The organism is Bacillus sp. F9_6S_D1_P_5 (genome assembly GCF_054823925.1).
Genome location: NZ_JBTREW010000004.1, coordinates 115,344 through 173,014, shown reverse-complemented (window position 1 = coordinate 173,014; position 57,671 = coordinate 115,344). Strand labels below are relative to the sequence as shown.

Genomic DNA, 57,671 nt, shown 5'->3' with positions numbered 1-57,671 from the left:
AATTGCATCGAAGTTAGCGGGATTCTCGCTTGGAGAAGCAGATTTATTACGCCGTGCAGTGAGTAAAAAAAATCGTGATATTTTAGATCAGGAACGTAAGCATTTTGTGCAAGGTTGTTTACAAAATGGTTATGACGAGACATCTGCGGAGAAAATTTACGATTTAATTGTAAGATTTGCAAATTACGGTTTCAACCGAAGTCACGCGGTAGCCTACAGTATGATTGGATATCAACTTGCCTACTTAAAAGCGAATTATACGCTGGAATTTATGACGGCACTATTGTCGAGTGCAATTGGAAATGAAGATAAGATTGTGCAGTATATACGAGAAACGAAGCGAAAAGGTTTTCATGTTTTGCCGCCATCTCTTCAGAGAAGTGGTTACAATTTCCAAATAGAAGGTGATGCGATACGTTACAGTCTACTTTCCATTCGAAACATCGGAATGGCTACAGTGACAGCGTTACTCGAAGAACGAGAGAAAAAAATGTTTGAAGATTTATTTGAATTTTGTCTTCGCATGCCATCAAAGTTTGTAACAGAGCGAAATTTAGAGGCGTTCGTCTGGTCTGGATGTTTTGACGATTTTGGTGTTTCGAGAACGAATTTGTGGAAAAGCCTTAAAGGAGCGGTAGAGTACGCAAATCTTGCACGTGATTTAGGAGATGCTGTTCCAAAATCAAAATACGTACAAGGAGAAGAGCTCTCTTTTATTGAACAGTTAAATAAAGAAAAGGAAGCACTAGGTTTTTATTTATCAAGCTATCCGACAGCGCAGTATGTGAAGTTAGCGAAAGAATTAGAAATTCCATCTCTCGCTCAGGCGATGCGACATAAGAAAAAGGTACAAAGAGCTATCGTGTATATAACAAGCGTAAGAGTGATTCGTACGAAAAAGTTGCAAAAGATGGCGTTTATTACATTTTGTGATCAAAATGATGAAATGGAAGCAGTTCTTTTCCCTGAAACGTATATACATTTCTCAGATAGGTTACAAGAAGGAGCAATTGTTTTAGTTGACGGCATGATTGAGCTTAGAAATCATAAATTACAATGGATTGTAAATGGACTATATCCGTTAGAAGAAATGGATGTGTATGAAGAAAAGAAAGACGCATCTGTTTACGTGAAATTGCCGTCTCAATATGAGAAAAAGCTGTTAAATCAAGTTACTAAAATATTGTTTGACTATTCGGGTTTTGCGAAAGTACTAATTTATTATGAAAAGGAACATAAAATGGTACAATTATCTCGAAGTTTATCGATTCATCCAAGTGAAGAATGTTTAGGAGCACTTCGTGAAATTGTCGGGGAAGAAAATGTAGTTGTGAAAATATAATGGACAATTTCCCTACACTTCGATTATTATAGTAGTAGTGTTCGTGGTCAGACCACTTGGAGAAATTGATATCAGCTAGAATAATTTGAGGAGAGTGGATAGTTTGTCAACACTTCGTGAAGAAGCACTTCACATGCATAAAGTGCATCAAGGAAAATTAGAAACTGTATCAAAAGTAAAAGTAGAAAATGCAAAAGATTTAAGTCTTGCATATTCTCCAGGGGTTGCAGAACCTTGTAAAGAAATTTATGACGATAAAAGTAAGGTATATGAATATACGATGAAGGGAAATATGGTAGCAGTTGTGACTGATGGAACAGCTGTACTTGGTCTTGGTAACATTGGACCTGAAGCATCTCTTCCAGTAATGGAAGGTAAAGCTGTACTATTCAAGAGCTTTGCTGGTGTAGATGCATTCCCAATTGCCTTAAATACAAACGATGTAGATAAAATCGTTGAAACTGTAAAATTAATGGAGCCAACTTTTGGCGGCGTTAACTTAGAAGATATCGCAGCACCAAACTGCTTCATTATTGAAGAACGTTTGAAAAAAGAAACAAATATTCCTATCTTCCATGATGATCAACACGGAACAGCTATCGTAACAGTAGCAGGTCTTGTGAACGCGCTAAAACTAGTTGGAAAGAAAATGTCTGACATTAAAGTTGTCGCAAATGGCGCAGGTGCAGCAGGTATTGCAATTATTAAACTTTTATATCGCTATGGTGTACGCGACATTATTATGTGTGACCGTAAAGGCGCGATCTATGAGGGGCGTCCTACAGGTATGAATCCGGTGAAGGATGAAGTTGCAAAATATACAAATAAGAATCGTATCGAAGGTTCTTTAGCTGATGTTGTACAAGGTGCGGACGTATTCATTGGTGTATCTGCAGAAGGTGCATTAACAGAAGAGATGGTTCGTACAATGAATGACGATGCAATTATTTTTGCAATGGCGAATCCAGTTCCAGAAATTATGCCAGAATTGGCAAAAGCAGCGGGCGCAGCTGTTGTTGGAACAGGTCGTTCTGACTTCGCAAACCAAGTAAATAATGTACTAGCGTTCCCTGGTATTTTCCGCGGTGCACTTGACGTACATGCGACACAAATTAATGAAGAAATGAAGATGGCAGCTGTACAGGCTATTGCTGAGCTTGTAGCAGAAGATGAGTTAAATGCAGACTATATCATTCCAGCACCGTTTGACGCGCGTGTAGCGCCTCAAGTGGCATCTTACGTTGCGAAAGCTGCAATGGAGACAGGAGTAGCTCGCCGTCAAGTAGATCCAAATGAAGTTGCTGAGAAAACAAAACAATTAGCGCTGATTGGTAAAGAATAAGCGAGGAATTTCCATTGACATCATCAAATACAAAAGTATATCTCGAAATTGTAAAAAAAATCCGTTCCATTATGGAAGAGGATGGATTGGTAGCGGGGGATCGTTTGCCGTCTGAGCGTGAGTTAAGTTCACGTTTAAATGTGGGGCGTTCCTCTGTAAGAGAAGCGTTGCGTGCTTTAGAACTGGTAGGATTAATTGAAACGAGACGTGGTGAAGGGACGTTTATTCGAAACTTTTACGATAACGGTCTTGTACAATTGATTGCTCCGTTTTTGCTGCAAGATGAGAAAACAATTCTTGATTTATTACAAACAAAACGATTGCTTGAGAAAGATATGATTCGAGTTGTATGTAATTTACCGAAAGAAACGTTTTCTAAAGTGCTAAGTAAATTACATCCAGTGCTTGAAGGAAATGAAAATTCGATTCCGACGCTTCATCAAACGTTCTTTAAAACACTTATTGAACAAGTCGATAATTATTTACTATATCGCATTTGGATGATCGTAAATGATTACGTATCAACTCTTTCTTGTAAAGTTTCAGGAGATTCTATCGATATGTATAGAAAGCTTTACGCTACTTTGGAAGAAAAACAAGAAAATGATGCACTAAAAATTTACGATGAATTAGTAGAGAATATACAGTTTCACTCGTAATGTATAAAATTTGTCGAAATGACCATGACACGTTATGACAAACATTCTATCGCGTAGCGGTTAAAGTTAAACGTAAAGAGTGAGGTTATTAGACAGATTGAGAAGATAAGGCTAACATCAAACTTTGGTGTTAGCCCAATTTTCTTCTTACGCTAACCTTAGCTCTCAACGAAGGGGGTCAAATTGTGCTAAGAGATTTATTCGTGAAAAAGAAAAAGTACGCTGCAATACCTTCAGAACAAGTACGAAAAGATGTACCAGATGGCGTTATGACAAAATGTCCGAAATGTAAAAAAATCATGTATACGAAAGAGCTTCTAAAAAATTTAAAAGTATGTGTGAATTGTGGATATCATCATCCTATGAATGCATGGGAACGTCTTGATAGTATATTGGACGAAGGGTCATTCCGTGAGTATGACAAAGAAATGGTTTCATTAAATCCACTCGAGTTTCCAGGATATGAAGAGAAACTAGAGAGCGATCGTAAGAAGACTGAATTGAACGAAGCGGTTGTAACTGGTGAAGGAACAATTGATGACATGCTTGTTGTTGTTGCAGTAATGGATTCTCGTTTTCGAATGGGGAGCATGGGCTCTGTTGTAGGAGAAAAAATTGCCCGTGCGGTTGAAAAGGCATACGACTTACAAGTTCCATTTATTATCTTTACTGCTTCGGGTGGTGCCCGTATGCAAGAAGGGATATTAAGTTTAATGCAAATGGCAAAAACAAGCGTAGCTTTGAAAAAGCATAGTAATGCAGGAGGATTATTTATTTCTGTTATGACTCATCCGACGACGGGCGGGGTTTCAGCGAGTTTCGCTTCACTTGGTGATTATAATCTTGCAGAACCAGGAGCACTGATCGGATTTGCTGGTAGACGTGTAATTGAACAAACCGTGCGTGAGAAACTACCGGAAGATTTCCAAACGGCAGAATTCTTACTAGAACATGGTCAATTAGATGCTGTGGTTCATCGTGATGATATGAGAGAATCGCTTCGCAAGATTTTAGAAGTTCATCAAGGAGGGGAAATGGCTGTATGGCAGAGCTAGAATTTGAGAAACCAGTTGTTGAGCTAAGAAATAAGATTCGTGAACTGAAAGACTATACGAAAAACAGCCAGATGGATTTCAGTGAGGAGATTCGTATTTTGGAAGACAAGCTAGAAAATTTAGAGGAAGATATATACGGCAATATGAAAGTATGGGACCGTGTTCAAATTGCTCGTCATGCAGAACGACCGACAACGCTCGATTATATTGAGCACTTATTTACTGATTTTTTTGAATGTCATGGAGATCGTCTATTTGGCGATGATGCAGCGATTGTCGGCGGCATTGCGAAGTATAAAGGGATGCCTGTAACTGTAATTGGGCATCAACGCGGAAAAGATACGAAAGAAAATATTCGCCGTAATTTTGGGATGCCTCATCCAGAAGGATATCGAAAAGCACTACGTTTAATGAAGCAGGCGGAAAAGTTCAATCGTCCAATTATTTGTTTTATTGATACGAAAGGAGCTTATCCTGGTAAAGCTGCTGAAGAACGTGGTCAAAGTGAAGCTATCGCTCGCAATTTATTTGAAATGGCAGGATTAACAGTACCTGTTATTTGTATCGTTATCGGCGAAGGTGGTAGTGGTGGTGCACTAGGTCTTGGGGTAGGGGATTACATTCATATGCTAGAAAATTCCACTTATTCTGTTATTACACCAGAGGGTGCAGCGGCAATTCTTTGGAAAGATGCAGGAAAAGCAAAGGAAGCTGCAGAGGCGATGAGAATTACAGCAGCAGATTTGAAAGAATTAGGTGTAATTGACGAAATTATTCCAGAGACAAAAGGTGGAGCACACCGTAATGTTTTGAAACAGTCAGAAAATATAGACTTAATGATTAGAAAAACTTTTGAACAATTAAACGGAATTTCGAAAGATGAATTAATCGAAAAACGTTATGAAAAATATATGAAAATTGGGCAAGTTTCGTTTTCAAACGCTTCCATTGGGATAAAATAAGAAAAGCGTGCGTTCCTCTTCGCGAATGCACGTTTTTATTATGAAAAGACACATCTTCTCCATTGTGTTTTTATATTTTTTCGTGTTATTTTATTATAAGGCAAATAATCTTTATGAGGTGAGTACAAATGAAACGTATTGGTGTATTAACAAGTGGTGGAGATTCACCTGGTATGAATGCTGCCATTCGTGCAGTTGTTCGTAAAGCGATTTTCCATGATATTGAAGTATATGGTATTTACCATGGATACGCTGGTTTAATTTCTGGTCATATTGAAAAATTAGAACTTGGTTCTGTTGGCGATATTATCCACCGTGGTGGTACAAAATTATATACAGCAAGATGTCCTGAGTTTAAAGATCCAGAAGTACGACTAAAAGGTATCGAGCAATTAAAGAAACACGGTATCGAAGGACTTGTTGTTATTGGTGGAGATGGTTCTTACCAAGGTGCTAAAAAATTAACTGAACAAGGATTCCCATGTGTTGGTGTACCAGGTACAATCGACAATGATATTCCTGGAACAGATTTCACAATTGGTTTCGATACAGCTTTAAATACTGTTATTGATGCAATTGATAAAATTCGTGACACAGCTACATCTCATGAACGTACATATGTTATCGAAGTAATGGGACGTCATGCTGGAGATATCGCATTATGGGCTGGTTTAGCTGATGGTGCTGAAACAATTTTAATTCCAGAAGAAGAGTATGACATGGAAGATGTTATTGCTCGTCTGAAGCGCGGTAGTGAACGTGGTAAAAAACACAGTATTATCATTGTGGCTGAAGGTGTTGGAAGTGCAATTGACATCGGTAAGCATATTGAAGAAGCAACAAACTTTGATACTCGTGTAACTGTGTTAGGTCACGTACAACGTGGTGGATCACCAAGTGCACAAGATCGTGTATTAGCAAGCCGTCTTGGCGCAAGAGCAGTTGAATTATTAATTGCTGGTAAAGGTGGACGTTGTGTAGGTATTCAAGATAATAAACTTGTTGATCATGACATTATCGAAGCGTTAGCTCAAAAGCATACAATCGATAAAGATATGTATCAATTATCTAAAGAATTATCCATCTAATCGGCTTAATGTCGGATATTTGGGAACGGTTTCATAATTTTCGGAGGTGCAATATGCGTAAAACTAAAATTGTATGTACTATAGGTCCTGCTAGTGAAAGTATTGAAAAATTAGAGCAATTAATCGAAGCGGGTATGAACGTTGCTCGTTTAAACTTCTCTCATGGTAGCCATGAAGAGCACGGCGCTCGCATTAAAAACATTCGTGAAGCTTCAAAGAAAACTGGTAAAACAGTTGGTATTTTACTTGATACAAAAGGTCCAGAAATCCGTACTCACGACTTCGTAGACGGACAAGCTGAGCTTGTAACAGGTGCAGAAGTAGTTCTTTCTACTGAGCAAGTATTAGGTACTGCAGAGAAGTTCTCTGTATCTTATGCTGGTCTTTATGATGATGTAGACCCAGGTTCTCGCATTCTAATCGATGACGGTCTTATCGAGCTAGAAGTAATCGAAAAAGCTGACGGAAACATCCGTACAAAAGTTCTTAACAGCGGAACTGTAAAAAATAAAAAAGGTGTTAACGTACCAAACGTAAGCATTAAGCTTCCTGGTATCACTGAAAAAGACGTAAAAGATATCATCTTCGGTATCGAGCAAAAAGTTGATTTCATCGCAGCTTCATTCGTACGTAAAGCATCTGACGTATTAGAAATTCGCGAATTATTAGAAGAGCATAACGCTCAATATATCCAAATCGTACCAAAAATTGAAAACCAAGAGGGTATCGATAACATCGATTCAATCTTAGAAGTTTCTGACGGTTTAATGGTAGCTCGTGGTGATATGGGTGTAGAAATTCCACCAGAAGAAGTACCATTAGTACAAAAACGTCTAATCAAAAAATGTAACGTGTTAGGTAAACCAGTTATTACTGCGACACAAATGTTAGATTCTATGCAACGTAACCCACGTCCAACTCGTGCGGAAGCAAGTGACGTAGCTAACGCAATCTTCGATGGTACAGATGCAATCATGCTTTCGGGTGAAACAGCTGCTGGTCAATACCCAGTAGAAGCAGTAACAATGATGGCTAACATTGCAGTACGTGTTGAAAAATCATTACAATACGAAGATATGTTCAAAAAACGTATTAAAGAGTTCACTCCAACAATTACAGATGCAATTAGCCAATCTGTTGCGCATACAGCACTTGCTCTTGATGTAGCTGCAATCGTAGCTCCAACAGAAAGTGGATATACTGCGAAAATGATCTCTAAATATCGTCCAAAATCTCCAATCGTAGCTGTAACATCTGACGAGCAAGTAGGACGTCGTCTTGCACTTGTTTGGGGTGTACAAGCATTTATGGCTGGAAAACGTGCAGCGTCTACTGACGAAATGTTAGATACTGCAATTCAAACAGGTATGGATGCAGGTCTAATCGGACTTGGAGATACTGTAGTAATCACTGCTGGTGTACCAGTTGCTGAAACTGGTACAACAAACTTAATGAAAATCCACGTTGTTGGTGAAGAAGTTGCTAAAGGACAAGGAATCGGTCGTAAAGCTGCAAAAGGTAAAGTAGTTGTAGCGAAAACAGCTGCTGAAGCTGTAGCGAACGTAAACGAAGGTGATATCCTTGTTACAACAAGCACTGATAAAGATATGATTCCTGCAATCGAAAAAGCTGCTGCTCTAGTTGTAGAAGAAGGCGGTTTAACAAGCCACGCGGCTGTTGTAGGTGTATCAATCGGTATTCCTGTTATCGTTGGTGTAAACGGCGTAACAGCAACTTTAAAAAATGGCCAAGAAGTAACAGTTGATGCAGCACGTGGAATTGTTTATAATGGACATGCGGAAGTGCTATAAGTAATACGGAGAGAAGGATCGGAGTCCTTCTCTTTTTTTTACACAAAAATGAGATATAACTAGCTTGAGACGTCTGAAATTGCTTTTAAAAGCTGTTCATGAGGAAGTTTCATAAGAAAGTGTATTCGATTTTAATGTGGTGTATATGGGCGTTATGAGGGCGTTTAAAGTGATCGTATATGAGAGGAGTGTAGAACTATGAAGTGGTTACTATTGTTGTTTATTTTAATACCGGCGATTGAGATTACGGTCTTAATTGGATCGAGTCATGTAATAGGTTTATGGTCTACGTTCGCTATGATTATACTTACGGGTGTTGTAGGTGTGTATTTAGCGAAAAGGCAAGGTTTTAAAGTGCTTGGAGAGATTCAATCTAAGTTGAATAGAGGGGAAATGCCAGGAGGAGCAGTGCTGGATGGTATTTTTATCTTTGTAGGAGGTATTCTTTTAGTACTTCCTGGATATGTAACGGATATAATGGGTTTTATCTTTGTTATCCCTGTGACGAGGGCTTTGTTGAAGCCATTTGTTATGAAGTGGATGGAATGGAAGTTTAGGAAGAACTCTACTATTATTGTGCAGAAATAGTGCTTAGATTATAGCGATCTAAGCACTATTTTTTTGTCTGCAAAAAGGATGAAGGGATGGTTAAAGGGCTGTTGGTTAAAATTGGGTGAGTGTGAAGGGGGGGGATTGGACTGTCAATAAAAGTCTGGTTGGTGAAGATTAATAATGAGTGGGGGATAAAATCCTTAAAGGTTAAAGTTTTATCCCGCTTTAATGGGCAGTAAGACCCCCACCTCAAAATTCAGCGAAAGCAAAGAAGTTAGGAGGGGGATCAACTGCCCATAAAAGTCCGATTGGTTCAACTAATAATCAGTGGGGGATGAAGAAAACCCCCACTGATTAAAGTTTCACTTTATTTGCTGTATATTTTTCGATTGGATCTGTGATTTGAGGAGTTAGTAGCTCTTAATGAGTGTAATTTAAGAAAAAAGATCTGAACTTAAGTTTGTTTTTGTATATAAAAAGAATCAGTTGGTTCGGAAAAGTTAAAAGAGAGCAGTGAAATGCTTAGTTTAAGTCTAATTCTATAATGATTTGTATATTTATTCATTTACATAAAAAGTAATAAATGTAAGTAATAATTATAAAAGCAATAGAATAAATATGTAAAAATACCTCGGAATATGCGTTTTTTATACAAAAAAACAAGAGAATGATCCTTTTTGGGTGCAATTCTCTTGTTGGATGTAATGAGTATGAAAAATAAGTACAAGGAATAATCAGTGGGAATTTCCCACTGATTACATGTAAGTTTTTGTTGTATATGAATTAGAAACTATAATTTTGAAGGTGAGCCTTTAATATATTTCCACAAATCATGGAATACACGAGCTTTGTGCAATGTATTAAGTAGTACTAAGGTGACTGGACCGATGATTAATCCTAAAAAGCCAAAGAGTTTAAAGCCGACAAATAGAGCGATTAGTGTTGCTAATGGATCGAGGCCAATATTAGAAGAAAGTACTTTAGGCTCCATAATTTGTCTTTGGACAATCACGACGATGTATAAAATGAGAAGACCAATGGCGAAAGCAGTGTCGCCAGTGAAAAATACGTATATAACCCAAGGAACGAAAACAGCTCCTGTTCCTAAATACGGGAGTAAATCTACAACCCCTGTAATAATCGCGATAGTAATGGCGTATGGTACGCGTAATATTAAAAGTCCGATTAGTACAATAACAGTTGTCATAGATACGAGTGTAAGTTGCGCTTTAACGAAACCGAATAAAGCTTTTCTTAAATCGACAAAAATCGTTTTTCCGTAGCCATGAACACGGTTGGGTAAAAATTTCCTTACTTTTTGAGCAAGACGATGCCAATCGTAACTAATGAAGAAAGTGGCTAATAAAACGAATACAAGCACAGTTAAAGTTGTTGGTAATGCACTAATGAAATTTGTTAATCCGCTTATAATAGCAGTTAAAAGTTCTTTCATTTGCGTCGTAGCTTCTGTTCCTAGGTTTTGAATGTTTTGTGTAATCGTATAGCGCTGTGGTTCCCCAAGATGATTAAATTTAGAAATTAAATCATCATAGAGAGGCATAATATGATTAAGTGCAAATTGCTGAGCGAATGCAACGATATCCGGAAACTTTACTGTAACAAGTTGTAGTAAGTATGTTGTGGCAGATATTGCCTCTGTTACAAGATATGTAACGAGTCCGACGATAGCTCCGAATACGAGAATTAAGCTAACGAGTACTGCTAGTGCGCGAGGAAATTGTAGTTTTTGATTCAGGAAATTGACGACAGGATTAATCAAATAAGCAAATGCGAAAGCGATAATAAAAGGGTAGATAAGTCCTGACATATATAGTAATGCATAGAACCCGGCTACCGTCGCTACAATGACAAATATGAGTCGCAATATCATATATAGTAAGTTTCGATTCAAAGATGTATACCTCCCATTCCAATTTGGATTATCCTAATTCGTTCAACTTATAACGAGTGTGCCCCACTGATTAAAGTTTCACTTTATGTTATAGTGGAATGATGGATTTTTCCTGCTTTTTCAGTACGTGAGTGACTGGGAAAGCTTGGTGTTGATGCTTCTACTATATGGTAAAAACTTCATTTTCTCTTCTTTTTATTTTACCTGTTTCTTATTAGAAAAGAAAGGAGAGACGAACGCTTTTAAAAATGTATACATGCTTAAATTTTGATGGTGAAAGTCTCAGTTTGTCATTTTGAAATACATAAAAAAGTGAAGTGGTTTATGTTGAATAGGCATCGATATAGCATGTATAACGATAGGTTTAAAGGTATTTGTGTTTGGAAATGAGTTCATTATTTTCAGAAAGGAAGTGTAAACATGATTAGTCAGTCAACGTTATTTTTATTCATACTACTTATTATAGGACTTATTGCGAAAAACCAATCGTTAACTGTAGCTATTGGTGTGTTATTTTTATTGAAATTTACGTTTCTAGGAGATAAAGTCTTTCCGTATTTACAAACGAAAGGAATTAACCTCGGTGTTACGGTTATTACAATAGCGGTACTCGTACCGATCGCGACGGGGGAAATAGGTTTTAAACAACTTGGAGAAGCAGCGAAATCGTATTATGCATGGATTGCTTTAGCTTCAGGGGTAGCGGTTGCTTTGTTAGCGAAAGGCGGCGTACAATTATTGACGACGGATCCTCATATTACAACTGCGCTCGTTTTCGGGACAATTATAGCGGTTGCTTTATTTAATGGAGTTGCTGTAGGCCCGTTAATTGGGGCTGGAATTGCCTATGCAGTGATGAGTATTATACAGATGTTTAAATAAGGAATTTTATAGTAATATAAAAATTTTGAATTCTTTCTGTTCACAAAAGTCAGATAATTGTTTATAATAGGATTAGAAACTTTGAAAAGTTACATAACAGCCGAGACTTTACACCAGATAAAATAAAAACAACATAAAACAATTTTATAATGATATTGTTTTATGTTGTTTTTATCATAAAACTCTTCGGAATTCATTTTCCTCACTAACTTGTTGTTTTGAGCGTGAGGATTCGGGGAGACATTCACGCTCATGCTTTCCATGTAGACAACGGACATAAGAGGGGAACATCGCAACAAATTTGCATGAACGTGCATTTTGCTTGCCTAAAGAGTGAACGGGCGTTCATAATTCAAAAGGGAAGCAAATAGATATAAGGAGCAAGGTTGGGAGAATTTTCAGGAAAAGGAGAGAATGTCATGACTGTTATTCGAGGTTTAGAAGGGGTAGTAGCAACAACATCATCTGTGAGCTCTATTATTGATGATACATTAACTTATGTTGGGTATAATATTGATGATTTAGCGGAGAATGCTACATTTGAAGAAGTAGTGTACTTATTATGGCATCGCAAGCTTCCTAACGAACAAGAACTAGCGGGATTTAAAGAGATTGTATCGGAATACTATAAAGTGCCAGGTGAGATTTTAACATATTTGAAACAAGTAGATTTAAAAATCGCGCATCCGATGTCTGTTTTACGAACTGCAATTTCCATGCTATCATTATACGATGAGAGCGCTGAAATTATGGATGAAAAGTCCAATTATTTGAAAGCGGTTAAATTACAGGCTCAAGTGGGAACTTTAGTTGCTGCTTATGCAAGAATTCGTAAAGGTTTAGATGTTGTTGAACCTAGAAATGATTTATCATTAGCTGCAAACTTCTTGTACATGTTAAATGATCGCGAACCGAATGAAGTTGAAATTGAAGCTTTTGATAAGGCGCTTGTACTTCACGCAGATCATGAGTTAAACGCTTCTACATTTACTGCGCGCGTTTGTGTAGCTACACTTTCAGATGTATATTCTGGTATTACAGCAGCAATCGGTGCGTTAAAAGGTCCTCTTCACGGCGGGGCAAATGAAAATGTAATGAAGATGTTAACTGAAATTGGCGAAGAAGAAAATGTAGAATCATATATTCATAATGCTCTTCAAAATAAAGTGAAAATCATGGGCTTTGGCCACCGTGTATATGAGCAGGGTGATCCACGTGCAAAACATTTACGTGAAATGTCCAAGAGATTATGCGTGCTTTTAGGAGAAGACAAATGGTATAATATGTCTATCAAAATTGAAGACATTGTAACAAAAGAAAAAGGTCTTCCACCAAATGTTGATTTCTATTCAGCTTCTGTATACCATTGTTTAGGAATTGACCATGACTTATTTACACCTATCTTTGCAATTAGCCGTATGTCAGGCTGGTTAGCTCATATTCTAGAACAATATGAAAACAACCGTTTAATCCGTCCGCGTGCTGATTATAATGGACCAACACATCAAGTGTACGTTCCAATTGCACAACGATAAGCGAAAAACACTATTTTGATAGTGAAAATACGCTTTCAAAAGTCTGATTTTTTCGGAAAGATGTAATGATTAGAATATTTTAATTTGACTAACGGTTTGAACTGAGGGGTTATTCCCTCAGTTTCATACATATGAAATTTCAAACATGGGGGTTATCACATTGACGACAGGTGAAAAAATTACTGTAACTAATGGTGTTATGAATGTACCAAACAATCCGATTATTCCATTTATTGAAGGAGATGGAATTGGTCCTGATATTTGGGCAGCTGCATCTCGAGTACTAGAAGCGGCAGTTGAAAAAGCTTATGATGGTGAGAAGAAAATCGTTTGGAAAGAAGTGCTTGCAGGGGAAAAAGCATTCAACCAAACAGGCGAGTGGTTACCAGAAGAAACTTTAAATTTAATTCGTGAGTATTTAATCGCGATTAAAGGTCCACTTACAACTCCAGTTGGCGGTGGTATTCGTTCTTTAAACGTAGCACTTCGTCAAGAATTAGATTTATACGTATGTCTACGTCCAGTTCGTTATTTTGAAGGTGTTCCTTCACCTGTAAAACGTCCGGAAGATACTGATATGGTTATTTTCCGTGAAAATACAGAAGACATTTATGCTGGAATTGAATATGCACAAGGATCTCCAGAAGCAGAAAAAGTTCTTACTTTCTTAAAAGAAGCAATGGGTGTTAATAAAATCCGCTTCCCAGAAACATCTGGTATTGGTATTAAACCAATCTCAGAAGAAGGGACAAAGCGTCTTGTTCGTGCTGCAATTCAATATGCTATTAATGAAAAACGCTCTTCTGTTACATTAGTTCATAAAGGAAACATCATGAAATTTACAGAAGGTGCTTTCAAAAACTGGGGTTACGAAGTAGCGGAACAAGAATTCGGCGACAAAGTATTTACTTGGGCTGAATATGATCGTATCGTTGAGAAAGATGGTAAAGATGCAGCGAATAAAGCGATGGCAGACGCTGAAGTGGCTGGGAAAATCATCGTAAAAGATTCTATTGCAGACATCTTCTTACAACAAATTTTAACTCGTCCACGTGAGTTCGATGTTGTTGCGACAATGAACTTAAACGGAGACTACATCTCTGATGCACTTGCTGCACAAGTAGGTGGAATTGGTATTGCTCCTGGTGCAAACATTAACTATGTGACTGGACATGCTATCTTTGAAGCTACGCACGGTACAGCTCCAAAATATGCAGGTTTAGATAAAGTAAACCCATCTTCAGTTCTTCTTTCTGGTGTATTATTATTAGAACACTTAGGATGGAACGAAGCAGCGAAATTAGTAACTGCTTCTGTTGAGAAAACAATTGCTTCAAAAGTAGTAACTTATGATTTCGCACGCTTAATGGAAGGTGCGACAGAAGTGAAATGTTCTGAGTTCGCTAATGAACTTATTAAAAACATGGATGTAGCGATAATCAAAAACGCATAATTAAAGCGGGGGGTAAATTATGACAATCAAACGCAAGAAAGTTTCAGTCATCGGTGCAGGATTTACAGGAGCAACAACAGCATTCTTATTAGCACAAAAAGAACTTGCAGATGTTGTATTAGTGGACATTCCACAACTGGAAAATCCAACAAAAGGGAAAGCGTTAGATATGTTAGAAGCGAGCCCAGTACAAGGTTTTGATGCTAACATTATTGGAACATCTGATTACGCAGATACTGCTGATTCTGACGTTGTTGTGATTACAGCAGGTATTGCACGTAAGCCTGGTATGAGCCGTGATGACTTAGTAGCAACAAACTCTAAAATTATGAAAAGTATTACGCGCGACATTGCAAAACATTCACCAAATGCGATTATTGTTGTATTAACAAATCCAGTTGATGCAATGACATATTCTGTATTTAAAGAAGCAGGGTTCCCGAAAGAGCGTGTTATCGGTCAATCGGGCGTATTAGATACAGCTCGTTTCCGTACATTCATCGCACAAGAATTAAATCTTTCTGTGAAAGACATTACAGGATTTGTTCTTGGTGGCCACGGTGACGATATGGTACCTCTTGTACGTTATTCTTATGCAGGTGGCATTCCGTTAGAAACGTTAATTCCGAAAGAGCGTTTAGAAGCAATCGTAGAACGTACCCGTAAAGGTGGCGGAGAGATTGTAGGCTTATTAGGAAACGGTAGTGCATATTACGCACCAGCTGCTTCTTTAGTTGAAATGACAGAAGCAATTTTAAAAGATCAACGCCGTGTATTACCGGCTATTGCGTACCTTGAAGGGGAATATGGTTATAGCGACCTTTACTTAGGGGTACCAGTAATTCTAGGTGGTAACGGAATTGAAAAAATTATTGAATTAGAACTTCTTGCAGATGAAAAAGAAGCGTTAGATCGCTCTGTAGAATCTGTACGTAATGTTATGAAGGTTCTTATTTAATAATTAAATATAAGCGGAAAAAGATTCGGGGCCCCGAATCTTTTTCTACTATATATGCAAATGTTTTTTTGAAATAATATGAAAACGCTATCATTTGGTGTATCCTATAATGAAACTATAGATTTATACTATACATTGCCCTCATCATAGTAAATTTCGGATCAGGTATCGCTTTTAGTAGGATAATAAGGTGAAAAAATCGGAGGGGGTTGTAACATGTTAAAGAAAAAAGTTCAAATTGGTCGTAAAATGGATGAAATTACAGTAGGAGAGAAATTATCTATCACTGAAAAAATTGAGGATAAAGATTTGTTATTGTACTTAGGGTTAACGAATGATGCCAATCCATTATATATTCAGCATGATTACGCATCCCAAACTCCGTATGAAAAGCCGATTGTACCAAGCATTATGCTAACTGGAATGATTACAACGGCAGTTACGAAATATTTACCAGGTCCAGGTAGTCATATTACGAGAAAGGACCTTACGTTCGTGAAGCATGTTCACCATTATGAAACGTTACAAATCCACTTTGAAGTTGTGGCTGTTTCTGAGGAGGAACATACAATTGATATGCTTGTATCTGCTCATGATGAAAAAGGAGAAACGGTTGTAAAAGGTTCATTAACAGTAACGCCGCCTTTTAAATCAGTTTCTATTATGGAAAAAGCATTAGATAATTTTTAAAAAGTAAAAATATGAATAGCGCTAGCATACCTTTCTATAAGGGGGGCTAGCGCTATTTTTAGTTGAAGAATCCTTCTGTAAATCCTTCGGCGAAATCGGAACAACCTGTTTTAATCGTGTCCCAGCTTGGGGCGTTGAATGTAAGAATGCAAATTACTATTAAAGACAGAATAGGTAACACTAGTCGCATAATAGAGTCTCCTTATCTTTTATATTAGGATTTTTAGATTAACAATATTTACTATATATTAATTTGATAATTAAAGTCAATTGAAGGAGTGGTTTTTTAAGGTGAGATGGAAGAGAGAAGACGTTATCTTTGAAACGATGAGAGAGGCTGAAGTGTGGGCAGACGGGATCGCGAATGAAATGTATGGAAGAGTATTTGGTGGATATGAAACGCGGGACTATAAAATAGCGTATGCTCTTTCGTTCTTTCTAGCAAAAAATCACGAATTCAATATTCATACGGAAGTAGAATGGAATGAAAATATAGATGTATATAAAGTATGGATAACAACACGTTAATTGGAGTAAATGAGTAATAACAATAGAACAATCTGAATCCATGTATAGACAATTATATTGAGAGGGACCTTGTTTTCTAGTATGATGAGAATAACGGGGAAAATACTAGGATGAAGAAGGTTTCAAGTCTATAACTTGGAGGAAAAGAATGAACAATCGTATTTTAGTAGTTGATGATGAGGAGTTTATCTTAACTTTAATTGAATTTAATCTACAACAAGCTGGGTTTGAAGTAATAACAGCGATGGATGGAGAAATGGCGCTTCAAAAAGCGACAACAGAACGCCCAGATTTAATTATATTAGATTTAATGCTTCCAAAAATGGATGGTATGGAAGTGTGTAAAGAATTACGATTGCAGCGCGTTATGACGCCGATTTTAATGTTAACAGCAAAAGATGATGAATTTGATAAGGTGCTAGGTCTTGAACTAGGGGCAGATGATTATATGACGAAACCATTTAGCCCGAGGGAAGTTGTTGCACGTGTGAAGGCGATTTTGCGCCGTACGAAATTGCAGCAAGAAGAACAAGTTACAGAAACGTCAGATGAAGAAAGCATCACGATTGCGGAACTTAAAATTTTACCAGAGTTTTATGAAGCTTATTTCCAAGAAAGAAAGCTTGAATTAACACCAAAAGAATTTGAACTACTTGTTTATCTTGCAAAAAATAAGAGCCGTGTGTTGACACGTGATCAATTATTAAGTGCTGTATGGAATTATGATTTTGCTGGTGATACACGAATTGTTGACGTCCATATTAGCCATTTGCGCGATAAAATTGAAAAAAATACGAAAAAACCGACGTACATTAAAACGATACGTGGTTTAGGATATAAATTAGAGGAGCCAAAAGGGGATGAATAAATTTCGTTCCAGGCTTCTTTTTACATTTGTTTCTCTTATTGTTTTTATATTAGTCGGACTAGGTTTATTACTGGAAACCGTGTTTGAAAACTACTATATAGATCATGCAAAAGAGAGAATGGTAAAAGAGACAGAGTATGTTGCTGTATTAGCAGAAGAACAAGGTTTTGATGATGTTTTAAAAAATCCGTACGTATTTGAAAAGTTAGAAGAAAAAATATCAGCTTCTATTATATTTTTGGATGAAAAAAAGAACGTTCAATATAGCGGAGGAGAACAGTCTGCGTTTAGCCAAGGGATAATGAAAGAACTTTATTCTGAAACAACGAAACAAAGAAATAAAGTCATTACGAAAGAAACAGATCAAAATAATGAATTTTATCATGCGGTGTTCGTTCAAGATGTAGCAGGGAAACAAGGGTACATTTTGGTAAAAAGTACAATTGAGCCTTTGAAAGCTGTTCATCAAAAAACGTGGGGATTATTAATTATCGGATTTGTTATTGCGTGTCTCGTAGTCGTATTTTTAGGTATGAAAATTACAGGGCAATATATTAGGCCAATTGAATCCGTTACGAAAGTTGCTATCGAATTAGCGAAGGGCAATTATAAAGCACGCGCTTATGAAAGTCATTCGGATGAAACGGGAATGTTAAGTAAAGCGATTAATATTTTAGCTCGTAATTTACAAGAGATGACACTTGAGCAAGAAATGCAACAAGATCGTCTGCATACGTTAATTGAAAATATGGGAAGTGGAATGATTTTAATTGATAGCCGCGGTTATATAAACCTTGTGAATCGTTCGTATAAGGAAACTTTCCACGTAACAGATGAAGAATATTTAGATCGTTTATATTATGAATCGTTTCATCATCCAGAAATTATAGAACTTGTGGAAGAAATTTTTATGACAGAAGTGAAAGTGCGTAAACAAATGTTATTGCCGCTTGGAATTGAGCGAAAGCATTTTGAAGTATATGGAGCACCGATTATCGGGACGAACCATGAATGGAAAGGGATTGTCCTTGTATTCCATGACATTACTGAGTTAAAAAAATTAGAACAAATGAGAAAAGACTTTTTAGCGAATGTTTCTCATGAACTAAAGACACCGATTACGTCTATTAAAGGTTTTTCAGAAACGCTCTTGGACGGTGCTATGGATAATAAGAAATTCTGCGAACATTTCTTACACATTATTTTAAAAGAAAGTGAACGTATGCAAGGCTTAATTGAAGATTTATTAGATTTATCAAAGATTGAGCAACAAGGATTTAAATTGAGTATGGGGACCGTTGATATGAAGGGACTTCTTGAAGACATTCATATGGTGCTTGATAACAAAGCGGGAGAAAAAGAAATCTCTTTACAAGTAAATACGCTAAAACGAGTCTCTGTCATTGGAGATCCAAGTCGTTTGAAGCAAATCTTTATTAATTTAATTAATAATGCAATCGTATATACACCGGCTGGAGGCGTTGTTTCTGTAGAATTAGCAGAAGATAAATATAATGCTTATATAAAAGTTTCGGATACTGGAATTGGTATTAGTAAAGATGAAATTCCGCGTATTTTTGAACGCTTTTACCGAGTAGATAAGGCGAGAAGTCGAAATACTGGTGGTACAGGCCTCGGATTATCGATTGTAAAGCATTTAGTCGAGGCACATCACGGTACGATTACAGTGGATAGTGAAGTTGGGGAAGGGACAACATTTACAGTTGTTTTACCAAAATCAGCAACTGAAAAATAGGATGAAGGATGTTTACAATATATTAACAATGGCTTAATTAAATATTAATAAAGCTCTGTTAATATAATACATGAAAACCCCTTCATCCAAGGAGTAATTTTGGACGAGAATAGTTATGCTGTTCTCGTCACTTCCCTTTTATATTAGTAAACGTTTTTATATATGATAGAAAATAGCCGTTATTTTTCTTCTCTCTATTAGTCATGTTAATATAGAGAGAGGAAAGGAACGGTTTTTTTCTGTGAAAAAAATCATTTCAAATTTGCATGGGGAGGTTTCTGATTTGGAAAAAAAGGTCGTATTAGTAGATGGTAATAATATCGCGTATCGTGCTTTCTTTGCACTACCGCTTTTAAATAACGACAAAGGTATACATACGAACGCAATTTACGGTTTTACAATGATGTTAATGAGAATATTAGAGGAAGAAAAACCGACGCATATGTTAGTAGCATTTGATGCGGGGAAAACGACATTCCGTCATAAAACATATAGTGAGTATAAAGGAGGACGTCAAAAGACTCCACCTGAATTATCAGAGCAATTCCCGTTTATTCGTGAGATGCTTGATGCATTCAATGTACCGCGTTATGAGCTTGAAAATTATGAAGCGGATGACATTATGGGAACGTTAGCGAAAGAAGCGAGTGAACAAGGAGCAAATGTAAAAGTTATTTCAGGAGATAAAGATTTACTTCAACTTGTTTCTGATAACACGCTCGTATGTATTCCTCGAAAAGGGATTACGGAAGTAGATGAATATACGAAAGAAGCTTTATTTGAGAAATACAGTTTATCACCAAAGCAAATTATCGATATGAAAGGTTTAATGGGAGACCAATCAGATAATATTCCAGGTGTACCAGGAGTTGGTGAAAAAACTGCAATTAAATTGTTAACACAGTTTGGAACGGTCGAAGAAGTGTATGAAAATATAGATCAAGTAAGCGGGAAGAAATTAAAAGAAAAACTGGAAGCAAATAAAGACCAAGCTCTTATGAGTAAAGATCTTGCAACTATTATTACAGATGCGCCGATTGCTGTGCATGTGGATGATATGGAGTATAAAGGATATGAAGCAAGTGATGTCATTCCGATGTTTGAGAGTTTAGGGTTTACATCGCTTTTAAATAAATTAGGTGTTACGCCAGAAGAAACGGCTCCGGCTGAATTAGATGAGATTACATTTGATATTGTGGAAGAAGTTACAGAAGAAATGCTTCAGCAAGATAGTGCGCTTATTGTTGAAGTACAAGAAGATAACTATCATAAAGCAGATATTCAAGGTTTCGGTATTCAAAATGAAAATGGCTGTTATTTTATTCAAACAGACATCGCTCTTAAGTCAGACGCTTTTAAAGAGTGGCTTGCAGATGGGGAAATGAGAAAGTATACATTTGATGCGAAGCGTGCGATCGTTGCACTGAAATGGAACGATATAGATATGCAAGGGATTGACTTTGATCTATTAATCGCTGCTTATTTACTTGATCCGGCTGATACGGATAAAGATTTCCGTACTGTAGCGAAAATGAAAGAAACGCATGCTGTGAAATCTGATGAAGAAGTTTACGGAAAAGGTGCGAAGCGTGCTGTTCCAGAGCTAGACGTAGTAGCGGAGCATGTAGCTCGTAAAGTGCATGTATTATACGATGTAAAGCAAACATTCGTTGAAGAGTTAGAAAAGAATGAGCAATATGAACTGTTTACCGAGTTAGAATTACCACTTGCACGTGTATTAGCTGATATGGAAGTAAAAGGTGTAAAAGTTGATACAGAGCGTCTTCGGAATATGGGAGAAGAACTTGCAGGTAGATTAAAGGAAATGGAACAAGAAATTTATAAGCTTGCGGGAACAGAATTTAATATTAATTCACCGAAGCAGCTTGGTGTTATTCTGTTTGAGAACTTAAACTTACCAGTTATTAAAAAGACGAAAACAGGTTATTCTACGTCAGCTGATGTACTAGATAAGCTGATGGATCACCATGAAATTATTCCAAACATTTTACATTACCGTCAATTAGGGAAACTAAACTCAACGTATATTGAAGGTTTATTAAAAGTTGTACATGAAGACACATCTAAAATCCATACTCGTTTCAATCAAGTATTAACGCAAACGGGCCGATTAAGTTCAACGGATCCGAACTTGCAAAATATCCCGATTCGATTAGAAGAAGGAAGAAAGATTCGTCAGGCATTCGTTCCATCAGAAGAAGGATGGATTATGTACGCGGCAGATTATTCGCAAATTGAACTTCGTGTATTAGCTCATATTGCAAATGATAAAGGGCTAGTTGACGCGTTCCAACATGACATGGATATTCATACGAAAACAGCTATGGATGTATTTGGCGTTGAAAAAGATGAAGTAACTTCAAATATGAGACGACAAGCGAAAGCTGTTAACTTCGGAATTGTGTATGGTATTAGTGATTATGGTCTTTCACAAAACTTAGGAATTACAAGAAAAGCAGCAGCGGAATTTATTGAAAAGTATTTAGAAAGTTTCCCTGGTGTACAAGAATACATGGATGACATCGTAAAAGATGCGAAGCAAAAAGGATATGTGGCTACATTATTAAATCGTCGCCGTTACATTCCGGAAATTACGAGTCGTAATTTCAATTTACGCAGCTTTGCTGAGCGTACAGCTATGAATACGCCAATCCAAGGTACTGCAGCAGATATTATTAAAAAAGCGATGATTATTATGGCAGATCGTTTAGAAGAAGAAGGATTACAAGCTCGTCTTCTATTGCAAGTACACGATGAATTAATATTTGAGGCACCAAAAGAAGAAATTGAAAAATTAGAGAAGCTTGTACCAGAAGTAATGGAGCATGCAATTGAACTCGCAGTTCCGCTAAAAGTTGATTATTCTTACGGTCCAACTTGGTACGACGCAAAATAAGGAAGTGATGAAATGCCTGAATTACCAGAGGTTGAAAACGTCAGACGGACACTTGAAAATCTTGTAACAGGAAAAACAATTGAAGATGTTATTGTTACATATCCAAAAATAGTAAAACGACCGGATGATGCAGAAATCTTTAAAGAAATGCTTAGAGGCGAGAAGATTGAAAATATAAAGCGAAGAGGAAAGTTTTTGCTTTTATATGTAACGAATTATGTTATTGTTTCACATTTGCGTATGGAAGGTAAGTTTTTACTGCATCAAGAGGATGAGCCAATTGATAAGCATACGCACGTCCGTTTCTTATTTACAGATGGAACGGAATTACATTATAAAGATGTGAGAAAGTTTGGGACGATGCATCTCTTTAAAAAAGGTGAAGAGTTGAACCAAATGCCTCTTGCTGACTTGGGTCCGGAGCCATTTGATGATGAATTGACACCACAGTATTTACAGGAGAGATTGCAAAAAACAAATCGCAAAATAAAAGTCGTATTATTAGACCAACGTCTTTTAGTGGGGCTTGGAAATATATATGTAGATGAAGTTTTATTCCGTTCTCAAATTCATCCAGAACGAGAAGCGTCGTCTTTAACAGCGGAAGAAATTGAGCGGATTTATGAGGCAACTGTTACAACGTTAGGCGAAGCAGTGAAGCGTGGCGGAAGTACAATTCGAACGTATATTAACTCGCAAGGGCAAATTGGTTCGTTCCAGGAACTTCTAAATGTATACGGAAAAAAAGGAGAACCGTGTGTGACTTGCGGTACGATATTAGAAAAAATAGTTGTTGGCGGAAGAGGAACACATTACTGCCCGATTTGTCAGCCAAGAATATAGAAAAGAGATAACATCGGATAGGCATTTGTCATATACATACAGCAGAGCTATGTATAAGGGAGGAGCTTACCGATGTACCTTTATTTATCTCTTATTTTATTAGCTTTTACATTAAGCTTAGATAGCTGTAGTGTAGGGCTAACATATGGTTTAAGAAGTGTAAGAATTCCACTAAGATCAATTATAATTATCGGAATGTGTTCAGCGGCTGTTATGCTTGTTTCAATGGGAATTGGACATATGATCGCAAAAATATTTTCACCTGTTATCGCAACGCGTATCGGTGGGCTTGTTCTTATTGGAATAGGAATTTGGGTATTATACCAATTTTTTCGAAGTGAGAAAAAAGAAGAACCGAAGCAAGAGGAGAAGGTCTGGAAATTAGAGATTGCCTCGCTTGGGTTAGTAATTCAAATTTTACGGAAACCGACTGTAGCAGATTTCGATAAATCAGGCACCATTTCTGCAGGAGAAGCATTGCTTCTTGGTATCGCTCTTTCTGTAGATTCATTCGGTGCTGGAATTGGTGCGTCTTTATTAGGGTATGCACCTGCTATGATGGCGATATTAGTTGCAGTGATGAGTTCTTTGTTTTTATTTATTGGAATGAAACTTGGAACGGTTTTATCAAATATGAAATGGTTGCAAAAATTTACATTCCTGCCTGGGGTATTACTCATTATTATTGGAATTTGGAAAATGTAAGTACGGGCGTGGAACATTAGTTTCGCGCCTTTTATTATGAGGAGGATTATATGATGACAGTAGTAATTGGATTAACAGGAGGCATTGCAAGTGGAAAAAGTACAGTGTCTCAAATGTTTCGTGAACTGAGTATACCAGTTATTGATGCGGATATTATTGCAAGAGAAGTTGTAGAGCGAGGAAAACCAGCATATAACAAAATAGTAGAAGTGTTTGGAGCGGAAGTATTACAGGGAGATGGAGAGCTGGATCGTCCAAAATTAGGAAGTGTTGTTTTCTATAATGAAGAAAAACGATTGCAGTTAAATAAAATTGTTCATCCTGCAGTGCGTGAGGAAATGAATAGGCAAAAGGAAATGTACATAAAAGAAGGTGCGCAAGCGGTTGTGTTAGATATTCCTCTCTTATTTGAAAGTAAATTAATAAGTCTTGTTGACCGCGTTTTAGTTGTAGCAGTTAAACCACAGACGCAATTAGAACGTTTAATGAAACGAAATAATTTTTCGGAAGAAGAAGCAACAGCTCGTATTCAATCTCAAATGCCGTTAGAGGAAAAAGTGAAACATGCAGATGAAGTGATAAATAATGATGACACAATTATGGAAACGAAAACACAATTGCAGGTGATTTTAAAGAATTGGAACATTATTGACTAAAAAATTGTGAAATTAATGAAAATGCTTAGTGACATATCCCCTTTTTGTGTTATACTATTATTGGGATTGGAGATAAATAGTATAACGCATTCAAGGGGGATAACATATTATGACTCGTGTGGCAATTAATGGATTTGGACGTATTGGGAGAATGGTATTTCGTCAGGCAATAAAAGAAAGCGCATTCGAAATTGTAGCAATCAATGCAAGCTATCCATCTGAAACGTTAGCACATTTAATTAAATATGATACAGTTCACGGCAAGTTTGACGGAACAGTAGAAGCATTTGAAGATCATTTATTAGTTGATGGGAAAATGATTCGCCTTTTAAACAACCGCGATCCAAAGGAATTGCCTTGGACAGATTTAGGTGTTGAAGTTGTAATTGAAGCAACTGGTAAATTTAATTCAAAAGAAAAAGCAATTCTTCACGTTGAAGCTGGAGCGAAAAAAGTTATTTTAACAGCGCCTGGTAAAAATGAAGATGTAACAATTGTAGTTGGTGTGAACGAAGATCAATTAGATATTACAAAACATACTGTTATTTCAAATGCATCTTGCACAACAAACTGTTTAGCGCCTGTTGTTAAGGTGTTAGATGAGCAGTTTGGAATTGAAAACGGTTTAATGACAACTGTTCACGCTTATACAAATGACCAAAAAAATATTGATAACCCACATAAAGATTTAAGAAGAGCGCGTGCTTGCGGACAATCAATCATTCCGACAACGACAGGTGCCGCGAAAGCGCTTGCAAAAGTTCTTCCGCACTTAAACGGAAAACTTCATGGTATGGCACTTCGTGTACCAACACCAAACGTGTCTCTTGTTGACTTAGTAGTAGATGTAAAACGTGATGTGACAGTTGAAGCTATTAATGAAGCATTCAAAACTGTTGCAAACGGTGCATTAAAAGGTATTGTAGAATTCAGCGAAGAGCCTTTAGTATCTATTGACTTTAATACAAATACACATTCAGCTATTATTGATGGTTTATCTACAATGGTAATGGGTGATCGTAAAGTGAAAGTACTTGCTTGGTATGATAACGAGTGGGGCTACTCTCGTCGTGTTGTGGATCTTGTAACGTTAGTTGTTGACGAATTAGCGAAACAAAAAAATGTGCAACATATTTAAGTGAATAAGGGAGAGGGCAAGTGAATATTTGCCCTCTTTTTTTTAATTTTTTCTGAAAAGGAAAAAATTATATAAGTATATTTTTGAAAGTGGACATACCACGAAACGTTGGAATTACTGTATTTGTGAATCATTTATTTTTTTTAGGGAAAAGTAAAGAGGAAAATATGACAGAAAATCGAAAAAACTGTTGTTGCAAAATGAAAATAAACAAAGTATACTAACACTCGTAAACTTAAGAGCTGAGGTACGTAGTCACTACTTAAAGGGTTAGGACCTCTCTGGACTAACTTTCCCCCGTGGTAGTGGAGCAAGCCAAATTGCAAATTAGTTTTCAATTCGAACAGTTAGAATAAATTTACAAGGGGGAACTGTAGAATGGATACTATGGATACGATGGGTCGTCACGTGATCGCTGAACTTTGGGATTGCGATTTCGACAAGCTTAATGACATGCCGTATATTGAACAATTATTTGTGGATGCAGCACTAAGAGCTGGTGCTGAAGTGCGTGAGGTAGCTTTCCATAAATTTGCACCACAAGGTGTAAGTGGAGTAGTAATTATCTCGGAATCACATTTAACAATTCATAGCTTTCCGGAGCACGGTTACGCAAGTATTGATGTTTATACTTGTGGGGATCGTATTGATCCAAATGTTGCTGCAGAATATATTGCAGAAGGTTTAAACGCGAAAACGCGTGAGAGCATCGAGCTTCCTCGAGGCACTGGTAGCTTCGAAATTAAGCAGAGAGAAACAAAAGCTCTTTAAAAAAGAACATAATTGATTTAAAATGTAAAGAGGTGTATAATGCACCTCTTTTTTAGTTTATAAAAAAGGGAAAATATAACGTACTCGTTAGTTGAATAAATGGAGCTCTTACGAATAAGGTAGCATTCCATCTACCATCTTATTTTCGAAAACGAGATGATAAAATAATGCGCTTCAACTTAAAGTGGTAAGAGAGTTAGAATGAGTTATATAATAATGTATATATATTGTCAGATGAAGTAAGTAGAGAAAAATAAAGAGTATAGTGTAAAGGAGTGAATATATTGCGTTGTCCATCCTGTTCTCATAATGGTACAAGAGTGTTAGATTCGCGTCCGGTAGACGAGGGGCGCTCTATTCGAAGAAGGAGAGAGTGTGAAAGCTGTTTAAGCCGCTTTACGACATTTGAAAGAGTAGAAGAGTCACCTCTTATCGTTGTAAAAAAAGAAGGTACACGAGAAGAGTTTAATAAAGAAAAGATTTTACGTGGTTTAATTAAAGCATGTGAAAAAAGACCAGTATCTTTAAGACAATTAGAAGAAGTAACTCAAAGTGTGGAACGTGAACTTCGTAATTTAGGTATATCGGAAGTGAAAAGTGATATGATTGGTGAAATTGTTATGGAAGAACTGCGTGATATCGACGATGTTGCCTACGTGCGTTTTGCTTCTGTATATCGCCAATTTAAAGATTTAAATGTATTTATTGAAGAATTAAAAGATATACTGCAAAAAGAAAGAGAGTAGAATCTGTATTGTATTCTCTTTACATACCGTAAGTAATGAGATAAGAGAGCTAGAAGCGAAAGCTAATAGCTCTTTTTCGCTAAGAAATTATATAATGAAGATTGAATGAAGTAGAGGATAGATCGGATGAGAGAAAGGAAAAGCAAGAATGGAAAAACAGTCATGGATGGAGCTATTGCCGATTGATCGTTATAAAGTAAGTGCGAAAGGGTTATTGCATAATTACGACCGAAAAGTGTTAACGATGTTGTATCAGCCGTTAATAGGTAGTAGAGCTTTTAGCTTGTACATGACGCTATGGGGAGAGTTAGAGCAAGACCGTGTGTTTGGAAAAGAGAATACGCATCATTCCCTTATGGTGACCATGCAAATGCAACTTCCCGAAGTATATGAGGAACGAGTAAAGTTAGAGGCAATTGGGCTTTTGAAAGTATATATTAAGAAAGAAAAAGATATTCGAATGTTTATATATGAGCTGCAACCACCTTTATCTCCGAAGCAGTTTTTTGATGATATTGTGTTAAGTATCTTTTTATACAATCGATTGAGTCGGACAAAATATAATCAAGTAAAGCAATATTTCTTAGAAGAAGAATTTGATTTTGTATCTTATGAAAATGTGACGCGTTCTTTTAATGATGTGTTTGGTTCATTTAATCCAGGACAGCTTGAGCATGCTCAGGAAGACCTTCGTATTCCAAAAACGACAGCAATGCCAAGTAATGAAAAGGGAGACGCTCCGAAAGTTTGGAATGATTTCTTTGATTTCTCCTTATTTGTAGATGGTTTGTCCGCTCTTGTTCCTAAAAAGGCGATTACAGATCAAGTGCGAGAATGTGTCATTACACTTGCTTACGTGTATGATGTAGATGTGTTATCAATGCAAAATATCGTTCTTGGTGCGGTGACAGAGATGCAGACAATTGATATCGAAAGGCTTAGAAAAGGAGCGCGTGATTGGTATCAGTTTGAAAACGGTCAAGCGTTACCTGTATTAAGTGAAAGAGTACAGCCTCACGCTGCACGTATGATGAAAGAGAAAGAGCCTTCTACGCAAGAAGAGATGTTAATCAAACAGTTAGAGGAAATCTCACCAAAGCAACTATTGAAAGAAATCTCTGGCGGTGCAGAGGCAACGAAAGCTGACTTGCAAATCGTTGAAGATGTAATGATCAATCAAAAATTAACGCCAGGTGTTGTGAATGTACTTATTTATTACGTTATGCTACGCTCAGATATGAAACTTGCGAAAACGTATGTGGAGAAGATTGCGGGGCATTGGGCACGTAAAAAGGTCGGTACAGTAGCTGAAGCAATGGCATTAGCGAAAGAAGAGAATCGTCAATATCAAGAGTGGGCTGAGACGAAGAAAAAAGGTCGTACGTCGAAGAAAATGGTACGACAAGAAATGGTACCAGATTGGCTGAAAGAAGAGCCGAAAGAACAATCGAAAGAAACAGTGAAGAAAGATGTAAGTAAGAAAAAAGATGCAAGTACGCTAGATGATGAACGAAAACGACTAGAAGAAGTGTTAAAAAAATATAAGCGTGATTAATAGAAGAGAATGAACGCTCTTTGAGGTGAGAAGATGGAGCATATTCAAAATTCATTTGCAAAGTTAATGGAAAATGAAAATTTTAAAAATAGATATGAAGTATTAAAGGCGGAAGTAATGGCACATCCGCGTGTGAAAGAATTTATAGACGAACATAAAGGTGAAGTAACAACTTCTATGATTGAGCGCAGTCTTGTGAAATTATACGAATATATTGGACAAAGTGTAGGTTGCGCGGATTGTCCGGATTTAGGTTCGTGTAAAAACATGCTGCAAGGATATGAGCCAAAGCTCGTTATCCAAGGGAAGATGATCGATATTCAATACGATCGTTGCGTTAGAAAAGTAGCATATGAAGAGAGAAAGAAATATGAAAAACTCGTTCAAAGTGTATATATGCCATCTGACATTTTACAGGCTTCTATGTCCTCTCTTGATTTATCTGATGGTGATAGATACGAAGGTATTGGTGCTGCGAACGAGTTCTTGGGTGAGTATGAACCAGGGAAAAAAGTGCAAGGTTTGTATTTGTACGGTAAATTTGGTGTAGGGAAAACGTATTTGTTAGGAGCGATTGCGAATGAGCTTGCTCAAAAGAAAATAAGTTCGATGCTCGTATACTTCCCTGAATTTTTACGTGAAATTAAAAGTTCGATTCAAGATAATTCAATTGGGGAAAAGATTGATGCGGTGAAACGTGTACAAGTTTTAATGTTAGATGACATTGGAGCAGAAGCGATGTCAAGCTTTGTACGTGATGATGTACTTGGCGCAATTTTGCAATTCCGTATGCTAGAAAACTTACCGACGTTCTTTACGTCTAACTTTGATTTTAAGGAGTTGGAACATCATTTAACGTATACACAGCGCGGTGAAGCGGAAAAAATGAAAGCAGCTCGTATTATGGAGCGAATTAAATATTTGGCGAAACCAATTGAAATAGGTGGAGAAAACCGACGCCATAAGTAAAAGAGTAAGCTGAAAAGCTTGCTCTTTTTTTGTATTCAACGCTTTTCGAAGTAGTTGAATTGTAAAATGAAAAGTTCTTATAGAAAATTCATTGTAGCTTGTATCATTTTTTTCTCCCTCCCTTAATATATATAAAATTAGCAAGCCATATCGAGTGGATTTTCTAACGATAAGAAATGTAATTCTACTAAGAGTGAACTTCACGCGGAACGGACTCTTATAGGATTTGTAACGTATAGATACAGTCCTTTAGAGCAGGGATAAAAGGGGGGACAAAAGTGATTGAAATTTGCTTCGAAGAAAAAAATGATGCTGTGCACGTATATAGACAACTACTGAAAAGAGCGGAACTGTTATATAAGGAAACGAGTGTGTATTTACAGGAACAAAAAGTGGTGATTCATATACCAGTATGTGAATCGAATTATATTGAAAAGATTTTATTGCCAGTAATGGTATATTTCATTGTGAATGTGAAACAAAATGAGTGGATATATACAATCTTAAAAGAGAAGTTTTTTTATGAAGAAGAGGAAGAGTGTCATCAAATATTGCATATGGCACATGAGATTTTAAAGGGAAGAAGAAAAGGGATTGCTCGTGAATTAACGCGTCACACATTTGAATCATATATTAAAACTTCTTTAAATAACTGGCTTTGTGATCCACTTTCATTCTCGTTTTCATCATATGTTCGTTTTCGTCTTCGTACATATAGGGAAATGGTAGCTAAGCTTGCTGAAGTGGCGATTGATGAGTATAAGTTGGAACAAGAATATCAAATGTTTATTGAAACGCTCCGGCAACAAGTGCGTAGCCGGAAATCACGTTTGTCTTGTGTGCATCTTATTTTTGATGAAAGCTTTATTTTCTATGATGATAAAGGTAGACGTTTAAAACAGGAGAAATTGGTTCAATATATAGATGAGGAATTATTGAAGCAAAAGGATGTATATATTGATACGAAAGTAATTGCGCCACTTCTTTCTATTTCGCCGAAAAAAATTTATTTATATACGAAAGAACAAGACCATAATATGATTATTACTTTGCGAAATGTATTTCAAGAACGGGTACAATTACATGGATTACATGAGTTTGAGCGCAATGTGAAAAATTTAAAAAATAAAGGTAACGCCCTTGATTTTCTAAGTTTTTGAGCATATAATTACCTACATAAATGAAATATATTGAAATGTCATGATGAGGACATGAGTAGTTTTCTACGATTTTCAGAGAGGGAAGCCTTAGGGTGTGAGCTTCCTAGTACGGGATTATTACTTACCACCTCTAAACTTTAGCAGTGAACGTTTTTCTAGTAATTGCTAACGGACAACACCGTTATGTTGAACTTGAGCAATTAACAATAAGGTTAATTGGAACAAGGGTGGAACCACGAATTCAACACTCGTCCCTTTTTACGGGATGAGTGTTTTTTATTTTGAAAAAAAGAGGAGTGACCAGTGATGGCAGATGTAGTTAAAATTACTTTCCCTGATGGAGCTGTGAAGGAGTTTCCAAAAGGCGTAACAACTGAAGAAATCGCAGCTTCTATTAGCCCAGGCTTAAAGAAAAAAGCTGTGGCTGGAAAATTAAACGATGAGATGATCGATCTTGTTACACCAATCGAAGAAGATGGTGCAGTTTCTATTATTACATTAGATTCTGAAGATGGCTTATACATTTTACGCCATTCAACAGCTCACCTTTTAGCACAAGCGTTAAAACGTTTATATAAAGATGCTAAGCTTGAGCTTGGTATTGGTCCAGTAATCGAAAATGGCTTCTACTACGATATTGATATGGAAGAAGCAATTACAGTTGAAGACTTCAAGAAAATCGAAAAAGAAATGCAAAAAATCGTGAACGAGAACTTAGAAATCGTTCGTCATGAAGTGCCACGTGCAGAAGCACTTCGTCGCTTTGAAGAAATCGGCGATGAATTAAAATTAGATTTAATTAACGATCTTCCAGAAGATGCAGTTATTTCAATCTATGAGCAAGGCGAATTCTTCGACCTTTGCCGTGGTGTTCACCTTCCATCTACAGGGAAAATTAAAGTATTTAAATTATTAAGCGTTGCGGGTGCTTACTGGCGCGGCGACAGCAATAATAAAATGCTACAACGTATTTACGGTACTGCATTCGTTAAGAAAGCAGAATTAGATGAGCACTTACGTATGCTTGAAGAAGCGAAAGAGCGCGATCACCGTAAATTAGGTAAAGAATTAAAACTATTTACTAATAGCCAAAAAGTAGGACAAGGTTTACCACTTTGGTTACCTAAGGGTGCAACAATCCGCCGCATTATCGAGCGTTACATCGTTGATAAAGAAGCTAGCTTAGGCTATGATCACGTATACACTCCAGTACTAGGAAGCAGAGAGCTTTATGAAACTTCTGGTCACTGGAACCACTACCGTGATGGTATGTTCCCATCAATGGAAATGGATAATGAAGAGTTAGTTCTTCGTCCAATGAACTGCCCTCACCACATGATGGTTTATAAAAACGATATTCACAGCTATCGTGAATTACCAATCCGTATTGCGGAACTTGGAACAATGCACCGCTATGAAATGTCAGGTGCGTTATCTGGATTACAACGTGTACGCGGAATGACTTTAAACGATGCGCACATTTTCGTTCGCCCAGATCAAATTAAAGAAGAGTTAAAACGTGTTGTAAACTTAACTCTAGAAGTGTACAAAGATTTCGGTTTAGAGAACTATTCATTCCGTCTATCTTATCGTGACCCAGCTGATACTAAAAAGTACTATGCTGATGACGAGATGTGGGAAAAAGCACAAGGTATGTTAAAAGAAGCTATGGATGAAATGGGTCTTGATTACTATGAAGCTGAAGGTGAAGCGGCATTCTACGGTCCAAAACTTGACGTTCAAGTTCGTACTGCTCTTGGAAAAGACGAAACACTTTCAACTGTACAATTAGACTTCTTACTTCCAGAACGCTTTGAATTAGCTTACGTTGGTGAAGATGGTAAACAACATCGTCCAGTTGTAATTCACCGTGGTGTTGTATCAACTATGGAACGTTTCGTAGCCTTCTTAATTGAAGAATACAAAGGTGCATTCCCAACTTGGTTAGCTCCAGTTCAAGCACAAGTAATTCCAGTTTCTCCGCAAGTACATTTAGACTATGCGAAGAAAGTACAAGATGAATTACGCCGTGCTGGTATCCGTGTTGAATTAGACACTCGTGAAGAGAAAATTGGTTACAAAATCCGTGAAGCGCAAATGCAAAAAATTCCGTACATGCTTGTAGTAGGTGACAATGAAGTAACTGAAAACGGCGTAAACGTACGTAAATATGGTGAACAAAAATCAGAAACAATCGCATTAGATGCTTTTGTTGATATGATTAAAGTAGAAGGAAAACGATAAGAAAAAGCCGCGGTATACCGCGGCTTTCTTATGTATTATAAAAAAGAAAAATTAGAAAAAATAACCAAACAATACTTATCGTAAAAAAGTATTGCAAGTATGTTAGTTGTTTGTTACAATATTTCTTGTTGTTAGTAAAACACATCGCGTCTTCTTGACAGACGTCATGTCCTATGATAAACTCATCAAGGATAATAGAATATTGTTTTGTGGAACAAGTAGAAGCACCCGCTTCTCACCTGATGGACGCATTCGCAGTTTACAGGTAAATGTATTTCTTACTTAAGATTTTACAAGTGTGGGTGTCGTATGCCCGCACTTTTTTTGTCGGGTTCTATGACTACAAACTATGTTCTGAGAAAACCTTGGAGGTGGCTTACTATTAGCAAGGATATGATGATTAACGAGCAAATTCGTGCACGTGAAGTACGTTTAGTTGGCGCAAATGGCGATCAGCTTGGAATCAAGTCTCGTAATGACGCTTTAGACTTAGCTGCAAATCTTAATCTTGATTTAGTATTAGTTGCTCCAAATGCGAAACCGCCAGTATGCCGCATTATGGACTACGGTAAATTCCGCTTTGAGCAACAGAAAAAAGAAAAAGAGCAGCGCAAAAATCAAAAAGTAATTAGCATGAAAGAAGTTCGTTTAAGTCCAACAATTGATGAACACGACTTTAACACAAAACTTCGTAATGCTATCAAGTTTTTAGAGAAAGGCGACAAGGTTAAAGCGTCAATTCGCTTTAAAGGACGTGCCATTACTCATAAAGAAATCGGTCAACGTGTTTTAGATCGCTTCTCAGAAGCTTGTGCTGAAGTTAGTACAGTTGAATCTAAGCCTAAAATGGAAGGACGCAGTATGTTCTTAGTTTTAGCACCGAAAAACGATAAGTAATAGATAGAGGAGGAAATACCTATGCCTAAACAAAAAACTCATCGCGGCGCTGCAAAGCGTTTCAAAAAGACTGGATCAGGTAAACTGAAACGTTCTCACGCTTACACAAGCCATTTATTCGCTAACAAATCTACAAAAGCTAAACGTAAACTACGTAAAGCTGGTGTAGTAAGCGCTGGTGACTTCAAACGCATTCGTCAAATGCTTGACAACTTAAAATAAGTTCGGCTGATATATAGAACAATTAGGAGGTAATATTATGCCAAGAGTAAAAGGTGGTACAGTTACTCGTCAACGTCGTAAAAAAGTAATTAAATTAGCAAAAGGTTACTACGGTTCAAAAAATACATTATTCAAGGTTGCTAACCAACAGGTTATGAAATCTCTAATGTATGCATTCCGTGACCGCCGTCAAAAGAAACGTGACTTCCGTAAATTATGGATTACACGTATCAACGCAGCAGCTCGTATGAATGGTCTTTCTTACAGCCGCTTAATGCACGGTCTTAAAAATGCTGGCATCGAAGTTAACCGCAAGATGCTTGCTGACTTAGCTGTTCATGACGAAAAAGCTTTCGCTGAATTAGCAACAGTTGCAAAAAACAACATTAACTAATTAATTAGTTGAAACCTTAGAAGATTTTTCTTCTAAGGTTTTTTGTTTGTATACAAAGAGAGATATGTCGTTATCGATATGACAAAATCAATATAAAAGCCATAGCAATATAGAAGAATATACATATGAAGCCAGGAGAATCCTCCTGGCTTTTTTTAATTCTACCTCTTTGGAAAGAAGAGTATCTTTCCTACCTGAAACGACACTGCTATAATGGAAAGATGATATGGAACTTTCATCAGATAAAATAATATTTTTATTAGTGGGCAATCCACGTATAATGATTAACTACCACCAATCGGAGTGAACAATCTAATAGTGATGACTGAAACGTATTTGTAAATTAAGGACAAGCTATTTTGTAAAGAGGTAAATAGCTGGCTTATTAATAAGAAACGAAAAATAATAATGAACTTTGAGATGAAACAACATTGTTGCGTAAAATGCGATGTTGGAGGAGGACAATAGAATGGACTTACTACAACTATTTAAATTACAAAAAGAATTAGATGACCGTATTGCGAAAGAGCATGACTTACAACCGAAAAAGTTATTAAAAGAAAAAATGTTAGCTCTTCTTGTGGAAATTGGAGAACTTGCAAATGAAACACGTTGTTTTAAATATTGGAGCAACAAACCAGCATCAGAACGTGAAGTAATATTAGAAGAATACGTAGATGGTTTGCATTTTATTTTATCAATCGGAATTGATTTAGGTATTGATAAAAACTTCCTATTCTATAAATGTGCACAAACGAATAAAACACAAGTAGAAATTTTCTTAGACACATATGCGAAAGTGATTCGTTTTACAGATCAACCATCTATTACGAACTATATTGAATTATTTACAAGCTACCTTCGACTTGGACAAGCACTTGAGTTTGAACAAGAAGAGATTGAAAAGGCGTATTTAGATAAAAACGAAGTAAATCATCAGCGTCAAACACAAGGATACTGATTTAATTTTTGAATATTTCAATTTCCTTTTGTATAATGAAGTGACTGAAGAAAAAGGAGGGTGTTGGCAATGGGAAAATTAGACGTGACATTGACAATGCTAAAAGAATTAACAGATGCACGTGGTATTGCGGGTAACGAGCGTGAACCACGAGAAGTAATGAAGAAATATATTGAGCCGTTTGCGGACGAACTTTCTACTGATAATTTAGGAAGTTTAGTTGCGAAAAAAGTAGGGGAAGAAAACGGCCCGAAAATTATGGTTGCAGGTCATTTAGATGAAGTTGGCTTTATGATTACGCAAATTGATGAAAAAGGTTTCCTTCGTTTCCAAACAGTTGGTGGCTGGTGGTCACAAGTTATGCTTGCGCAGCGCGTGACAATTGTAACGCGTAAAGGAGATGTAACAGGTGTAATTGGTTCAAAACCACCGCACATCTTACCTCCAGAAGCGCGTAAGAAGCCGGTTGAAATTAAAGACATGTTCATCGATATTGGTGCTTCTAGCCAAGAGGAGGCAATGGAGTGGGGCGTACGACCGGGAGATCAAGTTGTACCTTACTTTGAATTCCAAGTGATGAAAAATGAAAAAATGTTACTTGCAAAAGCATGGGATAACCGAATTGGTTGTGCAATTGCAATTGACGTATTAAAACAATTAAAAGATGAGAAGCATCCAAACGTTGTATACGGCGTAGGTACTGTACAAGAAGAAGTCGGTCTTCGTGGTGCGAAAACATCTGCAAACTATATTAAACCAGATATCGCGTTTGCGGTAGATGTTGGTATTGCTGGAGATACGCCAGGTGTAACGGCAAAAGAAGCGCAAAGCAAAATGGGCGATGGACCACAGATTATTTTATATGATGCTTCTGTTATTGGACATACAGGTTTACGTGACTTTGTAGTTGATGTTGCTGATGAATTGGAAATTCCATACCAATATGATTCAGTAGCGGGCGGAGGAACGGATGCAGGTGCCATTCATATTGCTGTAAATGGTATCCCGTCTATGGCAATTACGATTGCAACGCGCTACATTCATTCTCATGCGGCAATGTTACACCGTGATGACTATGAAAATGCAGTGAGGTTAATTGTAGAAGTTATTAAACGTCTTGATAAAGAAGCCGTACATAACATTACATTTAATTAATAGAAAAAGCGAAGGAGAGGCTCCTTCGCTTTTTTATGTTTTAAAAAGGTCTCTCTAATCCTGCAGCAGTATGAGCTCCTAAAATAATTAAACGAGTTAGTTGCATAGCCATAAAATGCGGGGTATATATCATTCCTCTTTTTAGCCATGACATGATCATCCCAATATGAGCCCCTGTCACATAACTAATTAAAATATCACGAGGAACCATAAGATCTTTATCATCTGGCTGTGAAATAGATAAGCTTAATGTTAAATGAGTTTGTATTGTTTTCATCATTTTATAAGAGTAGTTTCCAGCAGCTTTATCACCAAGCATAACGTTATAGAAGTTCGCATTTTCTGCAATATGTTCGAATAAGGCTAGAAAGGTTGGATTTGGTGAATCAAATGTAAGTTGAAACTCTTCTTTATTTCTATTTTTTGGTTTAATAACTTCTGTTAGCTTCTCTAACATTTCTTCAATGCTTTTGTCTAATAAGTCATATTTATCATGGTAATGGCTATAAAACGTAGCACGATTTACAGGAGCTCGTTCTGCGATATGTTGAACAGTTACATTTTCAAAGCCCTTTTCGCCTACTAAAGCGACAAAAGCATCCTGTATGAGTTGTCTCGTCCGCTTTACACGTGGATCGTTTGTATTTTTAATAGACATTGTTACTTCTCCTCGTTTAATTTTTTATACTTAAACAACACGATGGTATTATATTGTTGTTTAAGCGACATTTCATACGGAAATTGTCGGTTGTAGTTTCAAAATAATTATTTATAATTATAAACGATAGTCCTTCAGAAATCAGCACCGCTCGCAGGTAGACATATTTTCGTTTACGCTGTAAATGGTGTGATTTTTTTGTTTAAAGGTTAATATAATTAACAATTAAACAGTATAAACAATAAGGACGTGAATAGTTTAGAAAAAAATTATATGCGATATAAGGAGAGGAATGCAATGAATCAGTTTCGAAGAATGGTGATTATTAACATTATCACATTAATTGTACTAGTTGGCGGCGGTATTGGCGGTTACTACTATTACAATCAAGCGGAAAATTACTTAAAAACAGACAATGCAAAAATTGATGGAAAGGTAATTCCGATTGCATCACCAGTAGCAGGTAAATTAACTGACTGGAAAGCTGAAGTAGGTAAGAACTACAATGAGAACGATAAATTAGGTGCTGTTACTGTAGCGGCAGCAAATGGAGAACAAACAGTAGATGTAACAATTCCACAAAATGCAACAGTTGTACAATCAAACGCGACGACAAATGCTTTCGTTGGAGCAGGTAGCCCAATTGCTTATGCATTTGATATGAACAATTTATGGGTAACAGCAAACATTGAAGAAACAGATGTTGACGATGTACAAAAAGGTCAAGACGTAGATGTGTATGTAGATGCATACCCAGATACAACGTTATCAGGAAAAGTAGAGCAAGTTGGATTAACAACAGCGAACACATTCTCTATGTTACCATCAAGCAACTCAACAGCGAACTATACGAAAGTAACACAAGTAGTACCAGTTAAAATTTCTTTAGATCATAGTAAATCAGTAAATATTGTTCCTGGAATGAATGTGTCAGTTCGTATTCATAAGTAAGGGGGAGATGAGATGTCCTCAATTGCAATTGCAGGATATGCACTATTTTGTATAATCGTCTTCTTCCTTGTAAATCGTCTTTTACGAAAGAAAAAAACGAACGTGGGAGAAGAACAAGTCCCAGCCGTAAATAAAATAGAAGTAAGTAAGGTAGAAACAGAAGAGAAAGAAATTGAACGAGAGCAAGAATCGAAAATTTCTAATGTAGTTGAGTTAGAAACAGGCAAGCAAGAAGAAGTAAAAAAAGAAAAAGAAGTGCCGAAAAAGCAAATGTCTATGCCTGTAGAGAATGTGAACGTAAAAGCAGTTGTAGCTGTATTAATTCTCGGCATGTTCGTTTCTATTTTAAACCAAACAATCATTAACGTTGCATTGCCTCCGTTAATGAATGAATTTAACGTATCAACTTCAACAGCACAATGGTTAATTACAGGTTTCATGCTTGTAAATGGTATTTTAGTACCGATTAGTGCCTTTTTAGTTTCACGATTTACGTATCGCAAATTATTCGTAGCGGCAATGTTATTCTTCACGGTAGGATCTATCATTTGTGCTACTTCAGGAAACTTTACGATGATGATGACGGGCCGCGTTATTCAAGCGGTTGGTGCAGGTATTTTAATGCCAGTTGGTATGAATATCTTCATGACATTATTCCCGCCTCATAAGCGCGGAGCAGCGATGGGATTACTAGGTGTAGCGATGATTTTAGCTCCAGCTATCGGGCCAACTGTAACAGGTTGGGTGATTGAAAATTACAGCTGGAACTTAATGTTCTATGCGATGTTTATTATCGGTTTAATTATTACGTTCTTATCTTTAAAATTCTTTACACTAGCTCAGCCAGTGTCTAAAACGAAATTAGATATATTTGGTGTTGTTAGTTCAAGTATTGGACTAGGAAGCTTATTGTACGGATTTAGTGAAGCTGGAAATAATAGTTGGACTAGCGCAGAAGTTATTATTTCACTTGTTATCGGTGTAATTGGTTTAGCGTTATTTATTTGGAGAGAGTTAACAACGGACAATAAAATGCTTGATTTACAAGTGTTTAAATACCCAGTATTTACTTTTACTTTAGTAATTAATGCAATCGTTACGATGGCGTTATTCGGAGGTATGTTATTGCTTCCGGTATATCTGCAAAACATTCGTGGTTTCACACCGATTGAATCAGGATTATTATTACTACCAGGATCTTTAATTATGGGGATCATGGGACCTATTGCAGGTAAACTATTTGATAAGTATGGTATTCGTCCGTTAGCGATTGTTGGATTAGCCATTACAACATTTGCGACATACGAATTCACAACGTTATCGATGGATACACCGTATAGCGTTATTATGATGGATTATATTATACGTTCAATTGGTATGTCATTCATTATGATGCCAATTATGACAGCTGGTATGAACGCGCTACCGATGAAATTAATTTCTCACGGTACAGCAACGCAAAATACGTCAAGGCAAGTAGCTGGTTCAATCGGAACAGCGATTTTAATTACACTTATGACGCAACAAACAACTGCTCACGTAGCAGATTACGGCAACATGTTAACAACTTCAAATCCAATTTTAGTTGATAAAGTACATGGCATGGGGCAAAGCTTAGCGGCCTTAGCTGGATCAGCGCAAGCAGGAGATGCGATGAGCACGCAACTATTATATGGACAAATTTCAAAGCTATCTGCAATTAACGGTATTAACGATGCCTTCTTAATTGCAACGATACTCGCAGGGATTGCTTGGGTGTTATCGTTCTTCTTACCATCAGGTAATAAACCAAATAGAAAAGCAGGGAATTAATTTCCCTGCTTTTTTGTCTTGTTAAAGAGTTAAATATAAAAAATGATAACCAGTTACGGAGCACAGCCCTGTTATAAACAAAATCGTTCCCATAGTACGAATACTTGATATTTGTCTTCCGCTTATAATAGCTAATAGTCCAGCTAAAGAGAAAAACCCCAATATAAAGTTCCTTAAATTGGAATGATCCCCTCTAAATCCATTCCATAACCTATATAAATGATAGGAACAAAGATAAGTGATATGCTAATGAAAACAGCTATAATTAAAAAAATACCAATGATGAATTGGCATAACATTAAAGTAAGAGCTAAAATCATCCAAGTTAATATTCCAAACCCTTCTGTATCACCTCCGATAAAATATTATATATAGAATGAATCTCCTACAGACATAAGTACCCAGAAGAAAACCCCTAATATGCCGACGATAAAAATAATGAATCCCATATTACGTATACTTTTAATCTTTGTTTGTAATCCACTTAACCCTGCCGAAAATCCAGTTAAAGAAAACAGTATCCAATATAAAGTAGTTGAAATAGGGAGGATTGTATTGCTCTCCACTCCCATGCCCCAAAAAACCAAAGGTAGTGTGACAAAGGAGAAGCTAAGTAGCCCCATTAAACCAGCAAATAATTTACGATGTTTCATGCTAGTAACAATTAAAAAAATACCACCGAAAAATCCACATAAAACAAGAAGTGGCATATAAACAACCCAAAGTAAGCTAAACATATATAATCTCCTTCTATGTAATGAGTTATATTTTACTACATGAGGTTTATTTTGGATATTATTAATAAATATGTATAATTTGATAGAAATGAGAAGTAACGATACGAATTAATAGATATAGAGAACGTTAGAGAGGAGGGTGCATATGAAAATTACAGAAGAGAACGTTGCAATGCAGCTAAGGAAAAAGAATGAAAAAGCATTATACTTTATTATCGACCAATACGGCGGGCTTATAAAAAGTATTATTCAGAAGCATTTAGCTTCGTTTCAAGATGTGCAAGAGGAATGTATGGATGATGTGTTGTTGGCAATTTGGAATCATATTGAAAAGTATGATGAAGAGAAAAATACTTTGAAAAATTGGATTGCGGCTATTACAAAATATAAATCTATCGACTATGCGAGGAAATATGCGAAAGCAATAAATGAAAAAGGATTGGATCAAATAGGTGAAATAGCGATGCATACCGATACGACTAACAATGAAATTAGTAATGATATGGAACATATATTAGATCATTTAAAGAAGAACGATAAAGAAATCTTTATGAAGCATTACGTGGAAGAAGATAGTGTAGAACATATTGCAGAGAAAATGGGAGTGAAAACTTCTTTTATATACAATCGTCTATCACGAGGACGGAAGAAGTTAAGGTCATTATTTTTACATAACCGGATGAAATAAATAAGAAAAGAGGTGAAGGAAATGAAAGATCCATATGAAATGTTAAATGATATAAAAATGGATGAGAATGAATATGAAGCAGTTAATTTAACTCACATAGAGAAACAGAAAATAAAAAAACGAATTCATAAAAAAATAAAAAAGAATAAAGCCCATACGAAACGGAATGTAGCTATTGTAACATCGGCTGCGGCATTATTTATTATGATGATGACTGTAGATATGAGAAGGATGATTGCGGATATACCGTTAATCGGAAGCAAAATGGAAGACTACGTAAACAGTAGAGGTGAACCTTTAAAAGAATATAAAACGACAATAGGACAAACAGTTTATGATAACGGTGTAGAAGTGCGGTTAGATGAAGTGATGATAGATGAAGGGCAGATTCTTGTTAATAGTATGTTTAAGTCTAACAATGTTAATCTAGGGGGGATTTTTTTACCGCACCCAGATGTTTATATAAATGGAAAAGAGTTAAATGGTAGTGGTGGTGGGGGTAAACAAAAAGTAAATGATTATACATACACATTTTTTACTACTACAAATTTGAAAGATTCACAAATGAATCCAATGGAATTGGATGGGGAACTAGATATACAAATTGTATATAGAAGACTTATGCCGTTAAAAGGTAAAACATCAATAAAAGGAGAATGGGGCTTTTCTTTTAAAGCATCTGGAGACAAAATAAAAGCTGAAACGAAAACAATCCCAATTCATAAACATTTTAAATTAGAAAATGGTCAAAAAATAGAAGTGGAAGATTTAAAAGTGTCTCCTATATCTGCGAAGTTGAACTATAAGATGTTGAACGGAACAAAGTTAGATGTAACATTTATCGGAAAAGATCAAGATGGGAAAGAGCTAAAACCGGTTTCAGGACATACACTATCGAAAAATAGTTATTGGCGATTTGAAAAATTAGAGGATAATGTAACGAAAATTGTACTGACGCCTGTTCTAACCTCTGGTGAAGAGGGAGAAAAGAAAACGAATGATCGAAAAGTGTTAACAGAAGAAGAGTTTGAAGTTGTTATAAAAGAGTAAAGAGAGGTATCGTGATGATACCTCTCTTTATCCTAAAAAGGCTAACATATTATTCATAATATGAAGTAATATAGCTGGAATAATGGATTTTGTTTTTTTACATAAAATGGCCATAAATAGACCCATGATGAACATACTAAACATCACACCAGTTGAGTATATATGACCTATTCCGAAGAGGAAGCTAGCCCCAAACGCTGCAATCCAAAAGGGGAAGCGCTGTTGTAGGAAGTGAAGAATAATACCGCGGACTATAAGTTCTTCAAAAATAGGTACAAGTATAGCGCCACCTATTAGCAATAATAGTTTGTATTGTTTTAACATTTCTAGGTCTAAAGCGGATGACTGCTCTTTTACCGCATCAGGAAAAATATTATTAATTATAAATATATCATTAACGATATGTAGTCCATAAAAAAGAATGATATAGATGTAGGTGCTTACTTTTTTTAATGCTGTAAAGTTTAGTGTTGGGACAATTAAATTTCTTAATGGCTTATATGCATAAATTAAAATTAATAAAATGCACAATACAAATAAATGCCTCCCAAAAGTAGTAAGTGATTTTGTTAAAGCAATTTGTTTTGGATCGGTTAAACCTTCTGTATAAATAACGGTAGGAAGACCTATAAAGAGGTCGGCTAGGAATCCTGTTCCCCAAATCGCAAAAACGAGTGAAAATAGAAATTGTGAGAGTGACATAGGGTGTTTTGGTTGGTAATTTAGTTGCGTGGCTTGTATAATAGTGAATCACCTATCCTTGATTATTTTATAGTTGTATATAAAGATTATAGAATGTTTATGCAAAAAAGTCATTATTGTAGTCAAAATGATATTTTGAAGCTAATATTTACAGACAGTAATGATTTTACATTGATGTTCTGTGCAAACGGAAGAAGAGTTTGAAGTTGTTATAAAAGAGTAAAGAGAGGTATCGTGATGATACCTCTTTTTAACTCAAGAATGCCAACATATTATTCATAATATGAAATAACATAGCTGGAATAATGGATTTTGTTTTTTTACATAAAATAGCCATTAATAATCCCATGAAGAAAGTAATTACCATTACCCCAAGTGAGTATGTATGAGCGATACCGAAGAAGAAGCTCGTTATGATGGCTGCAATCCAAAATGGAAAGCGCTCTGAGAAGAAGCGAAGTATAAAGCCACGGAAAATAAGCTCTTCAAAAATTGGTGTAAGTATAGCGAAACCGAGAAGTAATAATATTTGATATTGCTTAAAGACATCTAAGTTTAGTGCGGAAGATTGCTGCTTTGTTGCGTCTTGGAACACATAATTTAACAAGATGTAATTGAGGAAAATGTTTATAGCGAAGAAAAGAAGTAAGTATACGTATGTACGCCATTCTTTAAGTGCTTTAAAGTTAAATGATTGTAGTAGTAATTTCTTTGCAGGTTCGAATTTAAAAATGAAGAATAACAACACGGCTAGTTGTAATACGATACTTGTAGTATTTACGATAGATTCATACAGGGCAATTTGTTTTTTATCTGTAAGACCTGCTGTATAAATTGTTAAGGGCATTGCGAGGAACACAGTAATAAGTCCGGTTCCGAAAAAAGCGAATAAAACGGAGCTAATAAATTGTCCCCATGACATAGAGTATTTCTGTTCATTAGAAAGTTGTGTAGCGGGTTGCATTTATAAAATCACCTCTTTATATTTGTATATTTAATTATAAAGTATTTTGTTTTTATATGTAACATTTAAATGTTACATATAAAGGTGTATTTTCCATAAAATAATAAAAGAGGTATCACCCTATAGTGATGCCTCTTTCTCATTGATAACTATGTTCTGCCCTGTTATTCAATTTTGATTGCTCTATTTGCAATTCACGCTCTACCAAACGATCCAACTGCTGAATAGCTTTTAATGCTTTTTCATAAGAAATTGTTCTATAATGATGCGCTCCGCCCGGTTCTTCATCTGCTTCGTCTGCCCATTTAATAATGTTTTGAAGAGATGTTCTTTCAATTTCTTGTTGTACTAAGAAAGAATCTGTATGAAGAAGAATTGCGATAGAAATTTCTTTTGCTAGTTTTGGATGTTCTCCTAATCTAATAAGCAATTTATGAGCTCTTTCTGCTCCTTTAATTGCGTGTATATCATTCTTTTTATATAAGTCATAGTCCCATTCGCCGCCTGTGTACCACGTATGATGTCCGATATCATGAAGGAAACCAGCTTTTGTTGCAGCATCGACTGAGGCGTGATGCTTTTTAGCTAAGTGAAACGCATGGTAAGCGACAGCAATCGCGTGGACCATCCCAGAACGATTTACGTATTTTTGTGTAATATGGTGTTTAAAAATTTGTTCAAGCGTAATACGATGCATAAAACATTCACTCCTTTTATCTAATGGTGTCTGTGAAGAAAATCGATCGGTTTAAATGTATTTTGAACATTGTACTCCATCGGGTAGCGTTAGTAAAGTAGAAATGTTTAGGAGAAGAAAATTTTTTTTCGTAAAAAAATCACCTTGGCCTATGCAAAGGTGATTTTCAAGTTGCTTATTTTTTTAATCCTTGCTCTAATGTTTCTAACATTTCGTGCTTTTCATTTTCATCAGCGTTTTTCCAAATGACTTCGAATAAAACACCAAGACCTGGAAGCATTTTTTCTTCCCCACTTTGAATTGCATCGACAATTGTTTCTTGTAATTGATCTTGTGAATTTCCAGATACATTTGCTAATACAGCACCACGTAAATTAAAACTCATTATTTTCACCTCTTCTTCAGAATTGAAACTGACGTTAGTTTTTGTTCTTTTTTATGTAAATATGTATGAAAAATAGGCTATAATGATAAGACAAGAAGAGAGGGAAATACATATTATGAAAAACATTGATTCAGTACAAAATCCGCGTGTGAAGCAGTGGAAAAAGCTGCAGACGAAAAAAGAGCGCGATAAAAAAGGTTTATTTTTTGTAGAAGGATTCCACTTAGTGGAGGAAGCTTTAAAGGCAGGAATTGTAACGGAACTTATCGTTTCAGATCAGACAGACCTTCCGAAAGATTGGACAGTTAATGATGTGGAAATGTATATCGTACCCGAAGCAATCGTAAAAATACTTCGTGAAACAGAAACGACACAAGGTGTATTTGCTGTTTGTGAAAAGCATGAGAAGGAAGTAGCTCTTGCTGATGGGAAGTTTCTTTTATTAGACGGCCTGCAAGACCCAGGTAACTTAGGGACAATTATTCGTACAGCTGATGCAGCTGGTATTCATGCCGTTGTGCTTGGAGAAGGATGCGTTGATGCATATAATAGTAAAGTACTTCGCTCTACACAAGGTTCTATTTTCCATTTACCAGTTGTAAAAGGTAACTTAGAAGAATGGGTAGACAAGCTAAAAGAACATAACGTTCCTGTATATGGAACAGCACTTGAAAATGGAGTTCCGTATGGTGAAGTAACACCAGCTGGTAGTTTTGCATTAATTGTAGGAAATGAAGGAAACGGCGTAAGCCAAGAAATTCTTGCAAAAACGGATCAAAACTTGTATATTCCGATTTACGGCGGGGCAGAATCATTAAATGTTGCGGTTGCAGCAGGGATTTTAACGTATTATTTGCAAAGCCCAGTTGCGAACAAATAAAAAACTTCTTATAATAAGTTGAAGTATATTATATTAAAAGTTAAATAACGAAAAACGTTGATAGAGAAGAGTAACTTACAAAATCGCCATATAGGGAGAGAATGCCTTAGACTGAAAGCATTCTTATGGTAGACGGAAGTGAATTCACCTCTGGAGTTGACGCCAGGACCATGTATATGTAAAGGCGTTCCGGTCAGAATTGATCGTTATAACTAATGAGTGGGCAGACATGTTCTGTCAATTTAGGGTGGTACCGCGAATTTACCTCGTCCCTTTTTGGGAGCGAGGTTTTTTTATTTTTAAAATTAGGAGGGTTCCAAATGGAAGCACGTTTAAAAGAGCTAAAGCAAAAAGCGTTAGAGCTTATTGAAGAAGCGAAAGAGCTAAAAGGCTTAAACGACGTACGCGTAGCGTATTTAGGAAAAAAAGGCCCAATTACGGAAGTATTACGCGGCATGGGAAAATTATCAGCAGAAGAGCGTCCACGTATGGGAGCATTAGTAAATGAAGTACGTGAAGCGATTCAAACGCGTCTAGACGACAAAATCAGTAACTTAGAAAAAGCAGTAATTGAAGCGAAATTAGCTACTGAAACAATTGATGTTACATTACCAGGTCGCCCTGTTGAAACAGGTTGTCACCATCCGTTAACAGCTGTTGTTGAGCAAATTGAAGATGTATTCATCGGTATGGGTTATGAAGTAGCTGAAGGAACAGAAGTAGAAAAAGACTACTACAACTTCGAAGCATTAAACTTACCGAAAGATCACCCAGCGCGTGATATGCAAGATACATTCTACATTACAGAAGAAACGTTACTACGTACACATACATCTTCTGTGCAAGCACGTACAATGGAAAACAATAAAGAAAAAGGCCCAATTAAAATTATTTGTCCTGGTAAAGTGTATCGCCGCGATGACGATGATGCGACGCATTCACACCAGTTCATGCAAATTGAAGGTCTTGTAATTGATAAAAACATTCGCATGAGTGACTTAAAAGGTACACTGCAAGTATTCGTGAAAAAGATGTTCGGTGAAGATCGTGAAATCCGTCTTCGTCCAAGTTTCTTCCCATTCACAGAGCCATCTGTAGAGATGGATATTTCTTGTATGATGTGTCACGGCAAAGGTTGTGGCACTTGTAAAGGAACTGGCTGGATCGAAATTTTAGGCGCAGGTATGGTTCACCCGAACGTACTTGAAATGGCTGGTTATGATTCAAAAGAATATCAAGGTTTCGCATTCGGTATGGGCGCAGAGCGTATCGCAATGTTGAAATACGGCGTAGATGACATTCGTCATTTCTATACAAATGATGTACGTTTCTTACAACAATTCAAACGAGCGTAAGGGAAGGAGAGGATAAGTATGTTCGTATCATATCGTTGGTTACAAGAGTATGTAGATATTAAAGATGTAACAGCACAAGAACTAGCAGACAAAATCACGAAAAGTGGTATTGAAGTAGAAGGTGTTGAAGTATTAAATAAAGGTGTAAAAGGTGTTGTAGTTGGTCACGTATTAGAATGTGAAAAACACCCAGAAGCTGATAAGTTAAGCAAATGCTTAATCGATATCGGTGAAGAAGAGCCAGTTCAAATTATTTGTGGAGCTGCTAACATTGCGAAAGGTTTAAAAGTACCAGTTGCAAAAGTTGGGGCTGTACTTCCTGGTAACTTCAAAATTAAAAAAGCAAAACTACGTGGTGAAGCTTCTCACGGTATGGTTTGTGCTCTTCAAGAGCTTGGCATTGATGGGAAATTAGTTTCTAAAGAATACGCAGACGGTATCTTCATCTTCCCAAGTGACGCTGAAGTTGGTGCAGATGCACTTGAAATTTTAAACTTACATGATGAAGTACTTGAGCTTGGTTTAACACCAAACCGTGCAGATTGCTTAAATATGTTAGGTGTTGCATATGAAGTAGCTGCTATTTACGGCCGTGAAGTAAAACTTCCAGCTATCGACTTACAAGAAACAGCAGAAAAAACTTCTGATTACATTTCTGTAAGTGTAGAAGCGAAAGAAGAAAATCCATTATACATTGCAAAAATGGTGAAGAACGTAAAGATTGGTCCATCACCAATGTGGATGCAAACTCGCCTTATGGCAGCTGGCATTCGTCCAATTAGCAATGTAGTTGATATTACTAACTACATTTTAATGGAATACGGTCAACCGTTACATGCATTTGATTACGATAAATTAGGTTCAAAAGAAATCGTTGTTCGTCTTGCAAAAGAAGGCGAAAAAATTGAAACGTTAGATGATCAAGAACGTACGTTACAAGAGCACCACCTTGTAATTACAAACGGAACAAAAGCTTTAGCTGTTGCCGGTGTAATGGGCGGAGCGGATTCTGAAGTTACAAATGAGACAGTAAACGTTCTAATTGAGTCTGCATACTTTGCAGGTCAAACAGTACGCCGTACATCAAAAGACTTAGGTCTTCGTAGTGAATCAAGTGCACGTTTCGAAAAAGGAATCGACCCAACGCGTACGTTTGAAGCAATTCAACACGCAGCTGCTTTAATGGCGAAATACGCTGGCGGAGAAGCACTTGAAGGTGTAGTAGAAGCTGATAACTTACAAGTACAAGAGCGTACAGTATCTGTTACTGCTGAAAAAGTAAACCGTGTATTAGGTACAAATATTTCTGCAAGTGAAATGGGTACAATGTTCACAAACTTAAAATTCCCATTCACAGAAGTAGAAGGAACATTCCATGTGAATGTACCAGCACGTCGCCCTGATATTACAATTTCAGAAGACTTAGTAGAAGAAGTAGGTCGCCTATACGGTTATGACCACATTCCAGTTACATTACCTTCTGGAACGATGACTCGTGGTAAATTAACAGCAGCACAAACGAAACGTCGTAAAGTACGTCGCTTCTTAGAAGGTGCTGGTTTATATGAAGCGATCACATATTCATTAACAAGCGCTGACAAAGCGAAACAATATATGGTTGAGCCAAACGAAAAGGCGCCTGTAAATCTTGCACTTCCAATGAGTGAAGAGCGTAGCCAACTTCGTTTAAGCCTAGTGCCACAATTGTTAGAAGCAGTTTCATACAACGTTGCACGTAAAAACGATAGCGTTGCTTTATACGAAGTAGGCTCTATCTTCTTACCGACAGAAGCAGGAGAACTTCCGAAAGAAGAGCAACATCTTGCAGGTGTTATGACAGGTCTTGCTCTTCACCATGCATGGCAAGGTGAGAAAAAAGTAGTAGACTTCTTCGTTGTGAAAGGTGTACTAGAAGGATTATTTGACGTACTTGGCGTTTCAAACCAAATCACTTATGCACCAGCAAAACGTGAAGGTATGCACCCAGGTCGTACGGCTGACATCGTATTAGATGGCGAAGTAATTGGTTTCATCGGTCAATTGCACCCAGAAGCAGAAAAACAATTAGATGTGAAAAATACATTCGTATTCGAACTATCTCTTGTAAAAGTATTCGGTGCAGACGTAGAAGAAACTTACTACGCAGCAATTCCACGTTTCCCATCTATGACACGTGATATGGCTGTTGTCGTAACGAAAGAAACAAAAGCTGGTGAAATGAAGCAAGTTATTGCTGAAGCTGGTGGAGAACTTCTGAAAGACGTAACACTATTCGACTTATACGAAGGTGAAAAAATGGAAGAAGGCAAGAAATCACTTGCATTCTCTATGACTTACTTCGATGCAGAACGTACGTTAACAGACGAAGAAGTAACTGAAGCACATAACCGTGTATTAACAACGGTAGAAGAGAAATTTGGTGCGGAGTTACGTAAGTAATAAAAAATTGCCGGATTAAGTCCGGCAATTTTTTTTGGCACGATTGTCGATATATGATAAAAATCGCCGATAAATATTAAGGCATCTTGCATCTTTCTCTCGAATGTAGTACATTAATTTTAGTTTAACAAAATGAAAGACGATGATAAGGAAAAGTAGTATATACTATAATCCAAAGCGAATCAGGGACGGTGAGAGCCTGATGAGGCGGTATATGTGAAGAACACCTTGGAGTTGCTAACCGAAATTGAATCTTGTATTCAAGAGTAGGCTTAGACGGGAATCCGGCCTGTTACAAACCGGGAAGTATGTATTACATACGAGTTAAAGTTGGTCTTTATGACAAATTGGGTGGTACCGCGAAGTTTAACCTTTCGTCCCTTTATGGATGAAAGGTTTTTTTGTATTTAAATATATCAGCAAAGGAGAATTTCACTATGGAAAACACATTAGTAAAAAGTCTGTATAGAGATACAGATAAATACGCAGGTCAAACAGTACAAGTATCAGGGTGGATTCGTAACTTACGTGATTCAAAAGCATTTGGTTTCATCGAATTAAACGACGGTAGCTTTTTCAAAAGCGTTCAAATCGTTTTCGATACAGAGTTAGAAAACTTCAAAGAAATTGCAAAACTTCCACTTAGCTCTTCAGTTAAAGTAGAAGGTAAAGTAATTGCAACACCTGGAGCGAAGCAACCATTTGAAATTAAAGCAGAAAAAATTGATATCGAGGGCTTATCAGATTCTGATTACCCACTTCAAAAGAAGCGTCACACGTTTGAATACTTACGTACAATCGCTCACTTACGTCCAAGAACAAACGCATTCTCTGCAACGTTCCGCGTGCGTTCTATCGCAGCATTTGCGATTCACCAATTCTTCCAAGAGCGTGGATTCGTACATGTTCACACACCAATCATTACTGGTAGTGATACAGAAGGTGCAGGCGAAATGTTCCGCGTAACAACGCAAGATTTAAACAACGTACCAAAAGGCGAAGACGGACAAGTTGATGAAGCAAAAGACTTCTTCGGCAAAGAAACAAACTTAACAGTAAGTGGACAGCTGAACGCTGAAGCTTATGCATTAGCATTTCGTGATGTATACACATTCGGACCTACATTCCGTGCAGAAAACTCTAACACAACTCGCCACGCTGCTGAGTTCTGGATGGTTGAGCCTGAGATTGCATTCGCTGAATTAGGTGACGTAATGAACCTTACAGAAGATATGCTGAAATATGCAATGAAATACGTATTAGAGCATGCTCCAGAAGAAATGGAATTCTTCAACAGCTTCGTTGATAAAACAGTTCTAGAGCGCATGAACAACGTAATCAACTCTGACTTCGGTCGTATCACATATACAGAAGCAATTAAAGTGCTTCAAGAGTCAGGTGCTGACTTCAAATACCCAGTAGAATGGGGCATTGACTTACAAACAGAGCACGAAAGATACTTATCAGAAGAAATCTTCAAACGCCCTGTATTCGTAACTGACTATCCGAAAGACATTAAAGCATTCTACATGCGCTTAAATGAAGACGGTAAAACAGTAGCTGCTACTGACCTTCTAGTTCCTGGCATCGGTGAATTAATCGGCGGAAGCCAACGTGAAGAAAGAATGGACGTTTTAGTAGACAGAATTAAAGAACTAGGTATGAACGAAGAGGACTACTGGTGGTACTTAGAACTTAGAAAATACGGCGGTACAAAACACGCTGGATTCGGTCTAGGTTTCGAGCGCTTCCTAATGTATATCACTGGTATGGCTAACATCCGTGACGTAATTCCATTCCCAAGAACTCCAGGTTCTTCTGAATTCTAAAATATAAAAAAGCGAGAGGCTTTCCTCTCGCTTTTTATTTTGCATAGTTTATTACCTCATAGCAAAAAGTAACGCGAAGGGGTGAATATAAATGAGTAAAAAAGTGAAAAAAGATCATTCAAGATCAAGCCTTGGCTCTCCAGAAGTAGAAGGACAAGGAACGACGACACATGAAACGGGTTCTCATAAGGTATCTTCATCAAATAAGAAGCAGAAACGAAGCTAACACAAAAAGGGAGAGTCTTGGCGGCTCTCCCTTTTTGTGTATTATATCTTATTATCATTAATCTCTTTTGTAATGGTATCTACATCTTTGTCTAATCGATCTAAATAGAAAAACCACAGTAAGCTCAAGAACACATAATAGATGGCCATCACACCAAGACTATCAGATATATTTTCGAATGTGGATTTAGTAGTGAAAAAAGCTCCCCAAATGATAGAAATAGTGAGGTAAGAGAGTGGGCCTACGAGGTGTACGAAAACATATAATAACTTTTACAGCGTTCATATGAATTCCCTCCTTATATAAACAATCTTTTTCTTCTAATCATAAACTCAAGTTCCTCACAGAAGTGTTGTAGTTTTACTGGATTATGTATTAACAACCGGGCATCGTGTTTCCCGATAAATCTTCGAATCCGAAAGTTTAATAAGAAAGATCGGCCGTAACGCTCTATTAAATCGTTGAATGCTGGTTGTTCACTTAGTAGCTGAATGTTTTCTCTAATTTCAAACTGTCTTTCGTGTGGATCACCTAGTAAAATATTTAGAATCATTTGTAGAAGTAGCAATGGGAATCACCTCCTGTGTTAGAATAATCTGTATATTTTAATTGTAACAAAAATATAAGGTTAATAGTAGAGTGAAACAAAAAACAGGAGTTTGTAGGCTCCTGTTTTTGTCGATACTATTTTAGTAAGCGAAACGCCTTCTCCGTATTAGCGAAATGCAGTTTCACAAACTCAGGTAATCGTTCTTTACCAAGCTTTTGAATTAATTTAGCAGCTGCGATATCGACTTGTTTACCAGCACCTTTTGGGAGTGGCATACCAGCTTTTTTGCTTAGTTCGTCAAACTGTTTTACGAATGAGTAACGAGCTAAAATAGAAGCAGCGGCCACTGCTAAATGGACGCTTTCACCCTTTGTAGCGAAGTAAACATTTTCACGCTGTACCTGTTTTTGTTTAGCTAAATATTTGTAGTATGTATCAGGTTGTGTGAATTGATCGATTAAGACGCCTTCAGGTTTTGTAGGTGCAATTTTTGCTAATAAGTTTGTAATAGCTTTATTATGTAGTAAAGCTTTTAATTTACCTTGGTTGTTTCCTTTATCAAATAGCTCGTTATATTTTTCGTTATGAAGGACAAGAGAGCTGTAAGGAACAACGTGTAGAAGTTGTTTCGCAATGGCAGAAATTTGATCGTCATTTAAGTTTTTAGAGTCTTTTACACCAAGCTCTTTTAGTAGTGGAATTTGCTTAGCGTCCACATATACAGCAACGACTGTCATCGGTCCGAAGAAATCACCAGTACCAACTTCATCTGACCCTACGATAGACATTGTACCGATGGAAGCGGGCGGTGCATAACGGTGTGAATCGACAGATTTTTTTACAGCTGTTTTCGGTGTTTGAGAGACAGATTGCCAACGAGAAGCTTCTGCTTCAGCTCGGCCTCCTTGGAACATTACTTTTCCTGATTTATAAGCTGTAATCGTGCAAGATGGCACCTTTGCCATGAAGATTCCGCCTTGTGGGGTTTTTGGGCTAAGCGCTTGTTTATATTGTTGTTTCATGTCTTCAATTACTGTAGAACTTGTTTGTATTAAGATAGAATTTGACAAGATGGTCGCTCCTTTTTTTATATTGTTATTTTTATCATATCGGATTGTTCTTTCTGTTTCCATAATATGATGGTTCATGGTATGATAAACTTTAGGATTCTGTACGTGATTGGAGGCCGGTGAGTTGTCACAACAAAAGGGAAAGAAAAGTCGAATTAATGTAGAAATCTATGGTCAACAATATTCAGTTGTTGGCGATGAAAGTACAAGTCATATCCGCATGGTAGCAGCGATTGTGGATGATAAAATGCGCGAACTCAATGCCAAGAATCCTTCGCTTGACACGAGTAGATTAGCGGTATTGACGGCGGTAAACGTCATACACGATTACATAAAATTAAAAGAAGAACATGAGAAATTGAAAGAAAGTATGACAAAAAAAGGAATGGAATAACATGATTGATATTATTATCATTTTACTGCTTGTTATGGGATTTTTCCTCGGCTTACGCAGAGGGTTTATTCTGCAACTTGTAAAGTTAACAAGCTTTATTATCGCATACCTTGTTGCATACTGGTACTGTAAAGATTTAGCGCCAGCACTTGCGAAATTTATTCCGTATCCATTTGATAAAAACGTATCTGTTCCAGAATGGATTGATGCAAATAATATTGAGACAGTATTTTATCAAGCACTTGCGTTTATCATATTGTTTATTATTACAAAAATTGCACTTTCATTACTTGGTAATTTGTTAAATATGTTTGCAGAAATACCGGTTTTAAAGCAAGTCAATGCGTTTGCGGGGGCAATCCTCGGATTTTTAGAAGTGTATATTATTTTGTTTGTTTTAATTATCGTTGGAAACATCCTTCCGATTGAACAACTACAAACACCATTACAAAAATCATCAATTAGCAAAATAATTGTAGACGATACACCGATTCTTTCTGAAAAGGTGAAGGAACTATGGCAGACAGGTAGCAGAGTATAACTTCTCTTTTTTCGGAAAGAGGAGTTTTTTTCTATGAAAGAAAGGCGGGGCAATGATGAAAGTAAATAAAAAACAAGTTATTAAATTATTAGAGACAATCGGCCTGTTTATGGAATTAAAGGGCGCGAATCCATTTAAAATATCTGCATTTCGTAAAGCGGCAGCAGCATTAGAAAGTGATGATCGCAGTCTTTCTGAGATTGAAGATTTCACGAAGATTCCCGGCATTGGAAAAGGAACAGCAGCAGTTATTCAAGAATATATAGAATTGGGAACATCTGAAGTGTTACAAGAGCTTGAACAAGAAGTGCCAAGTAGCTTATTACCGTTATTAAAATTGCCAGGCCTTGGTGGTAAAAAGGTAGCTAAGTTATATAAAGAACTTGGCGTTGTTGATATGGAATCTCTAAAAGCGGTTTGTGAGGAAAATAAAGTACAAGCTTTAGCAGGTTTCGGTAAGAAGACAGAAGAGAAAATATTAGAAGCAATCGATCAAGTAGGATCTCGTCCAGAGCGTTTACCAATCGCGATGGTATTGCCTATTGCCGGGGAAATAGAGGAGAAATTGTCGAATATTGCTGAAGTAATTCGTTTCTCTCGCGCTGGTAGTTTGCGCCGTGTTCGTGAAACGGTGAAAGATTTAGACTTTATTATTGCAACGACAGAACCAGCTGCAGTACGTGAACATTTACTACAGTTTGATAATATGATTGAAGTAATCGCAAGTGGAGATACGAAAGTTTCTGTTCGTCTTCAATATGAATATGATATTTCAATTGATTTCCGTTTAGTAAAACCTGAAGAATTTATTACAACTCTTCACCATTTCACAGGATCAAAAGACCATAACGTAAAAATGCGTCAAATCGCAAAAGATAAAGGCGAGAAAATTAGTGAGTACGGTGTAGAAAACTTAGAAACAGGCGAAGTGAAGACATTTGAAACAGAAGAGGAATTCTTTGCTCATTTCGGTCTTCCATTTATCCCGCCAGAAGTGCGTGAAGATGGAAAAGAAATTGAATTAATTAAAGAGTATCCAAACTTAATTCAGTTCTCTGATATACAAGGTGATTTACATATGCATACAACATGGAGTGACGGTGCCTTTTCAATTGAAGAGATGGTACAGGCGTGCCGTGCTCGTGGATATAAGTTTATGGCAATTACTGATCACTCACAATACTTGAAAGTAGCGAATGGTTTAACGAAAGAGCGCCTTCGTGAACAAGCGAAAGAAATTGAACGCATGAATGAAAAGTATCCAGACATTACAATTTTACGCGGAATTGAAATGGATATTTTACCAGACGCGACACTTGATTTTGATGATGAAGTATTAGCAGAATTAGATTATGTCATTGGAGCGATTCACTCTAGCTTCTCACAAGACCGTGAGACGATTATGAAACGTCTTCGCGCTGCGTTAGAGAATAAGCATGTCACAATGATTGCTCATCCGACAGGACGTCTTCTTGGACGACGCGCAGGCTATGATGTAGATACAGATTTATTAATCGAACTCGCAAAAGAAACAAATACAGTTTTAGAATTAAATGCGAATCCAAATCGTCTAGATTTAAGTGCGAAATTATTAAAACAAGCACAAGATGCTGGTGTAAAAGTAGCGATTAATACGGATGCTCATACGCTTGAAATGCTAGAAGATATGGAAACAGGTGTAGCGGCAGCACGTAAAGGTTGGATTCAAAAAGATAACGTGATTAACACGTGGGATATTGAACGTTTATTAGACTATATTAAACGTAATAAGTAACACAAGGGGGACCTGCAACATGTTAGAAAGAACGTTGCGTGTATTAGAATACAATAAAGTAAAAGAACAATTACTTGAACATACAGCTTCTTCACTTGGTCGTGACAAAGTGAAGCATTTAGTGCCGAGCACTGATTTTGAAGAAATTGTAGAAATGCAAGATACAACGGATGAAGCAGCGAAAGTCATTCGTTTAAAAGGTAGTGCACCATTAGGTGGTATTACGGATATTCGCTCAAATGTGAAGCGTGCAAAGATTGGAAGTATGTTAAGCCCAAATGAACTACTTGATATTGCCAATACGATGTATGGTAGTCGTAATATGAAACGTTTCATTGAAGACATGGTTGATAATGGTGTCGAGCTTCCAATTTTAGAAACGCATGTCGCTCAAATTGTATCTTTATATGATTTAGAAAAGAAAATTATAAATTGCATCGGTGATGGTGGTGAAGTAGTCGATAGCGCAAGTGATAAACTGCGTGGTATTCGTACTCAAATTCGTACTGCGGAAAGCCGTATTCGTGAGAAGTTAGAAAACATGACGCGTTCTTCAAACGCACAAAAGATGCTATCTGACTCGATTGTAACGATTCGTAACGAACGTTACGTAATCCCAGTAAAACAAGAATACCGCGGCGTATATGGCGGTATTGTTCACGATCAATCAGCTTCTGGGCAAACGTTATTTATTGAACCACAAGTCATTGTAGAGTTAAATAACGCGCTTCAAGAAGCACGAGTGAAAGAAAAACAAGAAATCGAACGCATCTTATTGATGTTAACAGAAGAAGTGGCAATAGAAGCGGATATCGTTTTATCTAACGTAGAAGTAGTTGGGAATCTTGACTTCATCTTTGCGAAAGCTTTTTATGCGAAGCGTATTAAAGCAACGAAGCCAATTGTAAATAACGAGCGTTACATGGATTTAAGACAAGCACGCCATCCGCTTATTGATCCAGAAATTATCGTGCCAAATAACATTATGTTAGGTAAAGATTTCACGACAATTGTTATTACAGGACCGAATACAGGTGGTAAAACAGTTACGCTGAAAACAGTTGGTATTTGTGTATTAATGGCGCAATCTGGTCTTCATATTCCAGTAATGGATGAATCAGAGATTTGTGTATTTAAAAATATCTTTGCTGATATCGGTGATGAACAATCGATTGAACAAAGTTTAAGTACGTTCTCCTCACATATGGTGAACATTGTTGATATTTTAGAAAAAGCTGATTTC

55 protein-coding genes, 2 pseudogenes and 4 other annotated features (2 of these 61 cut by a window edge) are annotated in these 57,671 nt (G+C 36.8%); of the genes and pseudogenes, 45 read left to right on the top strand and 12 right to left on the bottom strand.

Annotated elements, in window-relative coordinates:
• The 8 genes from dnaE to ACUXEY_RS07265 form a co-directional block, all read left to right on the top strand.
• Window positions 1-1,342, top strand: the 3' portion of a protein-coding gene (dnaE, locus tag ACUXEY_RS07300) for a DNA polymerase III subunit alpha (protein ID WP_461300379.1). The gene continues 1,985 nt to the left of window position 1, outside the view; 1,342 of the gene's 3,327 nt are visible here — the last part of the coding sequence; the start codon falls outside the window, past its left edge; the stop codon is at window positions 1,340-1,342.
• Between the two features lie 133 nt (window positions 1,343-1,475).
• Window positions 1,476-2,684 carry an NADP-dependent malic enzyme gene (ystJ, locus tag ACUXEY_RS07295; RefSeq protein ID WP_166703035.1) on the top strand — a complete coding sequence of 403 codons (1,209 nt, stop codon included), beginning with the start codon at window positions 1,476-1,478 and terminating at the stop codon, window positions 2,682-2,684.
• Between the two features lie 14 nt (window positions 2,685-2,698).
• Window positions 2,699-3,343, top strand: a complete 645-nt coding sequence (locus ACUXEY_RS07290) for a FadR/GntR family transcriptional regulator (RefSeq protein ID WP_461300378.1) — start codon at window positions 2,699-2,701, stop codon at window positions 3,341-3,343.
• Window positions 3,344-3,528: 185 nt separating this feature from the next.
• A complete protein-coding gene (accD, locus tag ACUXEY_RS07285) occupies window positions 3,529-4,398 on the top strand; it encodes an acetyl-CoA carboxylase, carboxyltransferase subunit beta (RefSeq protein ID WP_000942865.1) in 870 nt (289 codons plus the stop codon).
• On the top strand, window positions 4,386-5,360 hold the full coding sequence (gene accA / locus ACUXEY_RS07280) for an acetyl-CoA carboxylase carboxyl transferase subunit alpha (RefSeq protein WP_060632500.1): 975 nt from the start codon (window positions 4,386-4,388) through the stop codon (window positions 5,358-5,360). The genes accD and accA overlap by 13 nt, the downstream gene beginning before the upstream one ends.
• A 128-nt stretch (window positions 5,361-5,488) precedes the next feature.
• A complete protein-coding gene (pfkA, locus tag ACUXEY_RS07275) occupies window positions 5,489-6,448 on the top strand; it encodes a 6-phosphofructokinase (RefSeq protein WP_000821161.1) in 960 nt (319 codons plus the stop codon).
• A 53-nt stretch (window positions 6,449-6,501) separates the two neighbouring features.
• On the top strand, window positions 6,502-8,259 hold the full coding sequence (gene pyk / locus ACUXEY_RS07270; RefSeq protein WP_060632499.1) for a pyruvate kinase: 1,758 nt from the start codon (window positions 6,502-6,504) through the stop codon (window positions 8,257-8,259).
• A gap of 198 nt (window positions 8,260-8,457) precedes the next feature.
• On the top strand, window positions 8,458-8,847 hold the full coding sequence (locus tag ACUXEY_RS07265; protein ID WP_166702990.1) for an FxsA family protein: 390 nt from the start codon (window positions 8,458-8,460) through the stop codon (window positions 8,845-8,847).
• Window positions 8,848-9,601: 754 nt separating this feature from the next.
• On the opposite strand, the gene ytvI is transcribed toward ACUXEY_RS07265, so the two are convergent.
• Complete coding sequence (ytvI, locus tag ACUXEY_RS07260) at window positions 9,602-10,723, bottom strand: sporulation integral membrane protein YtvI (protein WP_001081378.1); 1,122 nt, start codon at window positions 10,721-10,723, stop codon at window positions 9,602-9,604.
• A 420-nt stretch (window positions 10,724-11,143) separates the two neighbouring features.
• Here ytvI and ACUXEY_RS07255 point away from each other — a divergent pair, with 420 nt between their 5' ends.
• From ACUXEY_RS07255 to ACUXEY_RS07235, 5 genes are all read left to right on the top strand, one after another.
• The gene (locus tag ACUXEY_RS07255) at window positions 11,144-11,605 is read left to right on the top strand and encodes a DUF441 domain-containing protein (RefSeq protein ID WP_000625507.1); all 462 of its coding nucleotides are present in this window, start codon (window positions 11,144-11,146) and stop codon (window positions 11,603-11,605) included.
• A gap of 386 nt (window positions 11,606-11,991) precedes the next feature.
• A complete protein-coding gene (gene citZ / locus ACUXEY_RS07250) occupies window positions 11,992-13,140 on the top strand; it encodes a citrate synthase (RefSeq protein ID WP_208326584.1) in 1,149 nt (382 codons plus the stop codon).
• A gap of 160 nt (window positions 13,141-13,300) precedes the next feature.
• Window positions 13,301-14,593: an NADP-dependent isocitrate dehydrogenase gene (icd, locus tag ACUXEY_RS07245; RefSeq protein ID WP_000206903.1), complete on the top strand. Its 1,293-nt coding sequence runs from the start codon at window positions 13,301-13,303 to the stop codon at window positions 14,591-14,593.
• A 19-nt stretch (window positions 14,594-14,612) separates the two neighbouring features.
• Window positions 14,613-15,551 carry a malate dehydrogenase gene (gene mdh / locus ACUXEY_RS07240; RefSeq protein WP_070171454.1) on the top strand — a complete coding sequence of 313 codons (939 nt, stop codon included), beginning with the start codon at window positions 14,613-14,615 and terminating at the stop codon, window positions 15,549-15,551.
• Window positions 15,552-15,767: 216 nt separating this feature from the next.
• Window positions 15,768-16,241, top strand: coding sequence for a MaoC family dehydratase (locus ACUXEY_RS07235; RefSeq protein WP_000914180.1), 474 nt, complete (start codon window positions 15,768-15,770; stop codon window positions 16,239-16,241).
• Window positions 16,242-16,299: 58 nt separating this feature from the next.
• Here ACUXEY_RS07235 and ACUXEY_RS07230 read toward each other — a convergent pair whose 3' ends face one another.
• Window positions 16,300-16,431, bottom strand: a complete 132-nt coding sequence (locus ACUXEY_RS07230; RefSeq protein ID WP_461300377.1) for a hypothetical protein — start codon at window positions 16,429-16,431, stop codon at window positions 16,300-16,302.
• A gap of 101 nt (window positions 16,432-16,532) precedes the next feature.
• Here ACUXEY_RS07230 and ACUXEY_RS07225 point away from each other — a divergent pair, with 101 nt between their 5' ends.
• From ACUXEY_RS07225 to ACUXEY_RS07135, 19 genes are all read left to right on the top strand, one after another.
• Window positions 16,533-16,769 carry a hypothetical protein gene (locus ACUXEY_RS07225; RefSeq protein WP_166702988.1) on the top strand — a complete coding sequence of 79 codons (237 nt, stop codon included), beginning with the start codon at window positions 16,533-16,535 and terminating at the stop codon, window positions 16,767-16,769.
• A gap of 148 nt (window positions 16,770-16,917) precedes the next feature.
• The gene (phoP, locus tag ACUXEY_RS07220; protein WP_166702987.1) at window positions 16,918-17,637 is read left to right on the top strand and encodes a two-component system response regulator PhoP; all 720 of its coding nucleotides are present in this window, start codon (window positions 16,918-16,920) and stop codon (window positions 17,635-17,637) included.
• Window positions 17,630-19,393 (top strand): sensory box histidine kinase PhoR, encoded by a 1,764-nt coding sequence (gene phoR, locus ACUXEY_RS07215; RefSeq protein ID WP_461300376.1) that lies wholly within the window; start codon window positions 17,630-17,632, stop codon window positions 19,391-19,393. Before phoP ends, phoR begins: the two co-directional genes overlap by 8 nt.
• Before the next feature lie 283 nt (window positions 19,394-19,676).
• On the top strand, window positions 19,677-22,310 hold the full coding sequence (polA, locus tag ACUXEY_RS07210; protein ID WP_461300375.1) for a DNA polymerase I: 2,634 nt from the start codon (window positions 19,677-19,679) through the stop codon (window positions 22,308-22,310).
• Between the two features lie 12 nt (window positions 22,311-22,322).
• Window positions 22,323-23,153, top strand: a complete 831-nt coding sequence (gene mutM, locus ACUXEY_RS07205; protein ID WP_461300374.1) for a DNA-formamidopyrimidine glycosylase — start codon at window positions 22,323-22,325, stop codon at window positions 23,151-23,153.
• Window positions 23,154-23,225: 72 nt separating this feature from the next.
• Entirely contained in the window at window positions 23,226-23,858 is a 633-nt protein-coding gene (gene ytaF / locus ACUXEY_RS07200) for a sporulation membrane protein YtaF (protein WP_000281740.1), read from the top strand.
• A gap of 53 nt (window positions 23,859-23,911) precedes the next feature.
• Window positions 23,912-24,514 (top strand): dephospho-CoA kinase, encoded by a 603-nt coding sequence (gene coaE, locus ACUXEY_RS07195; RefSeq protein ID WP_461300373.1) that lies wholly within the window; start codon window positions 23,912-23,914, stop codon window positions 24,512-24,514.
• Between the two features lie 109 nt (window positions 24,515-24,623).
• Window positions 24,624-25,652 carry a glyceraldehyde-3-phosphate dehydrogenase gene (locus tag ACUXEY_RS07190; protein WP_000198978.1) on the top strand — a complete coding sequence of 343 codons (1,029 nt, stop codon included), beginning with the start codon at window positions 24,624-24,626 and terminating at the stop codon, window positions 25,650-25,652.
• Window positions 25,653-26,039: 387 nt separating this feature from the next.
• Window positions 26,040-26,423: an adenosylmethionine decarboxylase gene (speD, locus tag ACUXEY_RS07185; RefSeq protein ID WP_002003660.1), complete on the top strand. Its 384-nt coding sequence runs from the start codon at window positions 26,040-26,042 to the stop codon at window positions 26,421-26,423.
• Window positions 26,424-26,707: 284 nt separating this feature from the next.
• Window positions 26,708-27,169 (top strand): transcriptional regulator NrdR, encoded by a 462-nt coding sequence (gene nrdR, locus ACUXEY_RS07180; RefSeq protein ID WP_001203687.1) that lies wholly within the window; start codon window positions 26,708-26,710, stop codon window positions 27,167-27,169.
• 148 nt (window positions 27,170-27,317) lie between these two features.
• Complete coding sequence (locus ACUXEY_RS07175) at window positions 27,318-28,724, top strand: replication initiation and membrane attachment family protein (RefSeq protein ID WP_166702983.1); 1,407 nt, start codon at window positions 27,318-27,320, stop codon at window positions 28,722-28,724.
• 33 nt (window positions 28,725-28,757) lie between these two features.
• Window positions 28,758-29,693 (top strand): primosomal protein DnaI, encoded by a 936-nt coding sequence (gene dnaI / locus ACUXEY_RS07170; RefSeq protein ID WP_166702982.1) that lies wholly within the window; start codon window positions 28,758-28,760, stop codon window positions 29,691-29,693.
• Between the two features lie 278 nt (window positions 29,694-29,971).
• Window positions 29,972-30,853: a putative sporulation protein YtxC gene (ytxC, locus tag ACUXEY_RS07165; protein ID WP_166702981.1), complete on the top strand. Its 882-nt coding sequence runs from the start codon at window positions 29,972-29,974 to the stop codon at window positions 30,851-30,853.
• 31 nt (window positions 30,854-30,884) lie between these two features.
• Window positions 30,885-31,112, top strand: a binding site (T-box leader).
• 47 nt (window positions 31,113-31,159) lie between these two features.
• Window positions 31,160-33,097 carry a threonine--tRNA ligase gene (gene thrS, locus ACUXEY_RS07160; protein WP_000786073.1) on the top strand — a complete coding sequence of 646 codons (1,938 nt, stop codon included), beginning with the start codon at window positions 31,160-31,162 and terminating at the stop codon, window positions 33,095-33,097.
• A gap of 210 nt (window positions 33,098-33,307) precedes the next feature.
• Window positions 33,308-33,428, top strand: a sequence feature (ribosomal protein L20 leader region).
• 62 nt (window positions 33,429-33,490) lie between these two features.
• On the top strand, window positions 33,491-33,994 hold the full coding sequence (gene infC, locus ACUXEY_RS07155; RefSeq protein WP_000973215.1) for a translation initiation factor IF-3: 504 nt from the start codon (window positions 33,491-33,493) through the stop codon (window positions 33,992-33,994).
• Window positions 33,995-34,015: 21 nt separating this feature from the next.
• Window positions 34,016-34,216, top strand: coding sequence for a 50S ribosomal protein L35 (gene rpmI, locus ACUXEY_RS07150; protein ID WP_001125945.1), 201 nt, complete (start codon window positions 34,016-34,018; stop codon window positions 34,214-34,216).
• A 37-nt stretch (window positions 34,217-34,253) separates the two neighbouring features.
• Window positions 34,254-34,610 (top strand): 50S ribosomal protein L20, encoded by a 357-nt coding sequence (gene rplT / locus ACUXEY_RS07145; RefSeq protein ID WP_001138362.1) that lies wholly within the window; start codon window positions 34,254-34,256, stop codon window positions 34,608-34,610.
• A 469-nt stretch (window positions 34,611-35,079) separates the two neighbouring features.
• Window positions 35,080-35,571, top strand: a complete 492-nt coding sequence (locus ACUXEY_RS07140) for a dUTP diphosphatase (RefSeq protein WP_000365050.1) — start codon at window positions 35,080-35,082, stop codon at window positions 35,569-35,571.
• Between the two features lie 69 nt (window positions 35,572-35,640).
• Entirely contained in the window at window positions 35,641-36,726 is a 1,086-nt protein-coding gene (locus ACUXEY_RS07135) for a M42 family metallopeptidase (protein WP_461300372.1), read from the top strand.
• A gap of 40 nt (window positions 36,727-36,766) precedes the next feature.
• On the opposite strand, the gene ACUXEY_RS07130 is transcribed toward ACUXEY_RS07135, so the two are convergent.
• Window positions 36,767-37,384: a TetR/AcrR family transcriptional regulator gene (locus ACUXEY_RS07130; RefSeq protein WP_000023671.1), complete on the bottom strand. Its 618-nt coding sequence runs from the start codon at window positions 37,382-37,384 to the stop codon at window positions 36,767-36,769.
• Window positions 37,385-37,681: 297 nt separating this feature from the next.
• Here ACUXEY_RS07130 and ACUXEY_RS07125 point away from each other — a divergent pair, with 297 nt between their 5' ends.
• Window positions 37,682-38,335 carry an HlyD family secretion protein gene (locus ACUXEY_RS07125; protein ID WP_078383435.1) on the top strand — a complete coding sequence of 218 codons (654 nt, stop codon included), beginning with the start codon at window positions 37,682-37,684 and terminating at the stop codon, window positions 38,333-38,335.
• A gap of 12 nt (window positions 38,336-38,347) precedes the next feature.
• Complete coding sequence (locus tag ACUXEY_RS07120; protein ID WP_461300371.1) at window positions 38,348-40,147, top strand: DHA2 family efflux MFS transporter permease subunit; 1,800 nt, start codon at window positions 38,348-38,350, stop codon at window positions 40,145-40,147.
• 21 nt (window positions 40,148-40,168) lie between these two features.
• On the opposite strand, the pseudogene ACUXEY_RS07115 reads toward ACUXEY_RS07120, so the two are convergent.
• Window positions 40,169-40,467 (bottom strand): annotated as a pseudogene (locus ACUXEY_RS07115) (ammonia permease).
• A gap of 45 nt (window positions 40,468-40,512) precedes the next feature.
• Window positions 40,513-40,884: a DNA-binding protein gene (locus ACUXEY_RS07110; protein WP_461300370.1), complete on the bottom strand. Its 372-nt coding sequence runs from the start codon at window positions 40,882-40,884 to the stop codon at window positions 40,513-40,515.
• Between the two features lie 145 nt (window positions 40,885-41,029).
• On the opposite strand from ACUXEY_RS07110, the gene ACUXEY_RS07105 reads away from it, so the two are divergent.
• A complete protein-coding gene (locus ACUXEY_RS07105) occupies window positions 41,030-41,572 on the top strand; it encodes a sigma-70 family RNA polymerase sigma factor (protein ID WP_166702977.1) in 543 nt (180 codons plus the stop codon).
• Window positions 41,573-41,593: 21 nt separating this feature from the next.
• Complete coding sequence (locus ACUXEY_RS07100) at window positions 41,594-42,622, top strand: DUF4179 domain-containing protein (protein ID WP_461300369.1); 1,029 nt, start codon at window positions 41,594-41,596, stop codon at window positions 42,620-42,622.
• Between the two features lie 27 nt (window positions 42,623-42,649).
• Here the strand turns inward: ACUXEY_RS07100 and ACUXEY_RS07095 are convergent, their stop codons facing one another.
• From ACUXEY_RS07095 to sspI, 4 genes are all read right to left on the bottom strand, one after another.
• The gene (locus ACUXEY_RS07095) at window positions 42,650-43,324 is read right to left on the bottom strand and encodes a lysostaphin resistance A-like protein (RefSeq protein WP_461300368.1); all 675 of its coding nucleotides are present in this window, start codon (window positions 43,322-43,324) and stop codon (window positions 42,650-42,652) included.
• A 250-nt stretch (window positions 43,325-43,574) separates the two neighbouring features.
• Window positions 43,575-44,288, bottom strand: coding sequence for a CPBP family intramembrane glutamic endopeptidase (locus tag ACUXEY_RS07090; RefSeq protein WP_166702975.1), 714 nt, complete (start codon window positions 44,286-44,288; stop codon window positions 43,575-43,577).
• 139 nt (window positions 44,289-44,427) lie between these two features.
• Window positions 44,428-44,985 (bottom strand): HD domain-containing protein, encoded by a 558-nt coding sequence (locus ACUXEY_RS07085; RefSeq protein ID WP_166702974.1) that lies wholly within the window; start codon window positions 44,983-44,985, stop codon window positions 44,428-44,430.
• Between the two features lie 175 nt (window positions 44,986-45,160).
• Complete coding sequence (gene sspI, locus ACUXEY_RS07080) at window positions 45,161-45,370, bottom strand: small acid-soluble spore protein SspI (protein WP_000009509.1); 210 nt, start codon at window positions 45,368-45,370, stop codon at window positions 45,161-45,163.
• A gap of 82 nt (window positions 45,371-45,452) precedes the next feature.
• On the opposite strand from sspI, the gene ACUXEY_RS07075 reads away from it, so the two are divergent.
• The 5 genes from ACUXEY_RS07075 to ACUXEY_RS07055 all read left to right on the top strand — a co-directional run bounded on the left by ACUXEY_RS07075 (window position 45,453) and on the right by ACUXEY_RS07055 (window position 52,099).
• Entirely contained in the window at window positions 45,453-46,250 is a 798-nt protein-coding gene (locus ACUXEY_RS07075; RefSeq protein WP_166702973.1) for a TrmH family RNA methyltransferase, read from the top strand.
• Between the two features lie 48 nt (window positions 46,251-46,298).
• Window positions 46,299-46,527: a binding site (T-box leader), on the top strand.
• 43 nt (window positions 46,528-46,570) lie between these two features.
• Complete coding sequence (gene pheS, locus ACUXEY_RS07070) at window positions 46,571-47,605, top strand: phenylalanine--tRNA ligase subunit alpha (protein ID WP_000388219.1); 1,035 nt, start codon at window positions 46,571-46,573, stop codon at window positions 47,603-47,605.
• Window positions 47,606-47,623: 18 nt separating this feature from the next.
• The gene (pheT, locus tag ACUXEY_RS07065) at window positions 47,624-50,044 is read left to right on the top strand and encodes a phenylalanine--tRNA ligase subunit beta (RefSeq protein WP_461300367.1); all 2,421 of its coding nucleotides are present in this window, start codon (window positions 47,624-47,626) and stop codon (window positions 50,042-50,044) included.
• A gap of 133 nt (window positions 50,045-50,177) precedes the next feature.
• Window positions 50,178-50,429, top strand: a binding site (T-box leader).
• A gap of 52 nt (window positions 50,430-50,481) precedes the next feature.
• Complete coding sequence (gene asnS / locus ACUXEY_RS07060) at window positions 50,482-51,873, top strand: asparagine--tRNA ligase (protein WP_429600530.1); 1,392 nt, start codon at window positions 50,482-50,484, stop codon at window positions 51,871-51,873.
• A gap of 91 nt (window positions 51,874-51,964) precedes the next feature.
• A complete protein-coding gene (locus ACUXEY_RS07055; RefSeq protein ID WP_000039594.1) occupies window positions 51,965-52,099 on the top strand; it encodes a YuzL family protein in 135 nt (44 codons plus the stop codon).
• 41 nt (window positions 52,100-52,140) lie between these two features.
• Here the strand turns inward: ACUXEY_RS07055 and ACUXEY_RS07050 are convergent.
• The 3 genes and pseudogenes from ACUXEY_RS07050 to rnhC form a co-directional block, all read right to left on the bottom strand.
• A pseudogene (locus ACUXEY_RS07050) lies at window positions 52,141-52,371 on the bottom strand (hypothetical protein); the annotation flags it as partial.
• Between the two features lie 26 nt (window positions 52,372-52,397).
• On the bottom strand, window positions 52,398-52,667 hold the full coding sequence (locus tag ACUXEY_RS07045; RefSeq protein WP_166702968.1) for a hypothetical protein: 270 nt from the start codon (window positions 52,665-52,667) through the stop codon (window positions 52,398-52,400).
• 116 nt (window positions 52,668-52,783) lie between these two features.
• On the bottom strand, window positions 52,784-53,719 hold the full coding sequence (gene rnhC / locus ACUXEY_RS07040) for a ribonuclease HIII (protein WP_461300366.1): 936 nt from the start codon (window positions 53,717-53,719) through the stop codon (window positions 52,784-52,786).
• Window positions 53,720-53,843: 124 nt separating this feature from the next.
• On the opposite strand from rnhC, the gene zapA reads away from it, so the two are divergent.
• The 4 genes in view from zapA to ACUXEY_RS07020 are tightly spaced (at most 55 nt apart) and all read left to right on the top strand, a layout consistent with a single transcriptional unit that may run on beyond the window.
• Complete coding sequence (gene zapA / locus ACUXEY_RS07035) at window positions 53,844-54,113, top strand: cell division protein ZapA (RefSeq protein ID WP_000082701.1); 270 nt, start codon at window positions 53,844-53,846, stop codon at window positions 54,111-54,113.
• Between the two features lies 1 nt (window position 54,114).
• Window positions 54,115-54,654, top strand: coding sequence for a CvpA family protein (locus ACUXEY_RS07030; protein ID WP_087985367.1), 540 nt, complete (start codon window positions 54,115-54,117; stop codon window positions 54,652-54,654).
• A gap of 55 nt (window positions 54,655-54,709) precedes the next feature.
• Window positions 54,710-56,428 carry a DNA polymerase/3'-5' exonuclease PolX gene (gene polX / locus ACUXEY_RS07025; protein ID WP_461300365.1) on the top strand — a complete coding sequence of 573 codons (1,719 nt, stop codon included), beginning with the start codon at window positions 54,710-54,712 and terminating at the stop codon, window positions 56,426-56,428.
• A 19-nt stretch (window positions 56,429-56,447) separates the two neighbouring features.
• Window positions 56,448-57,671, top strand: the 5' portion of a protein-coding gene (locus tag ACUXEY_RS07020; RefSeq protein WP_461300364.1) for an endonuclease MutS2. It continues 1,137 nt past the right edge of the window; only the first 1,224 of its 2,361 coding nucleotides appear in the window; its start codon is at window positions 56,448-56,450; its stop codon lies beyond the right edge, outside the window.

What these genes read in the sequence shown, in the direction of transcription:
- ystJ (WP_166703035.1), top strand. Translation starts at nt 1,476, where the DNA reads ATGCATAAAGTGCATCAAGGAAAATTAGAAACTGTATCAAAAGTAAAA.
- coaE (WP_461300373.1), top strand. Translation starts at nt 23,912, where the DNA reads ATGACAGTAGTAATTGGATTAACAGGAGGCATTGCAAGTGGAAAAAGT.
- ACUXEY_RS07095 (WP_461300368.1), bottom strand. Translation starts at nt 43,324, where the DNA reads ATGTCACTCTCACAATTTCTATTTTCACTCGTTTTTGCGATTTGGGGA.
- ACUXEY_RS07030 (WP_087985367.1), top strand. Translation starts at nt 54,115, where the DNA reads ATGATTGATATTATTATCATTTTACTGCTTGTTATGGGATTTTTCCTC.
- polX (WP_461300365.1), top strand. Translation starts at nt 54,710, where the DNA reads ATGAAAGTAAATAAAAAACAAGTTATTAAATTATTAGAGACAATCGGC.
- pfkA (WP_000821161.1), top strand. Translation starts at nt 5,489, where the DNA reads ATGAAACGTATTGGTGTATTAACAAGTGGTGGAGATTCACCTGGTATG.
- ACUXEY_RS07120 (WP_461300371.1), top strand. Translation starts at nt 38,348, where the DNA reads ATGTCCTCAATTGCAATTGCAGGATATGCACTATTTTGTATAATCGTC.
- thrS (WP_000786073.1), top strand. Translation starts at nt 31,160, where the DNA reads ATGGCAGATGTAGTTAAAATTACTTTCCCTGATGGAGCTGTGAAGGAG.
- ACUXEY_RS07075 (WP_166702973.1), top strand. Translation starts at nt 45,453, where the DNA reads ATGATAAGACAAGAAGAGAGGGAAATACATATTATGAAAAACATTGAT.
- ACUXEY_RS07100 (WP_461300369.1), top strand. Translation starts at nt 41,594, where the DNA reads ATGAAAGATCCATATGAAATGTTAAATGATATAAAAATGGATGAGAAT.
- ytaF (WP_000281740.1), top strand. Translation starts at nt 23,226, where the DNA reads ATGTACCTTTATTTATCTCTTATTTTATTAGCTTTTACATTAAGCTTA.
- ACUXEY_RS07105 (WP_166702977.1), top strand. Translation starts at nt 41,030, where the DNA reads ATGAAAATTACAGAAGAGAACGTTGCAATGCAGCTAAGGAAAAAGAAT.
- rpmI (WP_001125945.1), top strand. Translation starts at nt 34,016, where the DNA reads ATGCCTAAACAAAAAACTCATCGCGGCGCTGCAAAGCGTTTCAAAAAG.
- asnS (WP_429600530.1), top strand. Translation starts at nt 50,482, where the DNA reads ATGGAAAACACATTAGTAAAAAGTCTGTATAGAGATACAGATAAATAC.
- accA (WP_060632500.1), top strand. Translation starts at nt 4,386, where the DNA reads ATGGCAGAGCTAGAATTTGAGAAACCAGTTGTTGAGCTAAGAAATAAG.
- speD (WP_002003660.1), top strand. Translation starts at nt 26,040, where the DNA reads ATGGATACGATGGGTCGTCACGTGATCGCTGAACTTTGGGATTGCGAT.
- phoP (WP_166702987.1), top strand. Translation starts at nt 16,918, where the DNA reads ATGAACAATCGTATTTTAGTAGTTGATGATGAGGAGTTTATCTTAACT.
- sspI (WP_000009509.1), bottom strand. Translation starts at nt 45,370, where the DNA reads ATGAGTTTTAATTTACGTGGTGCTGTATTAGCAAATGTATCTGGAAAT.
- ACUXEY_RS07090 (WP_166702975.1), bottom strand. Translation starts at nt 44,288, where the DNA reads ATGCAACCCGCTACACAACTTTCTAATGAACAGAAATACTCTATGTCA.
- phoR (WP_461300376.1), top strand. Translation starts at nt 17,630, where the DNA reads ATGAATAAATTTCGTTCCAGGCTTCTTTTTACATTTGTTTCTCTTATT.
- pyk (WP_060632499.1), top strand. Translation starts at nt 6,502, where the DNA reads ATGCGTAAAACTAAAATTGTATGTACTATAGGTCCTGCTAGTGAAAGT.
- ACUXEY_RS07135 (WP_461300372.1), top strand. Translation starts at nt 35,641, where the DNA reads ATGGGAAAATTAGACGTGACATTGACAATGCTAAAAGAATTAACAGAT.
- ACUXEY_RS07125 (WP_078383435.1), top strand. Translation starts at nt 37,682, where the DNA reads ATGAATCAGTTTCGAAGAATGGTGATTATTAACATTATCACATTAATT.
- ACUXEY_RS07130 (WP_000023671.1), bottom strand. Translation starts at nt 37,384, where the DNA reads ATGTCTATTAAAAATACAAACGATCCACGTGTAAAGCGGACGAGACAA.
- mdh (WP_070171454.1), top strand. Translation starts at nt 14,613, where the DNA reads ATGACAATCAAACGCAAGAAAGTTTCAGTCATCGGTGCAGGATTTACA.
- pheT (WP_461300367.1), top strand. Translation starts at nt 47,624, where the DNA reads ATGTTCGTATCATATCGTTGGTTACAAGAGTATGTAGATATTAAAGAT.
- ACUXEY_RS07110 (WP_461300370.1), bottom strand. Translation starts at nt 40,884, where the DNA reads ATGTTTAGCTTACTTTGGGTTGTTTATATGCCACTTCTTGTTTTATGT.
- pheS (WP_000388219.1), top strand. Translation starts at nt 46,571, where the DNA reads ATGGAAGCACGTTTAAAAGAGCTAAAGCAAAAAGCGTTAGAGCTTATT.
- ACUXEY_RS07190 (WP_000198978.1), top strand. Translation starts at nt 24,624, where the DNA reads ATGACTCGTGTGGCAATTAATGGATTTGGACGTATTGGGAGAATGGTA.
- mutM (WP_461300374.1), top strand. Translation starts at nt 22,323, where the DNA reads ATGCCTGAATTACCAGAGGTTGAAAACGTCAGACGGACACTTGAAAAT.
- ACUXEY_RS07175 (WP_166702983.1), top strand. Translation starts at nt 27,318, where the DNA reads ATGGAAAAACAGTCATGGATGGAGCTATTGCCGATTGATCGTTATAAA.
- rplT (WP_001138362.1), top strand. Translation starts at nt 34,254, where the DNA reads ATGCCAAGAGTAAAAGGTGGTACAGTTACTCGTCAACGTCGTAAAAAA.
- ACUXEY_RS07235 (WP_000914180.1), top strand. Translation starts at nt 15,768, where the DNA reads ATGTTAAAGAAAAAAGTTCAAATTGGTCGTAAAATGGATGAAATTACA.
- ACUXEY_RS07140 (WP_000365050.1), top strand. Translation starts at nt 35,080, where the DNA reads ATGGACTTACTACAACTATTTAAATTACAAAAAGAATTAGATGACCGT.
- ACUXEY_RS07230 (WP_461300377.1), bottom strand. Translation starts at nt 16,431, where the DNA reads ATGCGACTAGTGTTACCTATTCTGTCTTTAATAGTAATTTGCATTCTT.
- dnaI (WP_166702982.1), top strand. Translation starts at nt 28,758, where the DNA reads ATGGAGCATATTCAAAATTCATTTGCAAAGTTAATGGAAAATGAAAAT.
- ACUXEY_RS07265 (WP_166702990.1), top strand. Translation starts at nt 8,458, where the DNA reads ATGAAGTGGTTACTATTGTTGTTTATTTTAATACCGGCGATTGAGATT.
- ACUXEY_RS07255 (WP_000625507.1), top strand. Translation starts at nt 11,144, where the DNA reads ATGATTAGTCAGTCAACGTTATTTTTATTCATACTACTTATTATAGGA.
- ACUXEY_RS07085 (WP_166702974.1), bottom strand. Translation starts at nt 44,985, where the DNA reads ATGCATCGTATTACGCTTGAACAAATTTTTAAACACCATATTACACAA.
- ACUXEY_RS07055 (WP_000039594.1), top strand. Translation starts at nt 51,965, where the DNA reads ATGAGTAAAAAAGTGAAAAAAGATCATTCAAGATCAAGCCTTGGCTCT.
- infC (WP_000973215.1), top strand. Translation starts at nt 33,491, where the DNA reads ATGATGATTAACGAGCAAATTCGTGCACGTGAAGTACGTTTAGTTGGC.